Source organism: Pseudomonas sp. CLCA07 (assembly GCF_053615335.1).
Genome location: NZ_CM132131.1, coordinates 807,501 through 862,762, shown reverse-complemented (window position 1 = coordinate 862,762; position 55,262 = coordinate 807,501). Strand labels below are relative to the sequence as shown.

53 protein-coding genes, 8 tRNA genes and 2 pseudogenes (1 of these 63 only partly in view) are annotated in these 55,262 nt (G+C 58.2%); 44 read left to right on the top strand and 19 right to left on the bottom strand.

Annotated elements, in window-relative coordinates; genetic code table 11:
- A protein-coding gene (locus ACWGZX_RS04025; protein WP_452627377.1) for an amino acid aminotransferase crosses the window boundary here: on the bottom strand, nt 1-767 show its 5' portion. 430 nt of this gene lie to the left of the window's left edge; only the first 767 of its 1,197 coding nucleotides appear in the window; its start codon is at nt 765-767; its stop codon lies beyond the left edge, outside the window.
- A 338-nt stretch (nt 768-1,105) separates the two neighbouring features.
- On the opposite strand from ACWGZX_RS04025, the gene uvrB reads away from it, so the two are divergent.
- Entirely contained in the window at nt 1,106-3,121 is a 2,016-nt protein-coding gene (gene uvrB / locus ACWGZX_RS04020) for an excinuclease ABC subunit UvrB (RefSeq protein ID WP_452627376.1), read from the top strand.
- A gap of 119 nt (nt 3,122-3,240) precedes the next feature.
- On the opposite strand, the gene ACWGZX_RS04015 is transcribed toward uvrB, so the two are convergent.
- A complete protein-coding gene (locus ACWGZX_RS04015; protein WP_452627375.1) occupies nt 3,241-4,791 on the bottom strand; it encodes an MDR family MFS transporter in 1,551 nt (516 codons plus the stop codon).
- The gene (locus ACWGZX_RS04010) at nt 4,781-5,830 is read right to left on the bottom strand and encodes an HlyD family secretion protein (protein ID WP_452627374.1); all 1,050 of its coding nucleotides are present in this window, start codon (nt 5,828-5,830) and stop codon (nt 4,781-4,783) included. The genes ACWGZX_RS04015 and ACWGZX_RS04010 overlap by 11 nt, the downstream gene beginning before the upstream one ends.
- Nucleotides 5,831-6,050: 220 nt before the next feature.
- Between ACWGZX_RS04010 and gltX the strand changes: the two genes are divergently transcribed.
- The 10 genes from gltX (at nt 6,051) to ACWGZX_RS03960 (ending at nt 12,047) form a co-directional block, all read left to right on the top strand.
- Nucleotides 6,051-7,532 carry a glutamate--tRNA ligase gene (gltX, locus tag ACWGZX_RS04005; protein ID WP_109633228.1) on the top strand — a complete coding sequence of 494 codons (1,482 nt, stop codon included), beginning with the start codon at nt 6,051-6,053 and terminating at the stop codon, nt 7,530-7,532.
- Nucleotides 7,533-7,779: 247 nt separating this feature from the next.
- Nucleotides 7,780-7,855: transfer RNA gene (locus ACWGZX_RS04000), tRNA-Ala, on the top strand.
- A gap of 79 nt (nt 7,856-7,934) precedes the next feature.
- Nucleotides 7,935-8,010: transfer RNA gene (locus ACWGZX_RS03995), tRNA-Glu, on the top strand.
- A 53-nt stretch (nt 8,011-8,063) separates the two neighbouring features.
- A tRNA-Ala gene (locus ACWGZX_RS03990) sits at nt 8,064-8,139 on the top strand.
- An 80-nt stretch (nt 8,140-8,219) separates the two neighbouring features.
- Nucleotides 8,220-8,295 (top strand) — tRNA-Glu (locus tag ACWGZX_RS03985).
- A gap of 183 nt (nt 8,296-8,478) precedes the next feature.
- Nucleotides 8,479-9,018, top strand: coding sequence for a TetR/AcrR family transcriptional regulator (locus ACWGZX_RS03980; protein WP_007943510.1), 540 nt, complete (start codon nt 8,479-8,481; stop codon nt 9,016-9,018).
- Nucleotides 9,019-9,049: 31 nt separating this feature from the next.
- A complete protein-coding gene (locus tag ACWGZX_RS03975; protein WP_452627373.1) occupies nt 9,050-9,883 on the top strand; it encodes an alpha/beta fold hydrolase in 834 nt (277 codons plus the stop codon).
- A gap of 48 nt (nt 9,884-9,931) precedes the next feature.
- Nucleotides 9,932-10,387, top strand: coding sequence for an acyl-CoA thioesterase (locus tag ACWGZX_RS03970; RefSeq protein WP_452627372.1), 456 nt, complete (start codon nt 9,932-9,934; stop codon nt 10,385-10,387).
- A 134-nt stretch (nt 10,388-10,521) separates the two neighbouring features.
- On the top strand, nt 10,522-11,481 hold the full coding sequence (locus ACWGZX_RS03965; protein WP_223517493.1) for a tRNA dihydrouridine synthase: 960 nt from the start codon (nt 10,522-10,524) through the stop codon (nt 11,479-11,481).
- A gap of 119 nt (nt 11,482-11,600) precedes the next feature.
- Nucleotides 11,601-12,047, top strand: coding sequence for an Hsp20 family protein (locus tag ACWGZX_RS03960; protein ID WP_452627371.1), 447 nt, complete (start codon nt 11,601-11,603; stop codon nt 12,045-12,047).
- A gap of 98 nt (nt 12,048-12,145) precedes the next feature.
- Here the strand turns inward: ACWGZX_RS03960 and ampC are convergent, their stop codons facing one another.
- On the bottom strand, nt 12,146-13,312 hold the full coding sequence (gene ampC, locus ACWGZX_RS03955) for a class C beta-lactamase (RefSeq protein ID WP_452627370.1): 1,167 nt from the start codon (nt 13,310-13,312) through the stop codon (nt 12,146-12,148).
- Between the two features lie 162 nt (nt 13,313-13,474).
- On the opposite strand from ampC, the gene ACWGZX_RS03950 reads away from it, so the two are divergent.
- The gene (locus tag ACWGZX_RS03950) at nt 13,475-14,353 is read left to right on the top strand and encodes a LysR family transcriptional regulator (protein WP_452627369.1); all 879 of its coding nucleotides are present in this window, start codon (nt 13,475-13,477) and stop codon (nt 14,351-14,353) included.
- Between the two features lie 129 nt (nt 14,354-14,482).
- Here the strand turns inward: ACWGZX_RS03950 and gudD are convergent, their stop codons facing one another.
- Together gudD and ACWGZX_RS03940 are read right to left on the bottom strand one after the other, a co-directional pair.
- Complete coding sequence (gene gudD, locus ACWGZX_RS03945; RefSeq protein WP_452627368.1) at nt 14,483-15,826, bottom strand: glucarate dehydratase; 1,344 nt, start codon at nt 15,824-15,826, stop codon at nt 14,483-14,485.
- A 24-nt stretch (nt 15,827-15,850) separates the two neighbouring features.
- Nucleotides 15,851-17,197 (bottom strand): MFS transporter, encoded by a 1,347-nt coding sequence (locus ACWGZX_RS03940; protein ID WP_452627367.1) that lies wholly within the window; start codon nt 17,195-17,197, stop codon nt 15,851-15,853.
- A gap of 279 nt (nt 17,198-17,476) precedes the next feature.
- Here ACWGZX_RS03940 and ACWGZX_RS03935 point away from each other — a divergent pair, with 279 nt between their 5' ends.
- On the top strand, nt 17,477-18,190 hold the full coding sequence (locus ACWGZX_RS03935) for a FadR/GntR family transcriptional regulator (protein ID WP_452627366.1): 714 nt from the start codon (nt 17,477-17,479) through the stop codon (nt 18,188-18,190).
- A 39-nt stretch (nt 18,191-18,229) separates the two neighbouring features.
- Here the strand turns inward: ACWGZX_RS03935 and trhP are convergent, their stop codons facing one another.
- Nucleotides 18,230-19,555 carry a prephenate-dependent tRNA uridine(34) hydroxylase TrhP gene (gene trhP / locus ACWGZX_RS03930; RefSeq protein WP_452627365.1) on the bottom strand — a complete coding sequence of 442 codons (1,326 nt, stop codon included), beginning with the start codon at nt 19,553-19,555 and terminating at the stop codon, nt 18,230-18,232.
- Between the two features lie 174 nt (nt 19,556-19,729).
- Between trhP and ACWGZX_RS03925 the strand changes: the two genes are divergently transcribed.
- A complete protein-coding gene (locus tag ACWGZX_RS03925) occupies nt 19,730-20,791 on the top strand; it encodes an AI-2E family transporter (RefSeq protein WP_452627364.1) in 1,062 nt (353 codons plus the stop codon).
- Here ACWGZX_RS03925 and ACWGZX_RS03920 read toward each other — a convergent pair.
- The 3 genes from ACWGZX_RS03920 to ACWGZX_RS03910 all read right to left on the bottom strand — a co-directional run bounded on the left by ACWGZX_RS03920 (nt 20,788) and on the right by ACWGZX_RS03910 (nt 21,848).
- Nucleotides 20,788-20,970: a hypothetical protein gene (locus ACWGZX_RS03920; protein ID WP_452627363.1), complete on the bottom strand. Its 183-nt coding sequence runs from the start codon at nt 20,968-20,970 to the stop codon at nt 20,788-20,790. The two genes, ACWGZX_RS03925 and ACWGZX_RS03920, sit on opposite strands and share 4 nt — an antisense overlap.
- A gap of 100 nt (nt 20,971-21,070) precedes the next feature.
- Complete coding sequence (locus ACWGZX_RS03915) at nt 21,071-21,265, bottom strand: hypothetical protein (RefSeq protein ID WP_007944773.1); 195 nt, start codon at nt 21,263-21,265, stop codon at nt 21,071-21,073.
- Nucleotides 21,266-21,491: 226 nt separating this feature from the next.
- Entirely contained in the window at nt 21,492-21,848 is a 357-nt protein-coding gene (locus ACWGZX_RS03910; RefSeq protein WP_452627362.1) for a hypothetical protein, read from the bottom strand.
- A gap of 248 nt (nt 21,849-22,096) precedes the next feature.
- Here ACWGZX_RS03910 and ACWGZX_RS03905 point away from each other — a divergent pair, with 248 nt between their 5' ends.
- The gene (locus tag ACWGZX_RS03905) at nt 22,097-22,921 is read left to right on the top strand and encodes a shikimate 5-dehydrogenase (protein ID WP_452627361.1); all 825 of its coding nucleotides are present in this window, start codon (nt 22,097-22,099) and stop codon (nt 22,919-22,921) included.
- A gap of 4 nt (nt 22,922-22,925) precedes the next feature.
- Complete coding sequence (locus ACWGZX_RS03900) at nt 22,926-23,444, top strand: cupin domain-containing protein (protein WP_452627360.1); 519 nt, start codon at nt 22,926-22,928, stop codon at nt 23,442-23,444.
- A 182-nt stretch (nt 23,445-23,626) separates the two neighbouring features.
- Here ACWGZX_RS03900 and ACWGZX_RS03895 read toward each other — a convergent pair whose 3' ends face one another.
- On the bottom strand, nt 23,627-24,274 hold the full coding sequence (locus ACWGZX_RS03895; RefSeq protein WP_452627359.1) for a YceH family protein: 648 nt from the start codon (nt 24,272-24,274) through the stop codon (nt 23,627-23,629).
- 301 nt (nt 24,275-24,575) lie between these two features.
- Between ACWGZX_RS03895 and ACWGZX_RS03890 the strand changes: the two genes are divergently transcribed.
- From ACWGZX_RS03890 to ACWGZX_RS03875, 4 genes are all read left to right on the top strand, one after another.
- A complete protein-coding gene (locus ACWGZX_RS03890; RefSeq protein ID WP_452627358.1) occupies nt 24,576-25,316 on the top strand; it encodes a glycosyltransferase family 2 protein in 741 nt (246 codons plus the stop codon).
- Nucleotides 25,313-25,591 carry a lipid-A-disaccharide synthase N-terminal domain-containing protein gene (locus ACWGZX_RS03885; RefSeq protein ID WP_223517455.1) on the top strand — a complete coding sequence of 93 codons (279 nt, stop codon included), beginning with the start codon at nt 25,313-25,315 and terminating at the stop codon, nt 25,589-25,591. Before ACWGZX_RS03890 ends, ACWGZX_RS03885 begins: the two co-directional genes overlap by 4 nt.
- A gap of 3 nt (nt 25,592-25,594) precedes the next feature.
- Entirely contained in the window at nt 25,595-27,004 is a 1,410-nt protein-coding gene (locus tag ACWGZX_RS03880) for an ArnT family glycosyltransferase (RefSeq protein WP_452627357.1), read from the top strand.
- Nucleotides 27,005-27,082: 78 nt separating this feature from the next.
- Complete coding sequence (locus tag ACWGZX_RS03875; protein ID WP_452627356.1) at nt 27,083-27,592, top strand: DUF1993 domain-containing protein; 510 nt, start codon at nt 27,083-27,085, stop codon at nt 27,590-27,592.
- Nucleotides 27,593-27,794: 202 nt separating this feature from the next.
- Here the strand turns inward: ACWGZX_RS03875 and sstT are convergent, their stop codons facing one another.
- A complete protein-coding gene (sstT, locus tag ACWGZX_RS03870; protein WP_452627355.1) occupies nt 27,795-29,027 on the bottom strand; it encodes a serine/threonine transporter SstT in 1,233 nt (410 codons plus the stop codon).
- Nucleotides 29,028-29,332: 305 nt separating this feature from the next.
- On the opposite strand from sstT, the gene ACWGZX_RS03865 reads away from it, so the two are divergent.
- On the top strand, nt 29,333-30,487 hold the full coding sequence (locus ACWGZX_RS03865; protein WP_223517446.1) for an MFS transporter: 1,155 nt from the start codon (nt 29,333-29,335) through the stop codon (nt 30,485-30,487).
- A gap of 3 nt (nt 30,488-30,490) precedes the next feature.
- On the opposite strand, the gene nhaR is transcribed toward ACWGZX_RS03865, so the two are convergent.
- A complete protein-coding gene (nhaR, locus tag ACWGZX_RS03860) occupies nt 30,491-31,390 on the bottom strand; it encodes a transcriptional activator NhaR (protein WP_452627354.1) in 900 nt (299 codons plus the stop codon).
- A gap of 135 nt (nt 31,391-31,525) precedes the next feature.
- On the opposite strand from nhaR, the gene ACWGZX_RS03855 reads away from it, so the two are divergent.
- The gene (locus ACWGZX_RS03855; RefSeq protein WP_452627353.1) at nt 31,526-31,768 is read left to right on the top strand and encodes a hypothetical protein; all 243 of its coding nucleotides are present in this window, start codon (nt 31,526-31,528) and stop codon (nt 31,766-31,768) included.
- Between the two features lie 26 nt (nt 31,769-31,794).
- On the top strand, nt 31,795-32,544 hold the full coding sequence (locus tag ACWGZX_RS03850) for a TerC family protein (RefSeq protein ID WP_452627352.1): 750 nt from the start codon (nt 31,795-31,797) through the stop codon (nt 32,542-32,544).
- A gap of 74 nt (nt 32,545-32,618) precedes the next feature.
- On the opposite strand, the gene ACWGZX_RS03845 is transcribed toward ACWGZX_RS03850, so the two are convergent.
- Complete coding sequence (locus ACWGZX_RS03845; RefSeq protein ID WP_223517432.1) at nt 32,619-32,789, bottom strand: hypothetical protein; 171 nt, start codon at nt 32,787-32,789, stop codon at nt 32,619-32,621.
- Between the two features lie 166 nt (nt 32,790-32,955).
- Between ACWGZX_RS03845 and ACWGZX_RS03840 the strand changes: the two are divergent.
- The 3 genes and pseudogenes from ACWGZX_RS03840 (at nt 32,956) to ACWGZX_RS03830 (ending at nt 34,217) form a co-directional block, all read left to right on the top strand.
- Nucleotides 32,956-33,683, top strand: a pseudogene (locus ACWGZX_RS03840) (peptidase C39 family protein).
- A gap of 95 nt (nt 33,684-33,778) precedes the next feature.
- Nucleotides 33,779-33,985 (top strand): DUF6021 family protein, encoded by a 207-nt coding sequence (locus ACWGZX_RS03835; protein ID WP_452627351.1) that lies wholly within the window; start codon nt 33,779-33,781, stop codon nt 33,983-33,985.
- Between the two features lie 16 nt (nt 33,986-34,001).
- Complete coding sequence (locus tag ACWGZX_RS03830) at nt 34,002-34,217, top strand: hypothetical protein (protein ID WP_223517426.1); 216 nt, start codon at nt 34,002-34,004, stop codon at nt 34,215-34,217.
- Nucleotides 34,218-34,285: 68 nt separating this feature from the next.
- Here ACWGZX_RS03830 and pbpG read toward each other — a convergent pair whose 3' ends face one another.
- Nucleotides 34,286-35,224 (bottom strand): D-alanyl-D-alanine endopeptidase, encoded by a 939-nt coding sequence (gene pbpG, locus ACWGZX_RS03825; RefSeq protein WP_452628961.1) that lies wholly within the window; start codon nt 35,222-35,224, stop codon nt 34,286-34,288.
- A gap of 237 nt (nt 35,225-35,461) precedes the next feature.
- On the bottom strand, nt 35,462-36,316 hold the full coding sequence (folD, locus tag ACWGZX_RS03820) for a bifunctional methylenetetrahydrofolate dehydrogenase/methenyltetrahydrofolate cyclohydrolase FolD (RefSeq protein WP_223517424.1): 855 nt from the start codon (nt 36,314-36,316) through the stop codon (nt 35,462-35,464).
- A gap of 275 nt (nt 36,317-36,591) precedes the next feature.
- Between folD and ACWGZX_RS03815 the strand changes: the two genes are divergently transcribed.
- From ACWGZX_RS03815 to ACWGZX_RS03760, 12 genes are all read left to right on the top strand, one after another.
- A tRNA-Arg gene (locus ACWGZX_RS03815) sits at nt 36,592-36,668 on the top strand.
- Between the two features lie 32 nt (nt 36,669-36,700).
- Nucleotides 36,701-36,776: transfer RNA gene (locus tag ACWGZX_RS03810), tRNA-His, on the top strand.
- A 56-nt stretch (nt 36,777-36,832) separates the two neighbouring features.
- A tRNA-Leu gene (locus ACWGZX_RS03805) sits at nt 36,833-36,917 on the top strand.
- A gap of 78 nt (nt 36,918-36,995) precedes the next feature.
- Nucleotides 36,996-37,071: transfer RNA gene (locus ACWGZX_RS03800), tRNA-His, on the top strand.
- Nucleotides 37,072-37,471: 400 nt separating this feature from the next.
- Entirely contained in the window at nt 37,472-38,782 is a 1,311-nt protein-coding gene (tig, locus tag ACWGZX_RS03795) for a trigger factor (protein ID WP_452627350.1), read from the top strand.
- Nucleotides 38,783-38,875: 93 nt separating this feature from the next.
- Complete coding sequence (gene clpP, locus ACWGZX_RS03790; protein ID WP_201118005.1) at nt 38,876-39,511, top strand: ATP-dependent Clp endopeptidase proteolytic subunit ClpP; 636 nt, start codon at nt 38,876-38,878, stop codon at nt 39,509-39,511.
- A gap of 113 nt (nt 39,512-39,624) precedes the next feature.
- The gene (gene clpX, locus ACWGZX_RS03785) at nt 39,625-40,908 is read left to right on the top strand and encodes an ATP-dependent Clp protease ATP-binding subunit ClpX (protein ID WP_007946893.1); all 1,284 of its coding nucleotides are present in this window, start codon (nt 39,625-39,627) and stop codon (nt 40,906-40,908) included.
- A 161-nt stretch (nt 40,909-41,069) separates the two neighbouring features.
- On the top strand, nt 41,070-43,466 hold the full coding sequence (lon, locus tag ACWGZX_RS03780) for an endopeptidase La (protein WP_007946894.1): 2,397 nt from the start codon (nt 41,070-41,072) through the stop codon (nt 43,464-43,466).
- 151 nt (nt 43,467-43,617) lie between these two features.
- The gene (locus ACWGZX_RS03775; RefSeq protein ID WP_002552737.1) at nt 43,618-43,890 is read left to right on the top strand and encodes an HU family DNA-binding protein; all 273 of its coding nucleotides are present in this window, start codon (nt 43,618-43,620) and stop codon (nt 43,888-43,890) included.
- 233 nt (nt 43,891-44,123) lie between these two features.
- Nucleotides 44,124-45,995, top strand: a complete 1,872-nt coding sequence (locus tag ACWGZX_RS03770; RefSeq protein WP_452627349.1) for a SurA N-terminal domain-containing protein — start codon at nt 44,124-44,126, stop codon at nt 45,993-45,995.
- 229 nt (nt 45,996-46,224) lie between these two features.
- On the top strand, nt 46,225-47,061 hold the full coding sequence (locus tag ACWGZX_RS03765) for a DUF2242 domain-containing protein (protein WP_452627348.1): 837 nt from the start codon (nt 46,225-46,227) through the stop codon (nt 47,059-47,061).
- Nucleotides 47,062-47,253: 192 nt separating this feature from the next.
- Nucleotides 47,254-47,400, top strand: a complete 147-nt coding sequence (locus tag ACWGZX_RS03760; RefSeq protein ID WP_223517417.1) for a hypothetical protein — start codon at nt 47,254-47,256, stop codon at nt 47,398-47,400.
- A gap of 3 nt (nt 47,401-47,403) precedes the next feature.
- Here the strand turns inward: ACWGZX_RS03760 and ACWGZX_RS03755 are convergent, their stop codons facing one another.
- The 3 genes from ACWGZX_RS03755 to ACWGZX_RS03745 all read right to left on the bottom strand — a co-directional run bounded on the left by ACWGZX_RS03755 (nt 47,404) and on the right by ACWGZX_RS03745 (nt 50,740).
- A complete protein-coding gene (locus ACWGZX_RS03755; RefSeq protein WP_452627347.1) occupies nt 47,404-48,444 on the bottom strand; it encodes an AraC family transcriptional regulator in 1,041 nt (346 codons plus the stop codon).
- Nucleotides 48,445-48,447: 3 nt separating this feature from the next.
- Nucleotides 48,448-49,578, bottom strand: coding sequence for a carbon-nitrogen hydrolase family protein (locus ACWGZX_RS03750; RefSeq protein WP_452627346.1), 1,131 nt, complete (start codon nt 49,576-49,578; stop codon nt 48,448-48,450).
- A 208-nt stretch (nt 49,579-49,786) separates the two neighbouring features.
- Nucleotides 49,787-50,740, bottom strand: a complete 954-nt coding sequence (locus ACWGZX_RS03745; protein WP_452627345.1) for a LysR family transcriptional regulator — start codon at nt 50,738-50,740, stop codon at nt 49,787-49,789.
- A 121-nt stretch (nt 50,741-50,861) separates the two neighbouring features.
- Between ACWGZX_RS03745 and ACWGZX_RS03740 the strand changes: the two genes are divergently transcribed.
- From ACWGZX_RS03740 to ACWGZX_RS03715, 6 genes and pseudogenes are all read left to right on the top strand, one after another.
- Complete coding sequence (locus tag ACWGZX_RS03740; RefSeq protein WP_452627344.1) at nt 50,862-52,031, top strand: M20 aminoacylase family protein; 1,170 nt, start codon at nt 50,862-50,864, stop codon at nt 52,029-52,031.
- A 65-nt stretch (nt 52,032-52,096) separates the two neighbouring features.
- Nucleotides 52,097-52,885 carry an ABC transporter substrate-binding protein gene (locus tag ACWGZX_RS03735; protein ID WP_452627343.1) on the top strand — a complete coding sequence of 263 codons (789 nt, stop codon included), beginning with the start codon at nt 52,097-52,099 and terminating at the stop codon, nt 52,883-52,885.
- Nucleotides 52,886-52,978: 93 nt separating this feature from the next.
- On the top strand, nt 52,979-53,668 hold the full coding sequence (locus ACWGZX_RS03730; RefSeq protein ID WP_452627342.1) for an ABC transporter permease: 690 nt from the start codon (nt 52,979-52,981) through the stop codon (nt 53,666-53,668).
- Entirely contained in the window at nt 53,665-54,378 is a 714-nt protein-coding gene (locus ACWGZX_RS03725) for an ABC transporter permease (protein ID WP_452627341.1), read from the top strand. The genes ACWGZX_RS03730 and ACWGZX_RS03725 overlap by 4 nt, the downstream gene beginning before the upstream one ends.
- Before the next feature lie 19 nt (nt 54,379-54,397).
- Nucleotides 54,398-55,165 carry an ABC transporter ATP-binding protein gene (locus tag ACWGZX_RS03720; RefSeq protein WP_452627340.1) on the top strand — a complete coding sequence of 256 codons (768 nt, stop codon included), beginning with the start codon at nt 54,398-54,400 and terminating at the stop codon, nt 55,163-55,165.
- 36 nt (nt 55,166-55,201) lie between these two features.
- Nucleotides 55,202-55,249, top strand: a pseudogene (locus ACWGZX_RS03715) (hypothetical protein); the annotation flags it as partial.
- Between the last annotated feature and the right edge of the window lie 13 nt (nt 55,250-55,262).

The following is a 55,262-nucleotide window of genomic DNA, read 5'->3' as shown; positions in this document are numbered from 1 at the left end:
CGCTCGCCGTACAGCGAGAACGATTTGGAGAACGAGCTGGAAACGAAGAAGGTCAGGCCCGATTCGGCGAACAGGCGCACAGCAGCGGCGTCTTCGTCGATGCCATCGCCGAAACCTTGATAGGCCATGTCGAGGAACGGCACGTGCCCCTTGGCTTTCACCACTTGCAGGACGTTGTTCCAGTCCGCCGGGCTCAGGTCCACGCCGGTCGGGTTGTGGCAGCAGGCGTGCAGCACAACGATCGAGCCTGCGGGCAGCGCGTTCAGGTCTTCCAGCAGGCCGGTACGGTTTACGTCGTGGGTCGCGGCGTCATAGTAGCGGTAGTTCTGCACCGGGAAACCGGCCGTTTCGAACAGCGCGCGGTGGTTTTCCCAGCTTGGGTTGCTGATCGCCACGACGGCGTTCGGCAGCAGTTGCTTGAGGAAGTCGGCACCGATTTTCAGTGCGCCGGTACCGCCAACGGCTTGGGTGGTGATAACACGGCCGGCGGCGATCAGTGGCGAATCATTGCCAAACAGCAGTTTCTGCACAGCCTGATCGTAGGCAGCGATGCCGTCGATTGGCAGGTAGCCACGGGAAACGTGTTGAGCGGCACGAATCGTCTCGGCTTCGACAACGGCGCGCAGGAGTGGAATTCGCCCCTCCTCGTTGCAGTAAACACCGACCCCCAGGTTGACCTTGTTGGTACGGGTATCGGCATTGAATGCTTCGTTGAGGCCCAGGATTGGATCGCGTGGTGCCATTTCGACAGCGGAGAACAGGCTCATTTTTGCGGCGGCTCTGAATGGAGTGTGGAGGGACGTGTGGCGCTCCAGCCGAATGCACTAGAGCGGTGCACAAACGGGGAGCTAGTATAGAGGCCATCGGCGACCGATGGCGACAGACGTTTCGGCTTTTCCGCTAAGTTTTTCCGATTATTTTCCGACCGTTAGTCGATTGGCGCCGTCAAAGGATTCACCGGATGTAGGACGTTTGCCTTGAAAGAGCAGGCAATCGACTCCACATTGAGCACAATCCAGTTTTTTCCTCGGGCGACGTCGGTCGTTTGTGGTCTTTCTCGTTGCTGTCCGGTTTGACCGGTCAGGCGCGACCCCAGGGGTATTGAATGTCTGAATTCCAGCTAGTCACCCGCTTCGAGCCCGCCGGCGATCAGCCGGAAGCCATCCGCCTGATGGTGGAAGGCATCGAAGCCGGGCTGGCGCACCAGACGTTGCTCGGTGTGACCGGCTCGGGCAAGACCTTCAGCATCGCCAACGTGATCGCGCAAGTGCAGCGTCCGACCTTGGTGCTGGCGCCGAACAAGACCCTGGCCGCGCAGTTGTACGGAGAGTTCAAGGCGTTTTTCCCGAACAACGCGGTGGAGTATTTCGTTTCCTACTACGACTATTACCAGCCCGAAGCCTACGTGCCGTCGTCCGACACTTTCATCGAGAAAGACGCCTCGATCAACGACCACATCGAGCAGATGCGCCTGTCCGCGACCAAGGCGTTGCTGGAGCGCAAAGACGCGATCATTGTCACCACCGTGTCGTGCATCTACGGTCTGGGCAGCCCGGAAACCTATTTGAAAATGGTGTTGCACGTGGATCGCGGCGACAAACTCGATCAACGTGCCTTGCTGCGCCGCCTGGCGGACTTGCAATACACCCGCAACGACATGGATTTCGCCCGTGCAACCTTCCGGGTTCGCGGCGATGTGATTGATATCCACCCGGCCGAATCCGATTTTGAAGCGATCCGCATCGAGCTGTTCGATGACGAGGTCGAGAGCCTGTCCGCCTTCGATCCGCTGACCGGCGAAGTGATCCGCAAGCTGCCACGCTTCACCTTCTATCCGAAAAGCCACTACGTGACGCCACGAGAAACCCTGCTCGGTGCCGTGGAGGGGATCAAGGTTGAATTGCAGGAGCGTCTAGATTACCTGCGCACCAACAACAAGCTCGTTGAAGCTCAACGTCTGGAGCAGCGCACCCGCTTCGACCTGGAGATGATCCTCGAGCTGGGTTATTGCAACGGCATCGAAAACTACTCGCGCTACCTGTCCGGCCGTGAGTCGGGCCAGGCGCCACCGACGTTATTCGACTACCTGCCGGCTGACGCCTTGCTGGTGATCGACGAATCCCACGTTAGCGTGCCGCAGGTCGGCGCCATGTATAAGGGCGACCGTTCGCGTAAAGAGACGCTGGTGGAATACGGTTTCCGCCTGCCGTCCGCGCTGGATAACCGGCCGATGCGTTTCGACGAATTTGAAAACATCAGTCCGCAGACGATTTTTGTCTCGGCGACGCCCGGCAATTACGAGGCAGAGCATGCAGGCCGCGTTGTTGAGCAGTTGGTGCGTCCGACGGGGCTGGTCGATCCGCAAATTGAAATCCGCCCGGCGCTGACCCAAGTCGACGACTTGCTCTCGGAAATCGGCAAGCGAGTCGCGCTGGAAGAGCGGGTTCTGGTCACGACCCTGACCAAGCGCATGTCTGAGGATTTGACCGATTACCTGGCGGACCACGGCGTTCGCGTACGTTATCTGCACTCGGACATCGACACCGTGGAGCGGGTCGAAATCATTCGCGATCTGCGCCTCGGTACGTTCGATGTGTTGGTGGGGATCAACCTGCTGCGTGAAGGCCTGGACATGCCTGAAGTGTCGCTGGTGGCGATTCTCGATGCGGACAAGGAAGGCTTCCTGCGCTCCGAGCGTTCGCTGATCCAGACCATCGGCCGGGCGGCGCGTAACCTCAACGGTCGGGCGATTTTGTATGCCGACCGCATCACCGGCTCCATGGAGCGGGCGATCGGCGAAACCGAGCGCCGTCGCGATAAACAGATCGCCTTCAACCTGGCCAACGGCATCACCCCGAAGGGTGTGTTCAAGGACGTTGCCGACATCATGGAAGGCGCCACCGTGCCGGGCTCTCGCAGCAAGAAGCGCAAAGGCATGGCCAAGGCCGCCGAAGAGAGCGCCAAGTACGAAGCGGAATTGCGCTCGCCGGGCGAGATCGCCAAGCGTATTAAAGCCTTGGAAGAGAAGATGTACGCATTGGCGCGTGATCTGGAGTTTGAAGCCGCGGCGCAGATGCGCGATGAGATTGGCAAGTTGCGGGAGCGGTTGATCACTGTCTGAATTTTGCAGTGCCTGGGATGGCCTCTTCGCGAGCGGGCTCGCTCCCACAGGGATTACACTGAACCTTGTGGGAGCGAGCCTGCTCGCGAAAACGGTCGCCTGAGCTCCGCAGGTCTTGACTAGTGTGCTTCCCCGGCCTTAATCCCCTCCGGCAATTTCTTGGTCAGCAGTATCGCCAGCATGCTCACCCCCAGCGCAATCCCGACAAAGTGAAACGCATCGTTGTAAGCCATGATCGACGCCTGCTGGTGCACAATTTCGCTGATCTTCGCCAGTGCCGCCGTCTCATTGCCTAGCCGGTCCGTCATCGACGTCATCCGCTCGGCCACCTGCGGATTACTCGGCACAATGGCTTCGCGCAAATAATCAAAGTACGTCTTGGTTCGCGCATCCAGCAGGGTGGCGAGGAGGGCGATGCCAATTGCGCCGCCGAGGTTGCGCAGGATGTTGAACAGGCTCGACGCCGACCCCGCGTCCTGCGGCAGGATGTACGCCGTGGCGATCAGCGAAATGGTGACCATGATCAGGGGCTGGCCCAGCGCGCGAATGAGCTGGATCTGATTGAACTGCGGCCCGGCGAAGTCCGGGTTCAGCACCCCCGAAGAAAAACTCGCCAGCCCGAACAGCCCGAATCCCAGCGTACACAGCCACTTCGGCGAAATGTACTTCATCAGCTTGGGCACCAACGGAATCAGAAACAGCTGCGGCACGCCCATCCACATGATCACTTCGCCGATCTGCAGGGCGTTGTAGTTCTGGATCTGCGCCAGGTACAGCGGCAACAGGAAAATCGAGCCGTACAGCCCGACCCCCATTCCCAGGCTGGAAATACTCGATAGACCGAAGTTGCGGTTGCGCAGGATGCCCAGGTTGATCAGCGGGTTGGGCTTGGAAACTTGCACGATCACAAAGGTGATCAGGCTGATCAGCGCGATGCTGCCCAGGGTCACGATCAGGTTCGACTCCAGCCAGTCCTTGCGGTGGCCTTCTTCCAGAAACACCTGCAAGCAACCGAGGCCGACGCCGAGGGTGAGAATGCCCATGTAGTCGGTGCTTTTCAGCAGCTCCCAGTGCGCTTCTTTCTTCTCAAGGCCGTACATCAGGCCTGCGATCATGATCAGGCCCGGTGGAACGTTGATGTAGAAGATGTATTCCCAGCCCCAATTTTCAGTCAGCCAACCGCCCAATGTCGGGCCGATAGAGGGCGCGAAGGTGGCGGTCATGGCGAACATGGCCATGCCTTTGGCGCGGTGGTGTTCAGGGAGTTTGATCAGCGTCAGGGTGAACGCCAGCGGGATCAGCGCGCCGCCGGTGAAGCCCTGCAAGGCGCGGAAGACGATCATGCTTTCCAGGCTCCACGCCATGGAGCACAGCAACGAGGCGACCAGAAAGCCCAGTGAAACCCACACCGCCAGTCGTCGCGCGGACAGCAGCTGCACGAGCCAGGCGGTCAGCGGGATCATGATGATTTCCGCCACCAGGTACGAGGTGGAAATCCACGAGCCTTCTTCCAGGGTGGCCGACAGGGCGCCCTGAATGTCCTTGAGTGAAGAGTTGGTGATCTGGATGTCGAGCACGGCCATGAAGGCGCCGAGCATCACGCTCATGACCGCGATCCAGTCCCGCCGGGTCGGTTCGCCGACCGGGTGGCTCAGTTGGTCACTGGCCATCGTCAGGGGCGTCTTTGATGTTCACTTTGGCGGTGACTGACATGCCCGGACGGATCTTGCCTTGCAGCGGATTGTCCGCGGCGAAAGTCAGTTTTACCGGAATCCGTTGTACGACTTTGGTGAAGTTGCCCGTGGCATTGTCCGGTGGCAGCAGGCTGAACTGCGCGCCCGAAGCGGCGAACAGGCTGTCGACTCGCGCTTTGATCGGCGTGTCGTTGTAGGCGTCGAAGGTCAGCTCGGCGCTCTGGCCGGGCTGCATGTGGCCGATCTGGGTTTCTTTGAAGTTGGCCTGAATCCAGATGTCCTGATCCGGGACGATCGACAGCAAGTACGCGCCGGCCTGCACCACCTGGCCTTCGCGGGCGGCACGCTGGCCGATCAGGCCGCTGATGGGCGCGTGGATTTCGCTGCGGGTCAGGTTCAGTTCCGCTTGCGCCAGATCGGCCTTGGCGTTGGCGATCTGCGCGTCGAGGCGTTTGATCTCGGCGGTCAGGGCGTTGACCTGCTGGCGTTGGCCCTGAACGTCAGCCTGAGCCTTGGCGACTTGCGAGCGGGCGATGTGGTTGTCGGCCGACAGGGTGGTCACCCGTTCTTCCGAAATGTAGCCGGGTTTGCGCAGGGTCTGGGCGCGAGTCAAATCGATGAGCGAGCGGCCGAGGCTGGCCTGGCTGGAAGCCACTTGCGCTTCGCTGGCCGCGATCAGGCTCGATTGCTGGGTGAGTTTGCTTTGCGCTTGCAGGCGTTCGGCCTGGCGGGTGGCGAGGGTGGCGCTGGCGCGGTCGACGGCGAGGTCGAAATCGGCGCCTTCGAGCTTGATCAGCAACTGGCCTTTTTCGACGTGCTGGTTGTCATGCACCAATACTTGGTCGATGCGCGCGCTCAGTTGGCTCGAGACGCGAGTAATCTCACCCTGGACATAGGCGTTATCGGTGCTTTCATAAAATCGCCCCTTGAAGAACCACTGGGCAAAGAAGGCCCCGGCAATCAGCAGGACGAGCAGCAGGAAACTAAACAGGCGACGCTTGAGTTGGGCAGGCATGGGGCAGGCTGTAGTCGAGAAAGTGTAAGGAAAGATATCAGCGGGTGAATCTGTCATACAGCCGACAAGCGGTAAATGCCATCGAATGATATTCGGCCATTCACCCGGGTATACGCGCGTTGTAGGCGCAAACTTGGCTTAAATGCCCTGCTCACTGGAGCCGGGCGGGTGTCGCCTGTTACCATTCGCCCTTTGTTTTATCTTCATTTCGAGACTTGCCATGACCACCGTCCGCACGCGCATCGCGCCATCGCCTACCGGGGACCCCCACGTAGGTACCGCTTACATTGCTTTGTTCAACTACTGCTTTGCCAAGCAGCATGGCGGTGAGTTCATCCTGCGGATCGAAGACACCGACCAATTGCGGTCGACCCGTGAGTCCGAACAGCAGATTTTCGACGCCCTGCGCTGGTTGGGTATCGACTGGAGCGAAGGCCCGGACGTGGGTGGCCCGCACGGTCCTTACCGTCAGAGCGAGCGCGGCGATATCTATCAGAAGTATTGCCAGCAACTGGTTGAAATGGGTCATGCGTTCCCGTGCTTCTGCACCGCCGAAGAACTGGACCAGATGCGCGCCGAGCAAATGGCTCGCGGCGAAACCCCGCGTTACGACGGCCGTGCGCTGTTGCTGTCCAAGGAAGAAGTCGCCCGTCGCCTGGCTGCTGGCGAACCGCATGTGATCCGCATGAAAGTGCCGAGCGAAGGCGTGTGCGTGGTGCCGGACATGCTGCGTGGCGACGTCGAGATCCCGTGGGATCGCATGGACATGCAAGTGCTGATGAAGACCGACGGCCTGCCGACGTACTTCCTGGCCAACGTGGTCGACGACCACCTGATGGGCATCACCCACGTCCTGCGCGGTGAAGAGTGGCTGCCGTCGGCACCGAAACTGATCCTGCTTTACGAGTACTTCGGCTGGGAACAACCGGAGCTGTGCTACATGCCGCTGCTGCGTAACCCGGACAAGAGCAAGCTGTCCAAGCGCAAGAACCCGACCTCGGTGACGTTCTACGAGCGCATGGGCTTCATGCCGGAGGCGATGCTCAATTACCTGGGCCGCATGGGCTGGTCGATGCCGGACGAGCGCGAGAAGTTCTCGTTGCAGGAAATGGTCGACCACTTCGACTTGAGCCGTGTCTCGCTGGGCGGGCCGATTTTCGACATCGAGAAGCTGTCGTGGCTCAACGGCCAGTGGCTGCGTGATCTGCCGGTGGAAGAGTTCGCTTCGCGCCTGCAAACCTGGGCATTGAACCCTGAATACATGATGAAGATCGCGCCGCATGTACAGGGTCGCGTTGAAACCTTCAGCCAGGTTGCACCGTTGGCGGGCTTCTTCTTTGCCGGTGGCGTGAACCCGGATGCCAAATTGTTTGAATCGAAGAAGCTCTCGGGCGATCAGGTTCGTCAGTTGATGCAGCTGATCTTGTGGAAACTGGAAAGCCTGCGTCAGTGGGAGAAGGACAGCATCACCGCGACGATTCAGGCGGTGGTCGAATCCTTGGAGCTGAAGCTGCGTGACGCCATGCCGCTGATGTTTGCTGCGATCACGGGGCAGGCCAGTTCGGTGTCGGTGCTGGATGCGATGGAAATCCTCGGTCCGGACCTGACCCGATTCCGTCTGCGCCAGGCGATTGACCTGCTGGGCGGCGTGTCGAAGAAAGAAAACAAGGAGTGGGAAAAACTCTTGGGCAACATCGCCTGACACCCCCATACCTGTAGCAGCTGCCGAAGGCTGCGTCGGATTGCGAAGCAGTCCCTGCCCGGGATTGCGAGCGCTACGCACTCGGACGCAGCCTGCGGCAGCTGCTACAAGAACGGATACACCCCCCGGATTTACGGGGGAGGGCGGTAAGTGATTGTTATGGCGACAAAAAATTTTGAAAATTGTTAAAAATAAGTTTGACAGCTTTCTGATCCGCCATTAAGATTCGCCCCGTCCTCAGCGATGAGGGGCTATAGCTCAGCTGGGAGAGCGCTTGCATGGCATGCAAGAGGTCGACGGTTCGATCCCGTCTAGCTCCACCAATTTACACTTCAAGGTCTGGCCACACCGGCCTTGAAGCGATCAACACTCAGCGTTGATCTGTTGTATAGAAGGGTTTGCGTCCCCTTCGTCTAGTGGCCTAGGACACCGCCCTTTCACGGCGGTAACAGGGGTTCGAGTCCCCTAGGGGACGCCAGTTTTACAGAAGCGATGTTGCAAAATGTCGCTCCGCCGCGAGGCGAAAAATCCGGGGCTATAGCTCAGCTGGGAGAGCGCTTGCATGGCATGCAAGAGGTCGACGGTTCGATCCCGTCTAGCTCCACCAATTTTACAGTTCAAGGTCTGGCCACGCAGGCCTTGAATCGATCAGCTCTCAGCACTGATCAGTTGTATAGAAGGTTTTGCGTCCCCTTCGTCTAGTGGCCTAGGACACCGCCCTTTCACGGCGGTAACAGGGGTTCGAGTCCCCTAGGGGACGCCACGATTACCCGCTCTGCGGGATTTTATAAGGGTCATTCAATTATTGAATGGCCCTTTTGTTTGTCTGGCGTTTGGCCAAATCCCCTATTTCTTTCAAACTGTTCTTCAGACCAGCGGTCACATCCACGACTTGCGAAAAATTATTATGAGAATAATATTCTAGTCGTAATATTCGGAGGCAACGATGAACGATAAAAAAGCTCAAACCCGCGAACGCATCCTTAAGGCTGCCAGCGCAGCGCTGATTCAGCGCGGCCCGGCAGAGCCGAGCGTGGGCGAAGTGATGGGCGCAGCCGGCCTGACCGTCGGCGGCTTCTATGCGCACTTCGAAAGCAAGGACGCCATGATGCTGGAGGCGTTCCAGCAATTGCTGGGACACCGTCGTGACCTGATTGCTGACATGGATGCGCAACTCACCGGTGAAGAGCGTCGCGCGTTGGTGGCTGCGTTTTACCTGTCACGTAAACACCGTGACTCCTCCGAATCGGCGTGCCCGATCCCGGCGTCTGTTGGCGAACTGGGACGGCTGCCGGATGCGTTTCGTGTTGCTCTGAATGAGCATGTGGAATTGATGGTCGCGCAGTTGGCGGCCAGCCCGGAAGACACCGATAAAGCCTTGGCAGACATGGCCTTGATGGTGGGCGGTTTGGCCCTGGCTCGCGCGCTGGGGCCAGGAGAGTTGTCCGATCGATTGCTGCGTGCCGCCAAGTCGGCGGTGCAATGACCTGAAGGCAATGGCCTGAGGAGTAAGAGCGATGAGCACGTTGAAGTGGATTCGTGGCGTTAATGGCACCTTGGGCTGGTTCGCACCGAAACTGGTCGCGAGCAAAATGCGACTGGCATTCATGACCCCGCGAGAACTGCCTCCGCGTGATTGGGAGCTGCCGCTTCTGGCGAAGTCTGAACGAATCACGCTGCGCTTCGGCCTTTCGGCGCTACGTTGGGGGCAAGGCCCTGCCGTGTTGCTGATGCACGGCTGGGAAGGCCGGCCGACGCAGTTCGCCAGTCTCATCACCGCGCTGGTGGAGGCCGGTTATACCGTGGTCGCCCTCGACGGCCCGGCGCATGGTCGCTCACCTGGCGAAGAGGCAAACGTCGTGCTGTTCGCTCGGGCCATGCTGGAAGCCGCTGCCGAGTTGCCGCCGCTGCAAGCGGTCATCGGTCATTCGATGGGTGGCGCCAGTGCCATGCTCGCCGTTCAATTGGGCCTGCGCACCGAAACCCTGGTGACGATTGCCGCCCCGGCGCGAATTCTCGGGGTGCTGCGTGGTTTTGCACGTTACGTGCGACTGCCGCCTAAAGCACGTTCGGCCTTCATTCGGCAGGTCGAAAAAGACGTCGGCATGCGCGCAGCGGCGCTGGATGTCGCCCACTATCAACTCGACATGCCCGGCCTGATCGTCCATGCCGAAGATGACAGCTACGTGTTGGTCAAGGAATCCGAACTGATCCATGAATCCTGGTTCGACAGCCGCTTGCTGCGCCTGGAAGAAGGCGGGCATCAGCGGGTGCTGGCCGATCCCCGGGTCATTGATGGTGTGTTATCACTGTTGGCCGGTCGCAGCCTGCAATCGCGCCAATCGGCGTAAGCATCCGTTACACTGCCCCGGTCGACTTTATCTGACCGGGAGTGGGGCATGAGTTGGGATCGGGCAACGCCATTTATCATTGATCTACAAGTGGGCGCCGAAGACATCGACGGGCTGGGTCACGCCAATAATGCCGTGTACGTGACGTGGCTCGAGCGCTGTGCCTGGCGCCACTCCCAGCGTCTGGGCCTGGATCTGGTCGAGTATCGGCGGCTGGACCGGGCGATGGCGGTGGTGCGGCACGAAATCGATTACCTGGCCGCCGCCTATGAAGAAGACGAATTGCAGCTGGCGACCTGGATCGTCGATTGGGATCAGCGCCTGAAAATGACCCGACACTTCCAGTTGAAGCGCCCGCGTGACAACACCACATTACTGCGCGCCCAGACCACGTTCGTCTGCATCGAACTGTCGACCGGCAAGCCAAAACGCATGCCACCGGAGTTCATCGAAGGCTACGGCCCGGCGTTGTTGTCGCAAGAATTGAGTACCACCCAAATCTAGTGTAGGAGTGAGCCTGCTCCGGGCGGCGTTCCGACGATGAACGCCGCCCGGAGCCGGCTCACTCCTACAAGGAATCTGCGATTCCCCGCGCAATCCAGTAAACTGCCGCACGTTTTTCGTCGAGTGTGTTTTTCATGCAAATTGCTTTGGCGCCCATGGAGGGGTTGGTCGACAACATCCTGCGGGACGTGTTGACCCGTGTGGGTGGTATCGATTGGTGCGTGACCGAGTTCATCCGGATCAACGACCAACTGCTCACGCCTGCCTACTACCACAAGTTTGGCCCCGAACTGCTGACTGGTGCCCGCACCGCGTCAGGCGTGCCGCTGCGCGTGCAATTGCTCGGTTCTGATCCCGTTTGCCTGGCGGAAAACGCCGCGCTGGCCTGTGAGTTGGGGTCTGAAGTCATCGACCTGAACTTCGGCTGCCCGGCCAAGACCGTCAACAAGTCTCGCGGCGGGGCGGTGTTGCTCAAAGAACCTGAGCTGCTCAACCAAATCGTCGAACACGTGCGCCGCGCGGTGCCGGCGCACATCCCGGTGACCGCCAAGATGCGCCTCGGCTTCGACAGCCCGGACGGCTCGCTGGTCTGCGCCACAGCCTTGGCCGAAGGTGGCGCAGCGCACATCGTGGTGCATGCGCGGACCAAGACCGATGGCTACAAACCACCAGCGCACTGGGAGTGGATCCCGCGGGTGCAGGACGTGGTCAAGGTGCCGGTGTTTGCCAATGGCGACATCTGGAGCGTCGAAGACTGGCGTCGTTGCCGCGAAATCAGCGGCGTGGAAGACATCATGCTCGGTCGCGGTCTGGTCTCGCGCCCGGACTTGGCCCGGCAAATTGCCGCGGCGCGAGCCGGTGAAGAAGTGGTCGAGATGACTTGGGCCGAGCTGTTGCCACTGATTCAGGACTTCTGGCTGCAAGCCAAGGCGCAGATGACACCCCGTCAATCGCCGGGTCGCTTGAAGCAATGGCTGGCGATGCTGACCCGCAATTATCCGGAAGCGGTTGAGCTGTTCACCGTCCTGCGTCGTGAGACCGAACTCGATCACGTCTCGCGTTTGCTCGGTCTACAAGTCAGCGAAGCGGCCTGAAAAAATCTCGAATTAATCTCTTGAAATGCAATCAGCGGTCCTTATTTAAGGGTTACGCGATGCCGAATTCGGGTCGCGGAGACAAAAACCTTGCTGATTGTTTTCAGGAGATTTGAACCATGACTACTGCATTTTCCCTGGCCCCACTGTTCCGTTCCTCGGTAGGTTTCGACCGTTTCAACGACCTGTTCGAAACCGCGCTGCGCAACGAGCCAGGCAGCACCTACCCACCGTACAACGTGGAAAAACACGGTGATGATCAATACCGCATCGTCGTCGCCGCGGCCGGTTTCCAGGAAGAAGACCTGGACCTGCAAGTCGAGAAGGGTGTGCTGACCATCAGTGGCGGCAAACGTGAAGCGAACGAAAGCGTGACCTTCCTGCACCAAGGCATCGCCCAGCGTGCGTTCAAGCTGTCGTTCCGCCTGGCGGATCACATCGAGATCAAGGCCGCAGACCTGCGTAACGGCCTGTTGAGCATCGACCTGATGCGCATCGTGCCAGAAGAGGCGAAAGCCAAACGCATCCCGATCAACGGGACGCAAAAACCGGCTCTGCAGCACTAAGGCCGAGCAATGAAAAGGGCGCCATCGCGGCGCCCTTTTTTGTGCTCCTGTAGCTGCCTCTCAGGCTCGGCAGCTGCAGGGAATTGTGTTGCTCTTGGTTATTCGGTTAAGGCGCTCAATATTGTGTGGGCGATTTTGACCCGCTCCGGGTTCGGGTAGTTTTTGTTGGCAAGGATCACGATGCCGATGTCCTTCGAGGGCACAAACGCGACGTAAGCCCCAAAGCCGCCGGTGGAGCCGGTTTTGTTGAGCAACACGTTTTCCTGTTGCGGCTGCGGCGGGTTCAGCCATTGAACTTTATGAGCTTCCATTGCCATCTCAGTCGAGTTACCAGCGAGCAGCTGATCCAGCGTGACCGGGTAATGGTAGAACTCCCAACCTAGCCCCTGTGTCGTTTCGCCCACCGTGTAATAACCGGTGTGAGTGGTGGCGATGGCTTGCTGCAAGGGTTTTTCCAGTTCGCCAGGTTGCATGTTCGCTTCAACGTAACGAAGCAGGTCCGAGGCGCTGGTTTTCACGCCGTAGGCTTCGGAGTCCAGCGCGCCCGGTCCGACGCGCACAGGCTTGTCGTCCTTGTTGTAGCCCTGAGCGTATAGCCCCATTTGCTCTTGCGGGACCTTGAGGTAGGTGTGCTTGAGGCCCAGTTTCGGCAGCAAGGTCTTTTCCATCAGGATATCGAACGGCTGGCCCATGCTGTTGGCGGCGAGGTAGCCGAACAGCCCTATGCTTGGGTTCGAATACAGGCGATGGGTGCCAGCAGGATAAACCGGTGTCCATTGCTTGAAGTAACCCAGCATTGTCTCTGGATGGTCAGCTTCGCCAGGGAACTGCAGCGGTAACCCGCCGGCGGTATAGGTGCCCAGTTGCAGTACGCTGATGTGGTCGAATGCGCTGCCGCGCAATGCTGGCCAAACAGTGCTGGCAGGATCGGACAGGGACAGCTTGCCGACGGCCTGGGCGTATCCGGCCAGTGTGGCGGTGAAGGTTTTGCTGACCGAGCCTATTTCGAACAGGGTGTCCTGACTGACCGGTTGGCGTTCTTCTTTAGAGGCCACACCGTAATTAAAGTAATGCTGCTGGCCATTTTGGGTGATCGCAACGACGAGCCCCGCAATTTTCTGTTCTTGCATCACCGGACCGACGGCGGCGTTGACCAGGGTTTCGAGTTGCTGGTCGGATGGTGTTGAGGCCATGCAGGGTGCTGCGCCGAGGAAAAGTGCGAAAGCACTGTAGAACGCTAGCCTTGGCAGTTTGTCTTTGTACATGTTTGATCCACTCTTCATGAGTTGTGATGATGGTAACCCGCTACACTCCATGCGCTCTTGCAAATCGGGCTAGCGAACAGGCGTGCCAAATTTAGGCGGTCAGCCGAGCGTCGACAAACGACGATATTTCGGGTTAGCCATTAGAAAAATTATGGAGTTGGCATGATTCGTCCTCACTTGCCGCTGAATGCATTGCGCGCTTTCGAGGCGTCCGCGCGTCATTTGAGCTTCACTCGGGCGGCGGTGGAGTTGTTCGTCACTCCAGCGGCAGTGAGTCATCAGGTCAAAAGTCTTGAGGCTCAGCTTAATGTGACGCTGTTCAAGCGCTTGCCCCGCGGGCTGATGCTGACGAGTGAAGGTGAAACCTTGCTGCCGGTATTGCGCGAATCTTTCGACCGTATCGCCGAAACGCTTGAGCGTTTCGAGGGTGGGCATTATCGGGAGGTATTGACGGTGGGGGCGGTGGGGACGTTTGCAGTAGGTTGGCTGTTGCCGCGACTGGGGGACTTCCAGGCGAAACATCCGTTCATAGATTTGCGTCTGTCGACCAACAACAACCGCGTGGACGTGGCCGCTGAGGGACTGGATTACGCGATTCGATTTGGCGCCGGCGCGTGGCACGGCATTGAAGCGCTACGTTTGATCGATGCGCCGTTGTCGGTGCTGTGCGTTCCCGAGCTCGCCCGGCAATTGCGCTCGCCTGAGGATCTGCTGAAACAAACGTTGTTGCGTTCCTACCGCACAGACGAGTGGCCTGAGTGGTTTCTGGCTTGCGGGTTGCCGGCCAATGCACCGACCGCCAAGAGCATTATTTTCGATTCGTCGCTGGCGATGATGGAGGCCGCGCTTCAGGGCGAAGGCATTGCGTTGGCGCCGCCGCTGATGTTTTCCCGGCAACTGGCGGCGGGTGCAATCGAGCAACCGTTCGCCATCGGCATCACCACCGGCAGCTACTGGCTGACCCGACTGCAATCGCGTCCCGAAACGGCAGCGATGATGTCGTTCAAGGGCTGGCTGCTGCAAGCAGCCGAAATGAATTAGCGGATGCCAACCTGTGGGAGCTGGCTTGCCTGCGATTGCGGAGTTTCAGGCGACATCATTGTTGAATGTGCCGGCGCCTTCGCGGGCAAGTCGAATCGTCGCACCGCCGCTCCTGCAAGGAGTACAGCGTCAGCGCACCAGGCACGGCTGTTTGTTATTGAATTTCCATCCCGGGATCAGAAACTGCATCGCCACGCTATCATCTCGCGCCCCCAACCCCATACCTTTGTACAGTTCGTGGGCCTTGGCCAACTGATCCACGTCCAATTCCACACCTAACCCAGGCTTCTTAGGCACTTGCACGCAACCGTCGACGATTTGCAGTGGTGCTTTGGTCAACCGCTGGCCGTCCTGCCAGATCCAGTGGGTGTCGATGGCGGTAATCTCGCCCGGCGCGGCCGCTGCAACGTGGGTGAACATTGCCAGGGAAATATCGAAGTGGTTGTTGGAGTGCGAACCCCAGGTCAGACCCCATTCGTGGCACATCTGCGCCACACGCACCGAGCCTTGCATAGTCCAGAAGTGCGGGTCGGCCAGCGGAATATCCACTGATTGCAACTGGATCGCGTGACCCATCTCACGCCAGTCGGTGGCGATCATGTTGGTTGCGGTTTTCAGGCCGGTGGCGCGGCGGAATTCGGCCATGACCTCACGGCCCGAGTAACCGTTTTCCGCCCCGCACGGGTCTTCGGCGTAAGCCAGAACGTGATGCTGATCGCGGCACAAGCGAATGGCTTCCTTGAGTGACCATGCGCCGTTCGGGTCAAGGGTGATGCGTGCATCCGGGAAGCGTTCGGCCAGCGCGGTGACCGCTTCGATCTCCTCATCGCCACTGAGCACGCCGCCCTTGAGTTTGAAGTCCTTGAAGCCGTAGCGGGCATGGGCGGCTTCGGCCAGGCGCACCACGGCGTCAGCGGTCATGGCTTTTTCATGGCGCACACGAAACCAGTCATTGTCGGCGTCCGGTTCGCTGCGATAGGCCAGGTCGGTTTCGTCGCGATCACCGACGTAAAACAGGTAACCGAGCATCTTCACTTCGTCACGCTGCTGACCTTCACCGAGCAGGGCGGCAACCGGCACGTCCAGATGCTGGCCTAGCAAGTCGAGGAGGGCGGCTTCCAGGCCGGTGACTGCGTGTATGGTGATACGCAGGTCGAACGTCTGCAAACCGCGACCACCGGCATCGCGATCGGCAAAGGTCTGGCGCACTTGATTGAGGATCTTCTGATACGTACCGATCGGGCTGCCAACCACCAGTGCGCGGGCGTCTTCCAGTGTCTGGCGAATACGCTCGCCCCCTGGTACTTCACCGACACCGGTGTGTCCGGCGTTGTCCTTGAGGATCACGATATTGCGGGTGAAAAACGGACCATGGGCGCCGCTCAGGTTGAGCAGCATGCCGTCGTGTCCGGCTACCGGAACCACCTGCATGCTGGTGATGATTGGGGCTTTTGCGCAGTCTTGTGGGTGCATTTTCTTGTCCTTTTAAACAACGGATCAGGCGTGGTTGGGCGTTGGTTTGCCCAGCGCAACGGCCGGTGCGGTTTTTGGTGTATTACGTGCAGCAAAGACAATGATCGCGGCGATGATTGAGGTCGCGGCCAACCCGTACAGGCCGCCCTGAATCGAACCGGTGTGTTCTTCCAGCAGACCGAAGGTGGTCGGCGCAACGAAACCGCCGAGGTTGCCCACCGAGTTGATCAGCGCGATCACGCCAGCGGCGATCCGCGCATCCAGATAGGCCTGGGGGATCGGCCAGAACAGCGACGAAGCGGATTTGAAACCCAGCGCCGCAAAGCAGATCGCAACAAAGGCAAAGATTGGTCCGCCCGTGGTAGACATGAGCATCCCGGCGGCGGCAATCAACAGCGCAGCAGCCACCCAGGCTTGCTGGTTTTTCCATTTGGCTGACAGGGAAGCAAAGGCATACATGCCAATAATCGACAGCAGCCAAGGGATCGAGTTGAACAGCCCGACCTGAATATCACTGAGGTCCCCCATCTTCTTGATGATGCTCGGCAGCCAAAAGGTTGCGGCATAGATGGTCAGCTGGATGAAGAAGTAGATCAGGCAGAACAGGATGATCTGACGATCCTTGAGCAGTTTGCCCAACGACGGTTTGATCGGCGTCGCGGCTTCGCGGGCTAGCTGTTCGTCCTCGATGGCGTTGACCAGCGCATCCTGTTCTTCGCGGCTCAGCCATTTGGCGTCGTGGGGTTTGGAGTCCAGCCAGAACCAGACGAACACGCACAGCCCGACCGAAAACATTCCTTCAATGAAGTACATCCATTGCCAGCCGTGCAACCCGAAGCCGTTGAGTTGCAGGAGCAGACCAGACAGCGGGCCGGAGATCAGCGAGGCCATCGCCGAGCCGCTGAGAAAAATCGCAATCGCCTTGCCGCGTTCCATGCCGGGCAACCAGCGAGTGAAGTAGTAAATCACTCCCGGAAAGAACCCGGCTTCGGCCACACCCAGCAAAAATCTCAGGATATAGAAGTGGGTTTCGTTCTGGATGAAGGCCATTCCGGCGGCCACCAGGCCCCAGGTCAGCATGATGCGGGTCAGCCAGATTCTCGCGCCGACTTTTTGCAGGAGGATGTTGGAGGGGACTTCGAACAGCGCGTAACCGATGAAGAACAGGCCGGCGCCGAGGCCATAAGCGGCGGCACCAATGCCTAAGTCATGCTCCATATGCGCGCGGACGAAGCCGATGTTCACGCGGTCGATGTAGTTGACGATGAACATGATGACGAACAGCGGCAAAACATGTCGTTTCACCTTCGAGATGGCGGACTTCAGGACCGAATCGGCGCCGTGGTGCATCCCTGATACGGATGTATTCACTTGGTTTTCTCCCACTGATTATTTTTATGCGGGGTGTGGCTTGTGCTGCGTTGTTGATAGACATCATACAACTACATTTTTTTGTTCTGCAAGCGTCTGTGTCCAACAAATTGGTGGTGTTCAGGCATTTTTGATTCTTTTTTTATTTTGCATAAGCCGTGGTGGTACGCAGATAAGGTGCAGTTGTTGAGTGTTGTCATACAAGTTTGGCGCTGTTTTATAGAGAACCCAACCCTGTGCGGTGCTACGATTCCGTTAGCCCTGTTTTCGGAAATCGCCATGCAACATGACCTCGACACGCCTGTCCCCAAGCGCAGCCACAACCTCGCTCACGACCTGGTGGCCAAACTGACCCAGAGCATTCTTCTCGGCCAGTTGCTGCCGGGGGACAAGCTGCCATCGGAGAACTCAATCGTTCAGGAACACGGCGTCAGCCGCACCGTGGTGCGCGAGGCGATCTCGAAATTGCAGGCGTCGGGGCTGGTGGAAACCCGGCATGGCATTGGCACGTTTGTCATCGAGCGCGCGCCGGAGCAGGGCTTGCGGCTGAATGTCGATACCGCACTGGGGGTGCGCAGCATTCTGGAGTTGCGCATGGGGCTGGAAACCCAGGCCGCCGCGCTGGCGGCGACCCGTCGTACGGAGCAGCAACTGGCGCAGATGCGTGAAGCGCTGGACGACTATCAGCGCTTGCTGAGCAACAACGACAGCTGCGTCGAGGCCGACAAGCGCTACCATCTGTTGATCGCCGAAGCTACCGGCAATGTGTGCTTCACCGAGATCATGCAGCACCTGGGCAGTGCGATGATCCCGCGAACCCGCGTCAATGCCGCCGAGCGTGGGGCGGCGGATTTAAGCAAGCTTGGGCAACTCGCCAACCTTGAGCACGAGGCGATTCTCAACGCGATCAAGCGCCAGGATCCGGACGCGGCGCGAGCAGCGATGTGGCTGCACCTGACCAACAGCCGTGACCGCTTTTCAGCGGGTGGCTGAATATTGTGGCGAGGGGCACGGCGCACCATTGATGGGTTTTCAACTCGCGCTGACATCGCGCATCAACAAGCCAAACTTCAGATCCACCCCGTCCGGAATCGGCAAATACACCGTGTGCCCATCCCCCGGCGCCACTTCAATCGGCTCGCCTCTAGCGTTTTGCAATTGATGCAAATCGAAATGGAAGTTGCCCTGGGGTGTCATCAGCTCCATGTGATCGCCCAGGCCAAAGCGGTTCTTCACCTTGACCTCCGCCAGCCGCTCACGCCGCTCACCGGTCAATTCACCGACAAACTGCTGTCGCTCCGACACCGAGCTGCCGTGCTGATAGTTCTGGTATTCGTCATGCACATGCCGCCGCAAAAAACCTTCGGTGTAGCCGCGCTGCGCCAATGACTCCAGATCGATCATCAGGTTGCGGTCGAATTCACGGCCGGCGACGGCGTCGTCGATGGCGCGGCGATATACCTGCGTGGTGCGGGCGCAATAGAAGTGGGATTTGGTCCGCCCTTCGATCTTCAGCGAGTGCACGCCCATGTGCGTCAGGCGCTCGACATGCTGCACGGCGCGCAAGTCCTTGGCATTCATGATGTAAGTACCGTGCTCGTCCTCGAAGGCTGGCATCAATTCGTCCGGCCGATTGGCTTCCTGCAACAGGAACACTTGGTCGGTGGGGGCGCCGATGCCCAGGGTCGGTTCTGGCTGGTACTGCTGGACGATTTCGCCGAGCTGATTTTCCGTGGCCTCTTGCGCCGAATACTTCCAGCGACAGGCGTTAGTGCAACTGCCCTGATTGGCATCGCGCTTGTTCATGTAACCCGACAGCAGGCAGCGCCCGGAATACGCCATGCACAACGCGCCGTGGACAAACACTTCCAGCTCCATGGCCGGCACTTGCTGGCGGATTTCGCCGATTTCTTCCAGGGACAGTTCCCGCGACAGGATGATCCGACTCACACCCTGTTGCTGCCAGAACTCGACACTCGCCCAGTTGACGGTGTTGGCCTGCACGGATAGATGAATTGGCATCTGTGGGAAGTGCCGACGCACCAGCATGATCAAGCCCGGGTCGGACATGGTCAGCGCATCCGGCGCCATGGCGATCACCGGCGCCAAGTCCTTGAGGAAGGTCTTGAGCTTGGCGTTGTGTGGTGCAATGTTCACCACCACATAAAAGCGCTTGCCCTGGGACTGGGCCTCCTGGATACCAAGGGCCAGGTTGGCGTGATCGAATTCGTTATTGCGCACCCGCAAGCTGTAGCGCGGCTGGCCGGCGTACACCGCATCGGCACCGTAAGCAAAGGCATAACGCATGTTTTTCAAGGTGCCGGCGGGGGCGAGCAGTTCGGGGGCAAGGGGAGTCATGGCAATGTCAGTCGCAAAAGCCTGGAGCGTAATCGCCTTGCGCCTGGAGTTTATTGATCTGGATCCAGGCTTTGTGAACAAACGCATGGCACTCGCGCGAACCGTGGAGGACTAAGCATAAGGACAGCTCAACTTATAAGAGCCTGTGTCCCTGCGCACTGACACGGATCGGACATGAACGAAAAAACCGTACGGAACAAATCGCTGGTGATCTTGCTGGGGCTGGTCACTGCCGCGTTCATCTGGATCTTGTTGCCGTTTTACGGCGCGGTGTTCTGGGCGGTGATCCTCGGCATCCTCTTTGCGCCGATGCAGCGTCGACTGCAATTGAAGCTGGGCTGGGAGCGCAACCTGACGTCGCTGCTCACGCTGAGTATCTGTCTGGTGATTGCGATCCTGCCGGTGATCATCCTCGGTTTCTTCCTGGTTCAAGAGGGGGCGGTACTGTACAAAAACATCGAAAGCGGTGAGTTGGACATCGCAGGGTATGTGTCGCACTTCAAACACAGCCTTCCGCCGTACTTCCAGCATTTACTCGATCGGTTCGGGGTGGGGGAGCTGAGCGGGCTGCGGGAAAAAATCATCAAGAGTGCGGTGACGGGTAACGAGTTTTTCGCCACTCAGGTGTTCAGTTTCGGCCAGGGTACGTTTGATTTTGTGGTGAGCTTTTTCATCATGCTCTACCTGTTGTATTTCTTTCTGCGCGACGGCGCCGAGTTGGCGCGCGAAGTTCGCGCGGCCGTGCCGTTGCAGGAGCACCAGAAACGTCGGTTGCAACTCAAGTTCAATCGGGTGGTGCGGGCGACGGTGAAGGGCAACCTGCTGGTGGCAATTACGCAGGGCGCCTTGGGTGGCTTGATTTTCTGGTTTCTGGATATCCCGAGCGCGTTGCTCTGGGCGGTACTCATGGCGTTTTTGTCGCTGTTGCCAGCGGTGGGGGCGGGGATCATCTGGGCACCCGCGGCGGCGTTTTTCCTGCTCAGCGGGGCAATGTGGCAGGGCGTAGTGTTGGGGCTGTACGGGATTTTTGTAATCGGTTTGGTGGACAACGTGCTGCGACCGATCCTGGTGGGTAAGGACACCAAGATGCCGGACTATCTGATCCTCATCTCGACCCTGGGTGGTCTGGCGATCTTTGGCCTCAACGGCTTTGTCATCGGACCACTGATCGCCGCCTTGTTCATGTCCAGTTGGGCCATTTTCCTTGAAACCAAACCGAAGGTGCAGCTGCCTTAAGCGCTTAGCTGGCCTTGGCCGAGACGTTGCGACAAGGCCTGGGCGTCCGGCAGCGAGGTGAGCGGTCCACTGATCGCTTCACCGTCCTGCACCAGGTACCAACATGCGAGCATTCCCAGCGCTCTAAGCGGGGCGGGAACGGCGCTGCCAATAACGGACATGATTTGAACCTGGGACATAAGTACCTCCATCAATCGATGGGGCTACCTTACGGACCTGGCACTAAAACGGAAAATCAACGCTTTCGATAGTCGTCATTGACGCCGGTGACTGTTCGCCTCAGTCGACGACCAGATCGAGCATATGAACCACTTCGTGCTCATTTAGCAGGCCTTTGCGCACCAGGTTTTCGGCCAGCAGTGAAAGGAACTTGGCGCTGCGATGGCCTTCCAGGTGCTTGAGTTCGGTCAATGCGTTGTACACCTTGCTGGAAGTGCACAAACCGACAATGCGGTGCGGGTTTTGTGTGGGCATGAGGTCGTCCTTGTTGTTATTGACCTGTTGTTTGCGGACAGATCCAAGCTTGCGGACCTGGCATGACATAAATATGACTGTTTGGCGCAAGGCGGGGATGATTCAAGTCAATATTGCCAATTTGAATCACCTACGCTGTCCCCACAGCGACATTGACGCGATTTATTCAGACGTTCGCCGACGAACGGTTATAAAAAAGCCCCGCTACTGAGGCGGGGCCGGGTGACTACCAGTGACCATAACCGTGGCCATGGCCACGGCCATAGTAACCGCGTGGCGGGCCGTAATAACGCGGCGGGCCGTAGTAAATCGGTGCAGGGGCGTAGTAGACCGGTTGTTGCACGTAGACCGGCGCTGGTTGGTAGTAAACCGGTGGCGCTTGGTAATAAACCGGTTGTTGTTGTACATAGACCGGTCGATTGGCGTTAATCAGGGCCGACCCGAAGATGGCCGAACCGACGAGCGCGCCATAGATCGCTGGACCTTGCCAGCAGTTACCACAACCACCGCCATGGGCTTGCGCCTGCCCTGTGATAGCGAGTGCACCGATCAGCAAGGCAACTGCAGGAATTTTACGGATCATGATAATTCCTCGGCTCTTCGCCCCGGCGCTTGCGTCTGCAATAGACCCAAGGATTGTCGCGAGGGATACCTCTAAGACAGCATTTTTTCGAAAATCAGCACGGCCGTCGGGTAAATTTTGTGTAAGGTCTGTACCGGTTTCCTGACGGGCCCGCGCTATCTCGCGCTGCCTATACAGTAATGATCGAACAGACCCGATGGAATGGCTAATCCCGTCCATCTGAAAGTGCTGTCGAAGGAGAAAGTTTCATGCAGATGAACCCCAATCGAGACACCCAACTGTGCATGTCGCTGTCCGCGCGTCCCGGTAACTTCGGCCTGCGGTTTCACAATCATCTGTATGAACAACTGGGCCTTAACTTCTACTACAAGGCCTTCAGCAGCCAGGATTTACCCGGTGCCGTGGGGGGCATTCGCGCTCTGGGTATCCGTGGCTGCGGCGTGTCGATGCCGTTCAAGGAAGCGTGCATCGCACTGGTGGATGAACTCGACGCCTCGGCGGCGGCCATTCAATCGATCAACACCATCGTCAACACCGACGGTCATTTAAAGGCCTACAACACCGATTACATTGCCATCGAGCAACTGCTCAACACCCACGAAGTCCCCAAAGATTCAACCTTTGCCCTGCGCGGCAGCGGCGGCATGGCCAAGGCAGTGGCCAGCGCATTGCGTGACGGTGGCTACAAAAACGGCTTGATTGTCGCCCGCAATGAACGCGCCGGGCGTGCACTGGCTGAGTCGCTGGGCTATCAGTGGCAAGCGGAACTGGGCGCACAGCGGCCGCAAATGCTGATCAACGTCACACCGATCGGCATGTCGGGCGGTCCGGAGGCCGATCAACTGGCGTTCGATCCTGAAACCATCGCCGCAGCCGAGACAGTCTTCGATGTGGTGGCGATCCCCTCGGAAACACCGCTGATCGTGCGGGGACGCGCTGAAGGCAAGCGGGTGATTACCGGGTTGGAGGTCGTCGCGATCCAGGCGCTGGAGCAATTTGTGCTGTACACCGGCGTCCGACCGACAGAAGAGCAGTTTCACAAAGCTGTGGAATTTGCCCGCAGCCAGGAGTAGTCCCATGCATCCGCGCATTCTCAACCTGAACCAGATCGATCTTGAATCATTGCCCGAAGCCTTGGCGCCCACGGGCGACACGGCCGGCCGCTATCAGCAGCGAATGGCCCGCGTCGGTCAGCAACTGGGCGCGCAGAAGCTTGGGTATCGGTTGTATGTGCTGGAACCGGGTATGCGAGGCAGTCCGTTTCACAGTCATCGGGTCAACGAGGAGATGTTTTACGTCGTGGCCGGGGAAGGTGAGATTCGTCTCGGGACCGAGCGTTTCCCGATTCGGGCCGGTGACGTGATCGCTTGCCCAGCGGGGGGCCCGGAAACGGCGCATCAAATCATCAACACCAACAACGCTGAACTGCGCTATCTGGCGGTCAGCACCCAGCAATCGCCGGAGATCTGCGAGTACCCGGATTCCGGCAAATACGCGGTGATGGATGACTTCAAGGTGGATGCCGAGGGCAATGCATCAGGCTTTGTCGCCATCGCCCGGCCGGGCGACGGCGTAGATTACTGGGACGGTGAGTAACAGCCAGGCGTACGCAGACCTGTAGCAGCTGCCGAGCAGCGCGAGGCTGCGTTCGGCAGCGAAGCTGTCGTGAAATCAAGTGGCGCGGTGTTTCAGAAAGACCGCGTGTGCCGGGTAAACGACAGCTTCGCTGCCGAACGCAGCCTCGCGCTGCTCGGCAGCTGCTACTGGGGTCGAGTGGGTTATTCGAGGCGGGCCAAGCGCTCTTCCAGCGCAGCAATGCGCGCTTCCAGCTCTTCGATTCGCTCAATCGACACGCCGCTACCGGCGCCGCGCTCAACCGGATTCTGCCGCGCTGCCAGGATAACCTCGATATCCGCCGGATCCCCCAGCGCATGCATATACCGGTCCTCGCGCTGCCCGGCCTGGCGCGGGATCAACAACGCCAACCCCCGAGCAATTAAACGCTCCAGTTGATGAACCACCTGTTCGGCGTCTTCAAATTCATGCATGCGCCCGCTGCGGGTCAGCAGTTCATTGACCGTTTGCGGGCCGCGCAAGAACAACAACCCGGTCAGAATCACCTGAGCCGGCACCAACTCCAGGGCCTTGTCGACCTTGTGTTCCCAGCGATCGGCGCGACTGCCCATCACCAGTTTAGTGAAACCGCGTCCTTCCAGTGCCCGCAGGCTCTGGCCGACCTGGCCTTGGGTCAGGTTCATCACCGGTTCGCGGCTGGTTTTCTGGTTGCAAGCGATCACCAGGGCGTTGAGGGTCAGCGGATAGGTCTCCGGGCTGGTGGCCTGCTTTTCGATCAGCGAGCCCAAAATGCGGATTTCCGTGCTGTTAAGCCGCGGCTCGTCGAAGGTTGTCTCTTGCTCAGTGCTCATGGTGGCGCATCCTTACCCTGTTCATGTTTTTCACTTGCGTGGATGCACTTTAGATTGGCGAGCGCCAATGGCAACAGAATTCGTCATGCTCCCGGGGAAACGATGACGAAACCGTGATGAAATCTTAACGCCATTTTTACAATCTGACGGGCACCGTATGCGTGCTCGCGCCAGTGCTAATCGCTGTGGCCCGCAGGGATGCACCGCTCCAATCAACTGACCCATGCATCGAGTCTCTCGGTGTAGGCCACCTTTATTCGCCTCCGATAACTGAAAAATCAATAAGGGCGAGAGAGACTCCATGAGCCAAGACATTTTTGTATCCGTACTGATTCCCGCCAAAAACGAAGCCAACAACCTCAAGCCCCTGCTTGAGGAAATCCGCGTGGCCCTGGCTGACGAGCCCTACGAAATCATCGTCGTCGACGATGGCAGCACCGATGCCACCCTGCATGAACTGCGGCAGATCCGGAACAACGGCCTGAGTGAATTGCGCATCCTGCACCATGAACGCTCGCTGGGGCAGAGCACGTCGCTCTACCACGCGGCGCTCGAGGCGCGCGGACACTGGTTGGCCACCCTCGATGGCGACGGGCAAAACGATCCGGCGGACATTCCCGGCATGCTGGCGCTGGTGCGCGGCAAACCGGGGGCGAGCGACGTGCAATTGGTGGCCGGGCACCGGGTCAATCGCCGCGATACCGCGAGCAAACGCTGGGCCTCGCGTTTCGCCAATGGTCTGCGCCGCCGCTTGCTCCAGGACTCCACCCCGGATACCGGTTGCGGCTTGAAACTGATCGAGCGCGCCGCGTTTTTGCGTCTACCGTATTTCGACCATATGCATCGATTTATTCCTGCGCTGATCCAGCGTCATAACGGCCGAATGATCGTCCATCCGGTCAACCACCGCCCGCGCACCGCCGGGGTGTCCAAGTACGGCAATCTGGACCGCGCCCTGGTGGGAATCCTCGACCTGGTCGGGGTCTGGTGGCTGATCAAGCGCACGCGCCTGAACACCCATGCGAAAGAGATCGAAGGATGAACCTTTCCCGCGAAGCCTTGTGGCTGGTGGTCGGTTTTGTCGGCCAGATCGCCTTTACCGGCCGCTTTGTCCTGCAGTGGCTGTACAGCGAATACAAAAAACGTAGCGTGATCCCGGTGAGTTTCTGGTACCTGAGCATCGTTGGCAGCACGCTTTTGCTCGCGTACGCCATTTACCGGGAAGACCCGGTGTTCATCGTCGGCCAGGCCTTTGGCACTATCGTTTACTTTCGCAACTTGCAGTTGATCGCCAAAAGCAAAAACCTGAAGGAGTAGGTCATGCGCGGATCGTTATCGACCCGAAATATCACGTTGCTGGCGGCGGTCGCCATCGCGCTGTTGTTTTTCTGGGGACTGGGCAGCGTACCGTTTCTCAGTGTCAACGAGGCTCGCCGCGCCGTCACCGTGCGTGAAATGCACGAAGCCGGGAGCTGGCTGCTGCCGTACATGAACGGTGATTTGTACCTGTCCAAGCCGCCGTTTTTCTATTGGGTCGGCCTGGTATCGACGGCCGTGCTGGGCAGCGTGTCCGAGTGGAGCGTGCGCCTGCCTTCGGCGCTGGCGGCGACTTTGTGCTGCCTCGGTACGTATTGGTACGGCGTCCGGCAGGCGGGGCGTCAGGTCGGCTTGTTCGCCGTGGTGTTTCTGGCCGCAAACGGCGCCTTCAGCCTGTTCGCCCGCCGCTCGGAAATCGAGATGCTGCTGACCCTGCTGTGTTTCGGCGCTTTGCTGGCGGCGTGGCAGTTCATCTTCCAGCAGGGCCGGGTGCTGTGGAGTCGTCTCAGCTACCTCCTTTTAGGTTGTGCGCTGCTGACCAAAGGGCCGGTTTGCCTGTTGTGGGTGACGGTGCCGATCCTGGCTTACGCATTGATCTACCGTGATGCGCGGGCCAAAGCTTACCTGTGTGACGGTTGGGGCTGGCTGATGGCCCTGGTACTGGGCAGTTCATGGTACGTGGCGGTGTCGTTGAGTCAGGGCTGGGGCATTTGGGCATCGATCATCAGCGAAGACATCGTGAAGAAGATCGACGGGCAGGGCGCCGAGGCGTGGTACGCCTATCTGTTGTATCTGGCCGGTGATTTCTTCCCGTTCTGGCTGATTGTTTTTGTACAGCCGCGCAAGTTCTGGGCAATGATCCGATCGCGCCGTGAGGCGGCCATGCTGCTGTGTTGCACGCTGCTGCCGCTGCTGGTCTTTTCCATGTTCACCGAAAAACACGGCAAGTACCTGTTGCCGGTTTACCCGTCCATGGCCTTGCTGCTGGCCATGCACTGGACGGCAGTGCTCGAAGACATGAAGGGGCGCTGGCGAACCTGTCTGGCCACGGTTCCCTATGTGATGCTGGCCGGGTTTGTGGTGTTTTATGTGTTTGTCGAAGCGCGGGTGCTGTCTCACCGCTTCGGCGGTCTGGAGCAGGTCGCCACACTGGCCGCCGGGCAACCGGGCCAGAAGGCCTACAGCGTCGGTGAACCGGATATCCGCCTGGTTTATTACATGGGCCGACCGGTTGCGCCGCTGACGCTTGCGCAGTTGCAAGAAGATGCGCGCCCGGCAGGGCTGCTGTTCGCGCAAGAGCCCCTCGATCCGCAATTGCAGAACCTGGCGTCGTGCAAAGTCGGTGAAGTCGACTCCTATCTGAAACCGCACCGCGCCGCACTGCTCGTGCGCATGGGTGGGGACTGCCACTGAAAAAGACCCGTCGCAGGAGGGTCGGGCATGGCTATAATCGGCCGACGTTTTCCCCTCCTGTCACCACAAGAGACTGCTATGACCATTTCCCTGTATGACGCTTCCGTTCCAGTTTTCAAGCAAATGCTCACCGCCCTGAGTGACGTGCTGAAAAAAGCCGAAGCGCACGCTACCGAAAAGAACATCGACCCGAACGCATTCCTGCAGGCCCGTCTGTACCCGGACATGTTCCCGCTGGTGCGTCAGGTACAGATCGCCGTTGATTTCGCCAAAGGCGTTTCTTCGCGTCTGGCCGAAGTTGAATTGCCGAAGTACGAAGACACCGAAACCACCTTCGCCGAGCTGCAAGCACTGCTGACCAAGGTTCTGGCATACATCGCCGAGATCAAGCCGGAGCAGATCAATGGCAAGGAAGGCATCGAGATCGTTACCCGTCCGGGCACTCCGAAAGAGAAGCGCTTCAGTGGCCAGGCTTACCTGCTGAGCTACGGCCTGCCGCAGTTCTTCTTCCACGTCACCACTGCGTACGCACTGCTGCGTCACAACGGTGTGGAAGTGGGCAAGCGCGATTACATGGGCGCGTTCTAAACCGTCCAGATACAAAAAAGCCCCCGCAGCCTTGGGTTGCGGGGGCTTTTTCATGTGCCAACATTCTTCACCAACACCGCCGCCCCTGTAGGAGTGAGACCGGCTTGCCGGCGATAGCGGTCTATCAGTCGCGTCAATGTTGACCGACACACCGCTATCGCCGGCAAGCCGGTCTCACTCCTACAGGGGGCGGCGGTGTTAGTTAGGCCAGACGTTCGGCTTTCTGTTCTTCACCCAGGCAAGCCGCGGCGGTGAACAGCACGTCAGTAGAGGAGTTCAGCGCCGTCTCCGCCGAATCCTGCAACACGCCAATGATGAACCCGACCGCCACCACCTGCATGGCGATTTCGCTCGGGATGCCGAACAGGCTGCACGCCAGTGGGATCAGCAGCAACGAACCACCCGCCACGCCCGAGGCGCCACAGGCGCAGATTGCCGCGACGACACTCAGCAGAATCGCGGTCGGAATGTCCACGGTGATGCCCAGGGTGTGCACTGCTGCAAGGGTCAACACGGTGATGGTGATCGCCGCACCAGCCATGTTGATGGTCGCGCCCAGCGGGATCGACACCGAGTAGGTGTCTTCATGCAGGCCCAGACGCTTGCTCAACTCCAGGTTGACCGGAATGTTCGCCGCTGAGCTGCGAGTGAAAAACGCAGTAATGCCACTCTCGCGCAAGCAAGTCAGCACCAGCGGATACGGGTTGCGACGCAGCTTCCAGAACACGATGACCGGGTTCATCACCAGTGCCACGAACAACATGCAGCCGAGCAGCACCGCCAGCAAATGTGCATAGCCGATCAAGGCGCCGAAACCGGAGGTGGCGAGGGTCGAAGCCACCAGGCCGAAGATCCCCAGCGGTGCGAAGCGAATCACCAGCCGTACGATCAGCGTCACGCCGTTGGACAAGTCGCCCAGCACTTCACGGGTGGTATCGCCGGCATGGCGAATCGCGACGCCCATGCCGATGGCCCAAGCCAGGATGCCGATGAAGTTAGCATTCATCAGCGCACTCACCGGGTTATCTACCACGCTCAGCAGCAGGCTTTGCAGCACTTCGCCGATACCACCTGGCGCGGTGACCGCGACATCGTGGGTGGCGAGCACCAGGCTCGACGGGAACATCATGCTGGCCACCACCGCGACTACCGCCGCGGCAAACGTCCCCAGCAAATACAAAAACAGGATCGGCCGAATGTGGGTTTCCTGGCCGTGCTTATGGTTGGCAATGGACGCCATGACCAGCACGAACACCAGAATCGGCGCGACGGCTTTCAGTGCAGAGACGAACACTTTGCCGATGAAGGCGCAGGACTTGGCCACGTCCGGCGCGAACAGCGCCAGGGCAATCCCGGCGATCAGGCCGATGATGATTTGCGTGACCAGACTCAAGCGTTTCAGGCGTTGCAATAGCGAAGGGGATGAAGCGGTCATAAAACGGCATCTCTGATTTTTTATAGGTGCAGGATTTCGCAGGTATGCAGCAACAAACAGGGCAGGCCGCAGGCTGGAAACCGAAAGGAACCACAGGGTGTACGTTTTTCAGGGCGCGGACTTTATCACAGCGCAGGACTGATCCTTCAGGGCTGTGACGATCTGCCACCCGCGCAATCAACGAGATAAGCAGGTTCGTGCAACCCTGTTTGGAAACACTCTGTTAAGATTCGCCATCCTCATTTTCAAGTCTGCCAGTGGGCCTTCGGGCTATTCGCTGGCGTCGTCGTTTTCTGGAGTTGTACATGCTGTTGCCCATTCTTCTGTTGTCTGCCGCCGGTTTCACGGTGCTGACCACGGAGTTCGTTATTGTCGGCCTGTTGCCGGCCATCGCCCGAGATCTTGAAGTCAGCATCCCGCAAGCGGGTTTGCTGGTGACCTTGTTCGCCTTTACCGTCGCGGCCTTCGGGCCGTTCCTGACCGCGTACTTCGCACGCTTTGAACGCCGCAAGCTGTTCATTTCGGTGCTGATCATGTTCGGTCTGGCCAACACTCTCGCGGCGTTTGCGCCCAATATCTGGGTGATGGCTTTCGCCCGGTTGATTCCCGCACTCGGGTTGCCGGTGTTCTGGGCCCTGGCCAGTGAAACGGCGGTGGATATTGTCGGCCCCGACTACGCGGGGCGCGCCATCGCCAAGATCGGCTTCGGCATTGTTTGTGCCACGGTGTTCGGTATTCCGGTGGGCACGCTGATTTCCGATGCGTTCGGCTGGCGCAGCGCCTTTGGCATTCTGGCGGTGATCGCCTTTGCCAAAGCCTTGCTGTTGTTTATCTACCTGCCGAAAACCAACCTGCACCAGCATCAGGTGAGTTTCCGTTCGCAATTCAAAATCCTGCGCAGCCCGCTGATGGTCGGCCATGTGGTGTTGTCGATTGTGGTCTTCAGCGGCATGTTCACCGCTTACACCTACCTGGCGGACATTCTTGAGCGCCTGGCCGGTTTTGACGGCACGGTGGTCGGCTGGTGCCTGATGGGCTTTGGCGCGGTCGGGCTGATCGGTAACTCGCTGGGCGGCCGTGCGGTGGATCGTCATCCGCTGATCGCTTCGGTGATGTTCTGCGCGTTCATGATTGCCGGCCTGGTAGCGCTGGTGCCGAACATTCACTCGCCCTTCGGTCTGGCGGCAGCGATGGGCATCTGGGGCGTGACGCAGGCGGCGTTGTTCCTGGTCAGCCATGTGCGCCTGATGAAGGCGGCGCCCGAGGCGCCGGCGTTCGCTGCGTCGCTGAACATTGCCGGGGCCAACCTCGGCATCGGTCTGGGTGCCATGGTCGGCGGCCGGGTGATCGACAACGTCGGGTTGCAAGGCCTTGGTTTTGCGGCGGCCGGTTTTATTCTCGCCTCGATTCTTCTGGCGATTGCGCTAATGACCTTCAAGCCGCGTGAAATCTGCGCCTGAAGCTTACAGTTCAGTAAACAACTGGCGTCGGGCACCTTCGGTAATGGCGACAATGCCGGGGTGCTTGACCTTGCGTTCCACTGAAATGGCGTAGAACGACTCGGTCACAGTGTCGGTCTGGCCAATCACTTCCACGCCACATTGGCGTTTCACTTCGTCGGCAATCACGCTCGGGCCGATGAAAATCCCGCTGCCGGACTGACCGAAAGCCTGCATCAACGCGCTGTCGTCGAACTCGCCGACGATGCGCGGCTGGATTTGCTGTTCGGCGAACCAGCGCTGCAAGCGGTTGCGCACCACGGTTTCCGGCCCCGGAATCAACAGCGGCGCGCCGTTCAGGCTGCGAGGGAAATCCTGACCATACCGCGCAGCCAATTCAGCCGTGGCGAAGAAGCTGATTCCGCATTCCCCGAGTTTCTGGCTGTAGCCCTTGATATCGAGGTGCGAGGGCATCGGACTGTCGGAAATCACCATGTCCAGACGCTGGATTGCCAGGTCAGCGAGCAAGCGTTCGAGTTTGTCTTCGCGGCAGGTGATGCGTAGCGGCTCGCTCAATTCCATGGTCGGCGCAATCAGTCGATAGACGATGGACTTGGGCACGACGTCCGCGACACCGACCCGAAACTGAATCTGCTGCTCGTTGGGCTGCGCTCGCAGCATCAGTTCCAATTCACCACCCAGCTGAAACATTTGTTCGGCGTAGGGCAGGGCCTGACGGCCCGCCTCGGTGAGTTCAAGTTGCCGGCCCACGCGTTGAAACAACTCGATGCCGTAGGTTTGCTCAAGCAACGAGATTTGCCCGCTGATGGTCTGGGGTGTCAGGTTGAGCTGCTCGCAGGCGCGCACGATGCTGCCGGTCTTGGCCACCACCCAGAAGTAATGCAGTTGCCGATAGTTGAGCATGACGGTCTACAGTTCGTAAAAACCGAAGTATAACCGCTAAAAATACGAATTTTACTGAAGTGTTTGCGTCTCTAGAATGCGTCGCTATCAACGGGCCATGGTTTTGGTGCCGTTTGTTCTAACGAGGGAAGCATCATGAAGTTCAAAACCACAGCAGTGCTGTTCGCGTCTTTACTGGTATTGGCCGGTTGCGACCAGGCCGAAAAAAGCGCTCAGCAACTGATGGGCAAGGCTGCCGAAAGCGCTAAACAGGCGATTGACGACACCCACAAGGCCGCGGAACAAGCACTCAGCGACGCCACCGGCGGCATAATCAGCAAGAAAGAACCATCGGGCGATAACAAAGAAAAAACTGAATCTTCGTCCCAGGAAATCTAACGTCTAATACGAGTCAGGACTGACCCATGGAATACCTTTTAGAACTTGTTGCAAGCCCTGCCGCCTGGGTCGCTCTGGCCACCCTGGTGGTGATGGAAATCGTGCTCGGTATCGATAATCTGATCTTTATCTCGATCCTGACCAATAAACTGCCTGAACAGCATCGACAGAAAGCCCGCCGCATTGGTATCGGCATGGCGCTTATCCTGCGTTTGGCGCTGCTGAGCACCATCGCGTTCATCGTCCAGTTGACGGCGCCTGTGATCGAAATCCTCGGCCACGCGTTCTCCTGGAAGGACATGATCCTGATTGCCGGCGGCCTGTTCCTGTTGTGGAAGGCGACCACCGAAATCCATCACAGCATGGACCCGGCGCCTGAAGATCCGAAGTCGGCGACGTCGACTGTGACCCTGGGCTTTGCCGCTGCGATTGGTCAGATCCTGTTGCTGGACATGGTGTTCTCCATCGACAGCATCATCACCGCTGTCGGCATGACCGAGCACTTGCCGATCATGATCATCGCGGTGGTGGTGTCGGTACTGGTGATGTTGCTGGCGGCTGATCCATTGGCCAAGTTCATCAATGACAACCCGACGATTGTGATGCTGGCGCTGGGCTTCTTGATCATGATCGGCATGACGCTGATCGCCGAAGGCTTCGGCGCCCACGTACCGAAAGGCTACGTCTATGCGGCCATGGTTTTCTCGGCAGCGATCGAGTGCTTGAACATGATGTCGCGCCGGGCCAGGCAGAAGCGCATTGCCTCTGAAGCTTGATCGGCGATAAATGAAAAGGCCGCCTGAATACGAATGTGTTCAGGCGGCCTTTTTTTGAAGACTGAAATGGCTATTCAGTGCGCGGTGGCGTGGTGTTCTGCTGGTTTTTCGTTGTCGGCTACAGTCGTCGATTGAGCCGGGTGGTGATGGTGCCGCCGGGTAATGCGCAGGACTCCCCATAACATGGCAGCGGCGACGGCCAGCCAACCAGTAATCAACATCACGATCGTCATTGCCAGGCTCATCGTGCCTCCTCTTTGCCCTGCATCGGGCACACACGTTTTGCAAATATCAGTCTAGTCGCAGCTGTGTGTCAGACAATTGACCAAAGGTCGACTGTCACTAATCAGTTTGCTCTATCGAAAGCACGCAACTGCCGGTTAAAGCTATACCGTTGTCGCGCGGCGTCCTATGATCGACGGCCAAGCCGGGAGCCAGTTGCCCGGCGTCTAAATAAGAGCGTGAAGATGGAGCAGGTATTTTCTCGAATTCGAGCGGCGGCGCTGATTGTTGGCTGCGTTGCCGGGTTGGCAGGTTGCGCCGGGAGTGTTGCGCCTGAAATCCAGCGTCTGCCGGAGCGGGTGGAACTCAGCGGCACGTTCTACCGCGGGCAAGCCTATCAAAGCGGACCGCAAGTGTTGGCCAGCATGTTGGCGCAGCAGGGCATCGTGATTACCCCGGGTTTGCTCGAAAAACCGCTGCATTTGCCGGGCGCCGAGGACAAGTTGCAGCAGAACATGCAGAACCTCGCCCGTGAATACGGGATGGTGGTTTACCCCCTAGACAGCACTTTGCCTGCGCTGCTGACTCAGGTCGCTGCCGGCTATCCGGTGATGGTGCGCTTCACGGAAGGCACGGCGCTCTGGTCTGAGCCGCGCTACGCCATTCTCGCCGGTTACAACCGTAAGAAGCAGACGGTGTTGCTGCGCGCGGGGATGGATCGTCGGGATTTGATGAGCTTCAGTTCGTTTGAATCCTCGTTCAAGGATGCTGGCGGCTGGGCCGTGCTGATCCAGAAGCCGAATCAGATTCCGGCCAACGTTGATCAGCAGCGTTGGCTCAAGGCGGCGAATGATCTGGGGCAGGCCGGTCAGGAGCAAGCGGCTGCGCGGGCCAAGAAGGCCTTGACCACGCAGTAAACGTCCGTTCGTCATTCTGCATGGCACTGTCGTGCGCACTCGCTCTCTAAAGGAAAGCGCCCGGATTTGTCCGGGCCACACCCAAGGAGGCGCCCATGGCACATTCCACTACCCCTGAGGGGCCGCACTCGTCCGAGCATTCTTCGGACGATGAGTTGGGGTTCGATCCCGATTCGCCGGACCTCGCCGACCCTCAGGTCGATCCCATCGGTCCCGCTAAGGCGCCCAGGGACGTGAAACCGGGCGACAACCCAAAGGCGCCAGCGAAGCCTTACGACCCTCTCGCTGATCTGAAACCCTGAGCCTGATGAGGTGCCTATGTCTACCGATTCGAGTTTTGATGACAAACGTCCGGACAGCGTTCCGACAACCCCTGAACAGGACCTGGACCCGGTGATGGATCCGGACAGTCCGTTGCGCGATCCTTTGGCCAGGCCAGTGGTGGTGCCGACGGAGCCTCCCAAGGGCTATCGTGACCCGAGCGCCGGGGACGGTATTCCGGATGATGATCAGATGCCGCTGCCCAACGACTGACATCCGCCCAAATAAAAAGCCCCGAATGTTCGGGGCTTTTTATTTGGGCTTTGTTCGGGGGCGCTTGTCTATTTCGAGGCTTCAATCACCCCGGTCTGACGGCTTTTGAGGTTCTTGTCGGACTTGTATTGCAAGGCTACGGAAGGCACATCTGCGGCCTTGCCGGATTCTACCCAGTTGCGAATACGGGTAGCGTCGGCAAAGTGGGTGTACTTGCCATAGGCATCCAGAATGACCAGCGCAACCTGGCGATTTCCCATGCTGGTGACCAGCACAAGGCAGTGACCCGCCTCGTTGGTAAAGCCGGTTTTCGTCAGCTGGATGTCCCACTCCTGTTTGCGGACCAAATGGTCGGTATTGCGGAATGCCAGGTTGTAGTTGGGCTTGCGGAACGACACGATCTTTTCTTTGGTCGTACTGAGCTCGGTCAGTAGCGGTTGCTTGTGCGCAGCGACCAGCAGTTTGCTCAGGTCACGTGCAGTGGACACGTTTCGTGGGGAGAGGCCGGTTGGCTCAACAAAGTGGGTGTTGGTCATGCCCAGCGCCCTGGCCTTGGCGTTCATCGCGGCGATGAACGCCGCATAGCCGCCCGGATAGTGGTGAGCCAGGCTCGCTGCCGCGCGGTTTTCCGAAGACATCAGCGCAATCAGGAGCATTTCCCGGCGCGGCATTTCGCTCTTGAGTTTGACCCTGGAGTACACACCCTTCATTTCCGGCGTGTCGCTGATGTTGATGTTGATGTATTCGTCCATATTCTGGCGGGCTTCAACCACGACCAGGCCCGTCATCAGTTTGCTGACGGACGCAATCGGTACCACCACGTCAGGGTTGCTGGCGTAGATGATTTTGTTGGTCTGCATATCCATGACTAATGAGCTGCCGGAAGCGAGTTTGAGATGTGTCGTATCTCGAGGCGCAGCGGTGGTATCGCCAGCGCTGGCGATTGGCGTGATGAAAGACCCTGTAACTGCAAAAAATAGGCTCAGGATGGATAGACGGATTTTCACGCTGGCAGACTCATTATGTGTTGATACGCCGTTTTGTAACGGGCTATTTCGTAAAAAGCGCGACATTCTGGAGTATGGCTGAATAACTGTCGATGGTTGTTCCGGGAAGTAATGAAAGTCTTCTGGAATATGAAAAAAACGTCATTTTCCGGCGGCTGGTCGAACTTTTTCTTCGGGCAAAAAGAACCCCGCCGAGGGCGGGGTTGTTTAACTCGCTGTTTGCGTCTGCTATGGCGCTTAGCTGTGCAGGGTTTCCGCCGCGTACAGCGTGTTTTCCAGCAGGCAGGCGCGGGTCATCGGGCCAACGCCACCCGGTACTGGTGTGATCCAGCCGGCGCGGGGCAGGGCGGTTTCGTAAATCACGTCGCCGACCAGTTTGCCGTCTTCCTGGCGGTTGATACCGACGTCAATCACGATTGCGCCTTCCTTGATCCACTCACCCTTGACCAGGCCGGGCTTGCCAGCGGCAACCACCACCAGATCGGCACGACCAACGTGGCCGGCCAGGTCCTTGGTGAAGCGGTGGGTGACGGTCACGGTGCAGCCGGCCAGCAGCAATTCCATCGCCATCGGGCGGCCAACGATGTTGGACGCGCCAACAACCACGGCATTCATCCCGTAAAGATCGACACCGGTGCTTTCCAGCAAGGTCATGATGCCTTTAGGGGTGCATGGACGCAGCAGTGGAATACGCTGGGCCAGACGACCGACGTTATAAGGGTGGAAACCGTCGACGTCTTTATCCGGACGAATGCGCTCCAGCAATTTGGAAGCGTCCAGGTGTTCAGGTAATGGAAGCTGAAGCAGAACGCCGTCTATTGTCGGGTCGTCGTTCAGGCGATCGATCAGATCGGTCAGCGCTTCTTGAGTGGTTTCGGAAGGCAGGTCGTAGGCTTGGGATTTAAAGCCGACCTCTTCGCAGTCTTTACGCTTGTGCGAGACATAAACCTGAGAGGCGGGATCGCTGCCGACCAGGATTACCGCGAGGCCGGGTGTGCGCAAGCCTTGCTCGCGACGCTCGGCGACTCGTTTGGCGATCTGCTGGCGCAGGCTGGCGGCGATCGATTTGCCGTCGATTAGTTGTGCAGTCATTGCGCGTGATTAACCATCGAGAGGGGAAAAAAAGAGAACGCATTCTCGCATGTCATGAGGTGAGGGCAAAGGCGCTTGGTCTGCAAATTCCCCTAACTCCTTTAATTAAATGAATTTTTTTTAAAAAGCATTTGACGACCCTCGGGGGGCTCTATACTATTCGTCGCACTTGTCGGGCACAGCCTAGCACTGGTTAGGAAGGTCAAGCGGGATTACGGTTCTGCAAGACTGGAAAGCACTTAGTTTGTAGTCCTCCAAGAGTACAAATTAACAAGGCGCCCGTAGCTCAGCTGGATAGAGCATCCGCCTTCTAAGCGGATGGTCGCAGGTTCGAGTCCTGCCGGGTGCGCCATTAGGCAGCTTTGGCACAAGTAGCGCAATATGGTGGGCGTAGCTCAGTTGGTAGAGCACGGGATTGTGACTCCCGTTGTCGAGGGTTCGATCCCCTTCGTCCACCCCATATTTCGAAAGGCGCCAGATTAACAGTCTGGCGCCTTTGCTTTAACGGCTTCAACCGCGGATGTGGTGGAATTGGTAGACACACTGGATTTAGGTTCCAGCGCCGCGAGGCGTAAGAGTTCGAGTCTCTTCATCCGCACCAAATAAAGCTTCACTCATGCCGATTGGCGTGGCTGGGGCTGAACAGAGAAGTTGTTTGGCTTCTTTGGCATGCAATATGGTGGGCGTAGCTCAGTTGGTAGAGCACGGGATTGTGACTCCCGTTGTCGAGGGTTCGATCCCCTTCGTCCACCCCATATTTCGAGAGGCGCCAGATTTAACAGTCTGGCGCCTTTTTTGTTTCGGCGGTTCGAGTGATTGGCGGCTGCAGGTTTTGGGTCGCAGGGGCAGGGCGTTTCGTCGTATTTTTGTTTCTCGATGATGCCGCGCTGCCCGCCGGCCTTGCTCGCAAGATCGGCTGTCAGGGAGATGATTGGCAACCGCTTCTATATAGAAGGGTTGGCGCAGGGCCCTGGCGTGATTGGCTGTATTTGCCATCGGGGCGAGGTGCATTCGTGCATTCGCACCTATAAATTGCCTGCTGCGTTTTTACCCGTTTTCAGTAGGGTGACTTCTTGAGTTTGACCCACTAGAATGCATGCCCTTGATTCTGGGGTCGGAAACGGCCGGCTAACGTCTGTGCAACGAGGAATATCCATGCAAGTTTCTGTTGAAAATACTACTGCTCTTGAGCGCCGCATGAGCGTCACCGTGCCGGCTGAGCGCATCGAGAGCCAGGTCAACAAGCGTCTGCAGCAGACCGCCCAAAAGGCCAAGATTGCTGGCTTCCGTCCAGGCAAAGTGCCAATGAGCGAAATCAAGCGCCGTTTCGGTGCTGATGCGCGTCAAGAAGCCGTGGGCGATGTGATCCAGTCTTCTTTCTACGAAGCTGTGGTTGAGCAAAAGCTGAACCCGGCTGGTTCGCCTTCGATCGAGCCTAAATCCCTGGAAGCGGGCAAGGACCTGGAATACGTCGCCGTATTCGAAGTGTTCCCTGAGTTCACCGTTGCCGGTTTCGAAGGTATCACCGTAGAGCGCCTGAGCGCTGACGTGGCTGATGCCGATCTGGACAAAATGCTGGAAGTTCTGCGCAAGCAGAACACCCGTTTCGAAGTGGCCGATCGCGCTGCCCAGAACGAAGATCAGCTGAACATCGATTTCGTCGGCAAGGTTGACGGTGAAGTGTTCGCTGGCGGTTCCGCCAAAGGCACTCAGCTGGTATTGGGTTCCGGCCGCATGATCCCTGGCTTCGAAGACGGTCTGGTTGGCGCTAAAGCCGGCGAAGAACGTGTTCTGAGCCTGACCTTCCCGGCTGACTATCAGAACCTCGACCTGGCCGGCAAAACTGCCGAGTTCACCGTTACCGTGAACACTGTTTCCGAGCCAAAACTGCCAGAACTGACCGAAGAATTCTTCGCTCAATTCGGCATCAAGGAAACGGGTCTGGAAGGCTTCCGCACCGAAGTTCGCAAGAACATGGAGCGCGAACTGCGTCAGGCGATCAAATCCAAGGTCAAGAATCAGGTAATGGACGGTCTGCTGGCCACCAACCCGATCGAAGTGCCTAAGGCTCTGCTGTCCAACGAAGTTGACCGTCTGCGCGTGCAAGCTGTTCAGCAGTTCGGCGGCAACATCAAGCCTGACCAACTGCCGGCCGAGCTGTTTGAAGAACAAGCCAAGCGCCGCGTTGTGCTGGGGCTGATCGTGGCTGAAGTGGTCAAGCAATTCGACCTCAAGCCTGACGAAACCCGCGTTCGCGAAATGATTCAGGAAATGGCTTCGGCCTACCAAGAGCCTGAGCAGGTCGTGTCCTGGTACTACAAGAATGACCAGCAGCTGAACGAAGTGCGTTCGGTTGTGCTGGAAGAGCAAGTTGTGGATACTGTTCTGCAGAAAGCTAGTGTGACCGACAAATCGGTCTCTTACGAAGAAGCAGTCAAGCCGGTAGAAGCTCCACAAGCCGACTGATCGTTTTTGCGCTAAGAAGTAATCACCATAAGCCAGCCTTCGTGCTGGCTTATGCGTATTCAAGACATAACTATTTGGGAGTGACTGCAGAGCATGTTCCGTAATTCGTATATTCAGCAGAACTCTGATATCCAGGCCGCAGGCGGCCTGGTCCCGATGGTTGTCGAGCAATCTGCTCGTGGCGAGCGCGCCTATGACATCTACTCGCGCCTTCTCAAGGAACGAGTGATCTTTCTGGTTGGTCCGGTAGAGGACTACATGGCCAACCTGATCTGTGCGCAACTGCTGTTCCTTGAAGCGGAAAACCCGGACAAGGACATCCATCTCTATATCAACTCCCCGGGCGGTTCGGTGACGGCGGGTATGTCGATCTACGACACCATGCAGTTCATCAAGCCAAACGTGTCGACCACCTGTATCGGTCAAGCGTGCAGCATGGGCGCGTTTCTTCTGACGGCCGGTGCCGCCGGCAAGCGTTACTGCCTGCCGAATTCGCGTGTGATGATTCACCAGCCTCTGGGTGGTTTCCAGGGCCAGGCCTCGGATATCGAAATCCATGCCAAGGAAATCCTCTTCATTCGTGAGCGTCTCAACACGCTGATGGCCCAGCACAGCGGGCACACTCTTGAAGAAATCGAGCGCGATACCAATCGCGACAACTTCATGAGTGCAGAAGCTGCGCGTGAGTACGGGTTGATCGATGAAGTGATCAGCCAGCGCCCGGCTTAAAAATAAGCAGCTCAAAATAGGGTTGGTCGGCTGGTCTGATCACCGGCGGGCTTGAAAAAGCCCGCAATAGCCTTCATCTTGTGTTGCAAGCCTATCGGATTTGGATCGAACGAATGACTGACACCCGCAACGGCGAGGACAACGGCAAGCTGCTCTATTGCTCCTTCTGTGGCAAAAGCCAGCATGAAGTGCGCAAATTGATTGCCGGCCCCTCGGTCTTTATCTGCGACGAGTGCGTCGACCTGTGCAATGACATCATCCGTGAGGAGGTGCAGGAAGCCCAGGCCGAAAGCAGCGCGCATAAATTGCCTTCGCCTAAAGAAATCAGCGGCATCCTTGATCAGTACGTGATTGGTCAGGAGCGTGCGAAAAAGGTTCTGGCAGTAGCGGTGTACAACCACTACAAGCGCCTGAACCAGCGTGACAAAAAGAATGACGACGTCGAACTCGGCAAGAGCAACATCTTGCTGATCGGCCCGACAGGCTCGGGTAAAACCCTGCTTGCCGAAACACTGGCTCGTTTGCTGAACGTTCCGTTCACCATTGCCGACGCAACCACCCTCACCGAGGCGGGTTATGTGGGTGAAGATGTCGAGAACATCATTCAGAAGCTGTTGCAGAAGTGCGATTACGACGTAGAAAAAGCCCAGATGGGCATTGTCTATATCGATGAGATCGACAAGATCTCGCGCAAGTCTGACAACCCGTCGATCACCCGGGACGTTTCCGGTGAAGGCGTGCAGCAGGCCCTGCTCAAGTTGATCGAAGGCACGGTCGCTTCCGTACCACCTCAAGGTGGTCGCAAGCATCCGCAGCAGGAATTCCTTCAGGTCGACACCCGTAACATTCTGTTCATCTGCGGTGGTGCGTTCTCCGGTCTGGAAAAGGTTATTCAAAACCGTTCCACCAAGGGCGGCATTGGTTTCAACGCGGAAGTGCGCAGCAAGGAAGAAGGCAAGAAAGTCGGTGAGTCCCTGCGTGAAGTCGAGCCTGACGATCTGGTCAAGTTCGGTCTGATCCCGGAATTCGTTGGTCGTCTGCCGGTACTTGCCACGCTGGACGAGCTTGATGAGGCTGCATTGATGCAGATTCTCACCGAGCCGAAAAATGCCCTGACCAAGCAGTACGCCAAGTTGTTCGAGATGGAAGGCGTGGACCTGGAATTCCGGGCCGACGCACTGAAATCGGTCGCCAAACGTGCCCTGGAACGCAAGACCGGTGCCCGTGGACTGCGTTCGATTCTCGAAGGCGTGTTGCTCGACACTATGTATGAAATCCCCTCGCAGTCCGAGGTGAGTAAAGTAGTGATCGACGAAAGCGTTATAGAAGGCAAGTCCAAGCCACTGTATATCTACGAAAACAGTGAGCCTGCTGCCAAGGCCGCGCCAGACGCCTAAGCGTCACGCAGCTGGAACAAAGAAGGGGCCTTCGGGCCCCTTTGCTTTTACTGCCTTTTATCCCTGTCTTTGCGCTTGTTTTTTTTGAAGGCAGCCCCCATCTTGGTTTCAAGCTTACTTCCATCTGTTTACGGCCTTATGGCCGCCGTAGAGGCGAAATCATGAAGACAACCATCGAATTGCCTCTCCTGCCATTGCGTGATGTTGTGGTTTATCCGCACATGGTTATCCCGCTGTTCGTGGGGCGCGAGAAATCCATCGAAGCCCTCGAGGCTGCGATGACGGGCGACAAGCAGATCCTTCTGCTGGCTCAGAGAAACCCTGCTGACGACGATCCCGGTGAAGATGCACTTTATCGCGTAGGTACTATTGCGACCGTTCTGCAGCTGCTCAAGCTGCCTGACGGCACGGTCAAGGTTTTGGTCGAAGGCGAGCAGCGGGGCGCCGTGGAGCGCTTCAGCGAAGTGGACGGCCACTGCCGTGCCGAAGTCTCGTTGATTGACGAAGTCGACGCGCCTGAGCGCGAGTCGGAAGTGTTTGTGCGTAGCCTGCTGGCTCAGTTCGAACAATATGTGCAGCTGGGCAAGAAAGTCCCGGCTGAAGTCCTGTCGTCGCTCAACAGCATCGACGAGCCAGGCCGCCTGGTCGACACCATGGCCGCGCACATGGCCCTGAAAATCGAGCAGAAGCAGGAAATTCTCGAAATCATCGATTTGTCGGCCCGGGTCGAGCACGTTCTGGCGCTGCTGGATGCCGAGATCGACCTGCTGCAAGTCGAAAAACGCATTCGCGGTCGTGTCAAAAAACAAATGGAGCGCAGTCAGCGCGAGTACTACCTGAATGAGCAGATGAAGGCCATTCAGAAGGAGCTCGGCGACAGCGACGAAGGTCACAACGAAATCGAAGAGCTGAAAAAGCGCATCGATGCCGCTGGCCTGCCGAAAGATGCCTTGGCCAAAGCCCAAGGCGAATTGAACAAGCTTAAACAGATGTCACCAATGTCCGCGGAAGCGACCGTGGTGCGTTCGTACATCGACTGGCTGGTTCAGGTGCCGTGGAAGGCCCAGAGCAAAGTCCGTCTGGACCTTGCGCGCGCTGAAGACATTCTCGACGCCGACCACTACGGTCTGGAAGAAGTCAAAGAACGGATCCTCGAATACCTCGCCGTGCAAAAACGCGTGAAGAAAATTCGTGGCCCGGTGTTGTGTCTGGTCGGTCCTCCGGGTGTGGGTAAAACCTCGCTGGCAGAGTCGATTGCTCACGCCACCAACCGCAAATTCGTGCGTATGGCCCTCGGTGGCGTGCGTGACGAAGCTGAAATCCGTGGTCATCGCCGTACTTACATCGGTTCGATGCCGGGTAGATTGATTCAAAAGATGACAAAAGTCGGCGTCCGCAACCCGCTGTTCCTGCTCGATGAAATCGACAAAATGGGCAGCGACATGCGTGGCGATCCGGCGTCGGCGTTGCTGGAAGTGCTCGACCCCGAGCAGAACCACAACTTCAACGATCACTACCTGGAAGTCGATTACGACCTGTCCGATGTGATGTTCCTGTGCACCTCGAACTCCATGAACATCCCGCCGGCATTGCTGGACCGGATGGAAGTGATTCGCCTGCCGGGTTACACCGAAGACGAGAAAATCAACATCGCCGTCAAGTACCTCTCGCCCAAGCAGATTACTGCCAACGGCTTGAAGAAAGGCGAGCTGGAATTCGACGCCGAAGCGATCCGCGACATCATCCGCTACTACACCCGCGAAGCCGGTGTGCGTGGGCTGGAACGCCAGATTGCCAAGGTGTGCCGCAAGGCGGTCAAAGAACATGCAATGGAAAAACGCTTCTCGGTGAAAGTCACTGCCGAGATGCTCGAGCACTTCCTGGGCGTACGTAAATTCCGCTACGGGCTGGCCGAATCGCAGGATCAGATCGGTCAGGTGACCGGGCTGGCGTGGACGCAAGTGGGCGGCGAATTGCTGACCATCGAAGCCGCTGTAGTACCGGGTAAAGGCCAGTTGATCAAGACCGGTTCCCTGGGTGATGTGATGGTCGAATCGATCACCGCAGCGCTGACCGTTGTCCGCAGCCGTGCGAAGAGTCTGGGGATCCCTCTGGACTTCCACGAGAAGCGCGACACGCATATCCATATGCCGGAAGGGGCGACCCCGAAAGACGGCCCTAGCGCCGGTGTAGGCATGTGCACGGCCCTGGTATCGGCATTGACCGGGATTCCGGTGCGTGCAGACGTTGCCATGACGGGTGAAATCACCCTGCGTGGTCAGGTGCTGGCGATTGGCGGCTTGAAAGAAAAACTGCTCGCGGCTCACCGTGGCGGGATCAAGACCGTGATCATTCCTGAAGAGAACGTACGCGATCTGAAGGAAATTCCGGACAATATCAAGCAAGATCTGCAGATTAAACCGGTTAAATGGATTGACGAAGTCCTGCAAATTGCGCTGCAATACGCGCCGGAGCCCTTGCCTGACGTGGTTCCAGAGATCGTTGCTAAGGATGAAAAACGCGAGTCTGACTCTAAGGAAAGAATTAGCACGCATTAGTACGTATTTGCCTGGGGGGCTTCCTTGACAGCTTTTTAGAGCCCTTGTTATAAAGCGGCTCTTATAGTGTCTGTAGGCCATTCAGCACTCGTTTTTTGCTTTCACCAAAAAAACTTAGAATCATACTCAAATAGATATAAGGGGACTTAGAGTGAACAAGTCGGAACTGATTGATGCTATCGCTGCATCCGCTGATATCCCGAAAGCTGCTGCTGGCCGTGCGCTGGACGCTGTAATCGAATCCGTCACTGGCGCTCTCAAGGCTGGCGACTCTGTTGTTCTGGTTGGTTTCGGTACCTTCTCCGTGACTGATCGTCCAGCTCGTATTGGTCGTAACCCTCAGACCGGTAAGACACTGGAAATCGCAGCAGCCAAAAAACCAGGTTTCAAAGCCGGTAAAGCACTGAAAGAAGCTGTCAACTAAGTTCGATTCAGGTTTTTGCCTATCCGGGTCAGGGTCATGCCTGACCTGGCAGCGGAGCGGTAGTCCAGTCGGCAAGTTGCCGGTCCGAGACACCGAGGGTCGCATGTTCGACCTTTCGATCCGCTCCGCCAGTTACGAGAAGGCGCATCCCCGGATGCGCCTTTCTTCTATCCGGATTCTACCCACGCTCCACGGTTGCCTAATTTTGAAGTTCAACCGTTTCTGGGGGACGCATGCTGCAGAATATCAGGGACAATTCACAAGGCTGGATTGCCAAGACCATTATCGGAGTCATCGTTGCACTGATGGCTTTGACCGGTTTCGACGCCATTTTTCAGGCCACTACGCACAGCAATGATGCGGCCAAGGTCAATGGTGAAGAAATCACCCAGAACGAGCTGAGCCAGGCGGTTGATATGCAACGCCGTCAACTCATGCAACAGCTGGGCAAAGATTTCGATGCTTCCTTGCTCGATGAAAAAATGCTGCGCGAATCGGCCCTCAAAGGCTTGATCGATCGCAAATTGCTGCTGCAAGGCGCACAAAACTCGAAATTCGCTTTCTCTGAAGCCGCTCTCGACCAGGTGATCCTGCAGACGCCTGAATTCCAGGTCGACGGCAAGTTCAGCCCTGAGCGTTTCGATCAGGTGATCCGCCAACTCGGTTACAGCCGTATGCAGTTCCGCCAGATGCTGGCTCAGGAAATGCTGATTGGTCAGCTGCGCGCTGGCCTGGCCGGTAGCGGTTTCGTCACCGACGCTCAGGTGCTGGCCTTCGCCCGTCTGGAAAAGCAGACCCGCGATTTCGCTTCCCTGAATGTCAAGGTTGACCCGGCGTCTGTAAAGCTGACTGACGAAGAAGTCAAAGCCTACTACGACGAACACGCCAAGGAATTCATGACGCCGGATCAGGTGATCATCGATTACCTGGAATTGAAGAAGGCTTCCTTCTTCGATCAGGTCGCCGTCAAGGACGAAGACCTGCAAGCGGCGTATCAGAAAGAAATCGCGAACCTGTCCGAACAACGTCGGGCTGCGCACATTCTGATCGAAGTGAACGACAAAATGACCGAGGCGCAAGCCAAGGCCAAGATCGAAGAAGTGCAGGCACGTCTGGCCAAAGGCGAGAAATTCGATGCGCTGGCCAAAGAGTTCTCCCAGGACCCGGGTTCGGCCAACAACGGCGGTGACCTCGGCTACGCAGGTCCTGGTGTCTACGACCCGGCCTTCGAAACAGCCCTGTATTCGCTGGCCAAGGATCAAGTCTCCGAGCCGGTTCGTACCGACTTCGGTTTCCACCTGATCAAGCTGTTGGGTGTGGAAGCACCTGAAGTGCCGACGTTTGCCAGCCTCAAAGACAAGCTGACCCGAGAGCTGAAAACCCAGCAGGTCGAGCAGCGTTTCGTCGAAGCGACCAAGCAACTGGAAGATGCCTCGTTCGAAGCATCCGATCTGGCCCAGCCGGCGCAAGACCTGAAACTGACCGTTCACACCTCCAAGCCATTCGGTCGTGAAGGTGGTGAGGGGATTGCGGCAAACCGTGCGGTGATTACTGCTGCGTTCAGTCCTGAAGTGCTGGATGAAGGTGCCAACAGCACCGCCATCGAACTCGATCCGGAAACCGTGATTGTGTTGCGCGCCAAGGAACACCTGAAACCAGCACAACTGCCGCTGGAAAGCGTAAACGTCGCCATCCGCACGCAATTGGCCAAGGAGCACGCCAGCTCTGCCGCCAAGACCAAGGCTGAACAGTTAATTGCCAGCTTGCGTGACGGCAAGACCCCGCTGAACACGGCGATTGATGGCCAGAGCTGGAAAGTGACCGAAGCGGCTACCCGCGCTCAGGAAGGGGTTGACCCAACCGTGCTGCAAGCGCTGTTCCGGATGCCCAAGCCAGCCGCCAAAGACAAACCGACCTTCAGCAACGTGACCTTGGCCGATGGTAGTCTGGTGATCGTACGTTTGAACAACGTGAACGAAGCGGCCGCGCCGACCGAAGAAGAGAAGGCTCAATACCGTCGCTTCCTCGCCTCACGCATTGGCCAGCAAGACTTCGCGGCTTACCGCAAACAGCTGGAAAGCGAAGCTGATATCCAGCGTTATTGATGCCTGATTGAGCGCGTCGCGACACAAAGACCCTGGCCGAAAGGCCGGGGTTTTTTGTGTCTGAAAGGAGCGCGAAACGGTTATCCGTCGCCGAAAGCGGGCGTGGAGCGACCTTTTCGCGTCAATGGCAGTCTTTACACTTGTAACTGTTTTAAGACACTAATCGATGCGCCGCTGAGCATCGATCTGTTGCACAATACGCCCCGAACCGTTTTCCTCAGGATGTTCAATGTTTAAATCAATTCCCATGCGTCTCGTCGGGCTGGCACTGGTGCTCGCCGCTGCCGGCTGCTCGTCCAAAAAAGCCGCGATCTATGAGCATGAGAACTTCGCCGACTCCGGCACCTTTTCGCGCAACTACCCCGTGACCGATGCGAAGACCTGCGAAGCGGCACGCCGTGCCTTGCTCAGCCAGGGTTACATCATTACCAGCAGCGACCCCAAGCTGATCAGCGGGCACAAGAGTTTCCAGCAGACAGGCGAGACGCACATGGAGATCAGTTTCAGTGTGGTCTGTGCCGATGACGGCAGCGACGGGCATCACGCGACCATGTTCGCCAACGCCTTGCAGGACCGTTATGCGCTGAAGAAAACCAATAACTCCGCCAGTCTGGGCGTCGGTGTGTTGGGCTCGGTATCGATGCCGATCGGCTCGTCCGACGATTCGATGGTCAAGGTCGCCAGCGAAACCGTTTCCTCGGCCAAGTTCTACGAGCGTTTTTTCACTCTGGTCGAATTGTTCCTGCCACCGGAAGCGAAGAAAGCGGCGCACATCGTCGAGAAGCCGAAAACCGATCTGGGCGTGCCTGAAGCCAAAGCGGCATCTGCACCTGCACCAACCCCGGCAGCTGCGGTAGAACCAACGCCAGCCCCAGCCCCGGCTGCCGAACCTGCCCCCGCCCCAGTAGCCGCGGAACCGCTTGCACCACCGGCTGAAACCGCGCCGATTACCCCTGCGCAAATTAGCGAACCGGTACCAGCCTTAGAAGCGATCACACCGCCACCGCAGTCGGACTTGCCGCCGCCAAGCGAGCCAATTCCAGCCATGCCGGTTTCTGGTCAGTAATCGATTCCCGTCGGGGTCGGGTCAAACGACACTGATCCCGTAGGCGCTTTACGTTGATCTGCATCAGCCAGGCCGTAGTCCTACAGCCTCTATCGAAAAAAACCGGTGATAAATTCCTGACCGCCTGCTACGTTTTATTAAGTAGCCGTTGAGCGGTGCGCCTGTGTCATTTTTCTTTCACAGGAGCACTTTATGCTCGGGGCGTTGGTCATTTATTCAGGCATTTTTAAACGAGCGCTGGGGGATTCAAAAATGGACGATTATCAAGAAGAGCTGCTCGAGTATCAGGCGTTTGAACTGGACCCGCTGGAACCCGCCGAAGACGCTACCGAGCTGTAAGCGTCAAGCGGATTGGCGATGACTGCGGCGAAACTCGCCGGGTGTCTGGCCATTCCAGCGTTTGAAGGCCCGTTGGAAGGCTTCAGCTGAAGCGAAACCCAACAGGTAGGCGATTTCTCCGAACGCCAGTTCGGTATCGCGGATGTACGTCATGGCCAAGTCGCGACGGGTGTCGTTGAGAATCGCGCGAAATTGCGTGCCTTCTTCGGCGAGTTTGCGGCGCAAGGTCCAGGTGGGCAGCTTCAGGCGTGCCGCCACTTCCTCAAGGTCGGGTTCCCGACCACCATTGAGTAATGGCCCCAGTAACTGAGTGATGCGTTCACGCAGACTACGGGTGCGTGTCAGTTGCTCCAGTTCCCGTTCGCAGAGTTGCAGCAAATGCCTCCAGGTACTCGGGCAGTGCACCGGGTTGCGTTGGGCGAGGCTGGTCAGGCTCAGACGCAGTTGGTTGTGCTCGGCGCCAAACTGGATCGGGCAATCGCCCAGCAGGGCATACGCTTCGCGGTAATCCGGCACCTCAAATTCAATCTCGATGCGCTCAGCGCGTAGCGGGGCAGCGCTTAGGCTGGACAATTGCTGCAACCATCCGGCGATGATCGAGTCCACCACAAAGCGGTTATAGGCGTTGTACGGGCTGATGGAGTAGAAGCGCAGCCACGCGCCCTGAGCGTCCTCATGAAAACTCGACTGCCCGCGATAGTTGGAGCCGTACAAGGCTTCGAAGCGAATCAGGCAACGCGCAGCTTCTCGAACCGTCGGCGCCTGGGCGGCCGTGACACCAGCCAGGCCGGCTTGGCTCAGACGACTGAGTTGGCCCATGCGCAAACCCAGTGCCGGGTCATCCGTCAGTTGAATCGCCCCATGGCCTAAGCGCATGTAGCGCGGGATCGACAGCCGGGCACCGGGCTCCGCTAACCGGGCAGCATCCAGGCCGTATTGAGCGAGCAATGGTTGCGGGTCTACGCCGTGGCTGTGCACCGCATCGGCCAGGCTGTGTACGAAACCCACCGACAAATCCCCGAGGCGCATCGGCGACGGTTTCATGGCTTACAACCAGAGGTTCAGCAACCGCGCGCCACGGGCATTGCCGTCGGCGAACTGTTGACCGTTGTTGCTGAGAAAACTTTGTCCGGCGCTGCCCTGATCCCAGAACTGGCCGCGCAGGAACACACTCATACCGGCGATGGCCTGGCTGCTCGGCGGTTGTGCGGTCAAGGTCAGGCGATGCCAGGCCTGACCTTCACTCAGTTCGCCGGGTTTGAGGCTGACGGATTTGGGTGTCGGCAATCCTCGGTAACCACGCCACGGTTTATCCCAGGTATCGCGGCCGACGACGAAAGCCGGAACCGCCACCAGTTGCACACCCTGATCGTCGAGCTTGCGGTAATTCTCCGGGTACCAACTGTCGCTGCCGATCAGCACGCCCAAGCGTCCGGCTGGCGTATCGATGACGTTGAGTGCCTGTTGGTCATTGGCTTTGAAGGCGTCTTGCTCCTCAAACACCGGGTGCATCTGACGTTGAGGCTGGCCAATCGGCAGGCCATCGCGACCAAAGATCACGCTGCTGTTGTACAGCGCGCCGCGCCCGATTTTCAGCCTGCCGTCGATGACACTGGGCTCCGGAAGCACGATGGTGCCTGCCACCAGTGTCACGTGAAATTCTTTCGCCAGCCCGCCGAACAGTGCCTGGTAATTCTTGGCCATGCCTTTGGCCTTCATCCGCAAATGGGCGTCGTCTAGACGGCTGCCGCCCTCGGCGCTGATCAACGCGCGAACGAACTGCAAAGGATTGCTCGCCGCCAGCCAGTTCATGGCTTCCTTGATTGTCGTGGCCTGGTACAGCTCGTCTTTTTCGCCGCTGACCATCAGCCAGGTACCGACATGTTCGGGCAGTACGACGATGGTCTTGTCATTCAGCAGACCCTGGTCTAGGGCCTTCTGCAAATAGGCCGCGAGTTTGCGATGCAAACGCTCGGGGCTTTGATAGTCGGTAGGGAACAGCTCGGGCTGGATGCCCAGCAGGTTACCGCGATCAGCGGGCGTGCCTTGATCGATGGCCAGGTTGATGCGCAGGTCCGACAGGTAATGGCCCACGGGACGATCCGCGGCCCACATGGCGTAGGTTGTCAGGGCGGCAATGATCGCCATGGAAAAGGTCAGGTAAAGAAGTTTGCGCATGGGGGAGCAGTCGACGGCCATATGCAGGCATGGCTTTGCATTGGGATTTGGGTCGAGGATAAAGCGAATCAAGGAGTTAGTGGTTGAATTTCTTTTTTTCCTGGTTTGTTTTTCCGCTTGAGGCTGATTTTTTTCCTCAGAAGCGCAACTGCTACGGATATTCGAGAGCCTATTGGGCACATGTGTGGGGACGCGACTCGATGATGTTTCACAACATCAGACGCAACGTTTCGAATAACTGACGATCTTCTTTTTTGGCCGAGCGCGCATGACGCCGAATGACCTGCAGCAGGCAGTCGGTGAAGCACAATGCCGGATTGCTGAGTGCACCACTGCGGCGTGTCACGATGCTCAACTGTCGCGGTTCGAACTGTTCAGCCAGCCCCAAGGAAACCACCCGACCGAGGAAGGGCGGGGCAATACTGACAATGGACGGCCCCCAAGTGCACATGTCGGCCCGTTCGACCATCATCTGCAAAATCGCCAGTGAGTGGGCACGAACGATGCGGTTTTCATCGATCTGCGCGTTATGTTGCCAGAACAACTCCTGCATCAGTCCATCGTGCCCATCCGGCGCATAGTTCAGCGTCCAGTTTTCCTCCAGCAACTCATGGATCGATCGAGCATCCTGTCGGGCATGGCCCTGACGGACCAGCACCGACGTCTGGTAATCGAGTAGTGTTTCGCAGGCGAACTCTTGGGTTGATTGCGCCGGGTGAAGCTGGCCGATTGCAAAGTCCATGCTGCCATCGCGCAACAGCGGCTGGGCCACGGCCATCAGGCTTTCGAACAGCTCCAGGCGGATTTGCGGCATGCGCTCGCGAAACGCCAGGACTACCTCGGGCAAGAAAGTCAGGGCGATCCACGGCGTGATCCCGACACAGAGTCGGCCCTGAGCCTTGCCGCGCATGTGATCGAGCTCGGTCTGTGCGTGCTCCAGTTGCTTGATCACCAGCCGGGCGTGGGTTAGCAGCACCTTTCCGTATTCGGTGAAGTTCAGGCCGCTGGCGGTTCGGGTGAACAGCGGTAGCTGTTGGCTGGTTTCCAGCTCACGCAGCGCTTTGGTCACGGCGGCCTGGGAAATCTCCAGCGAACGAGCGGCCGCGCGAATGCTGCCGGTTTCGGCGCTGGCAATCAGTGCTTGTAATTGATGCAGTTTCATCTGCTCACCTTGGTGACAACTAATGGTTGTCATCATAACCAAACTGCATCTCCCCAGCCCAGAGCTTGTTCCCTAAGATCCACCCCATCAACCGCTCAGCTCTTGTCGAAGGGGAACAACAATGAATGCCGGCCATGTCCTGCCTGGTATTGCAGCGATGCAAGATGAAATGATCGCGTTGCGTCACAGCTTTCACGCGCATCCCGAACTGGGTTTTGAAGAGTTCGCCACCAGTGAGCGGGTTGCAGAGTGTTTGACCCGCTGGGGTTACCAGGTCAGCACTGGCATCGGCAAGACTGGCGTTGTCGGTACCCTGAAAAATGGCGAGGGCCGGTCCATCGGCCTTCGCGCCGACATGGATGCACTGCCGATTCAGGAGACCACCGGTTTACCCTACGCCAGCCGGATCGACGGAGTCATGCATGCCTGCGGCCATGACGGTCATACGGCCACCCTGTTGACGGCCGCCAGGCACCTGGCGCAGACCCGGGCGTTCAACGGTACGTTGCAACTGATTTTCCAACCGGCCGAAGAAGGACTGGGCGGCGCCAGGAAAATGCTGGAAGAAGGCCTGCTCGAACGGTTCCCCTGTGACGCGATCTTCGCCATGCATAACGTGCCGGGTTACCCCACCGGGCACCTGGGGTTTTACAGCGGACCGTTCATGGCGTCTGCCGACACGGTGACGATCAACATCATCGGTAACGGCGGCCATGGCGCGGTGCCGCACAAAGCGGTCGATCCGGTGCTGGTCTGCTCGTCGATCGTGATCGCACTGCAAAGCATCGTCTCGCGCAACGTCAACCCGCAGGACGTGGCGATAATCACGGTGGGCTCCATTCATGCTGGAAGTGCCTCGAATGTCATCCCGTCCAGCGCACAGATGAGCCTGAGCGTGCGCGCATTGACCCCCGAGATTCGCCAGTTGCTCGAAGTCAGAATCACCGAGTTGGTCAGCGGTCAGGCCGCCAGTTTTGGTGCCCGAGCGGAAATCGATTATCAGCATTGTCATCCAGTGTTGATCAACCATCCCGAGTCCACCGCGTTTGCCCGAGAGGTCGCACGGGATTGGCTGGGCGAAGGGCAATTGATCGACAACCTGCGGCCCTTTACTGCGAGTGAAGACTTCGCCTTCATCCTGGAAAAATGCCCTGGTAGTTACTTGGTGATCGGCAATGGTGACGGCGAGAGCGGCTGTCTGCTGCACAACCCCGGGTACGACTTCAATGACGCTTGCCTGCCGATCGGGGCGAGCTACTGGGTCAAGTTGGTCGAGGGTTATCTGAGTTGAGACGCCGTATTGTCGAGCGTCAGTCTGTACAAAAAACGTCTGCGGTCTGGAGAGGAAGAATAAAAATGAACAAGATGATTGCGGCTGTTTCACTGCTTTGCTTGACGGCATCCAGCCTGGCCGGCGCGGCCGACTGGTCTGGCAAAGTCTTGAAGCTGGGAGTCGACCCCACGTACCCGCCGCTGGAATACAAAAACCAGGACGGCACCCTGACCGGTTTTGGCGTCGACATTGCCGAAGCGCTTTGTGCCGAGCTCAAAGCCCGTTGCATTTGGGTTGAAAGCAGCTGGGACGGGATGATCCCGGCGTTGCTGGCACGCAAGTTCGATGCGGTGGCGTCGTCGATGACCGTGACGCCCAAGCGTCTGGAGCAGATTGCGTTTACCGACAAAGTCTCCAATGCGCCGGCACGGCTGGTGGTCAAGCGTGGATCGGGCCTGCTGCCGACCCTCGAATCGCTCAGGGGCAAGCGCATTGGCGTAGAGCAGGGCTCGACTCAGGAAGCCTATGCCAAAGCCGTCTGGGGTTCGAAAGGTGTAGATGTTCTGTCCTATCAGAATCAGGACCAGGTGTACGCCGATCTAGTGGTGGGACGACTCGATGCCTCGCTGCAGGGCGCCATTCAGGCCAGTCACGGCTTCTTGGGCACGACAGCGGGCAAGGATTATGAGTTTGCCGGCGCGACCCTGGATGATCCCGGCTTTTTCGGCGTCGGTGACGGCATCGGCTTGCGCAAGAGCGATGTCGAGTTGCGCGAGGATTTGAACAAGGCGCTGGCGACCATTCTGGCCAACGGCACGTATGCACGGATCAACAAAAAATATTTCGATTTCGACGTCTACGGCGCTAAGTAACGCCCCTCTCGCAACCTTGTACAGGGCGGTCGACCAGGCTGCTCTGCTTCAGCATCCCCTTCACCTCAACCTAATAAGAACAAGGAGAGTGAAATGCTTCTGGAAGGCTTTGGCCCGCAAATCCTGCTGGGCACCCTGGCCACTATCAAACTGGCACTGTGGTCGTTGTTGATCGCCGTTCTGGCAGGACTGCTCGGCGCCAGTTCCAAGTTGTCCTCCAACCGTTTATTGCAGTCGCTGGCCACCGGTTACACGACGTTGATCCGCAGCATGCCTGACCTGGTGATCATGTTGCTGCTGTTCTTCAGTCTGCAGATGCTGCTCAACCGGATGACCGATTGGCTGGGTGTCAGTCAGATTGACATTGACCCGTTTCTGGCCGGTGTTGTGACCCTCGCCTTCATTTACGGGGCTTACTTCACCGAGACGTTTCGTGGTGCCTTCCAGGCCGTTCCGGCTGGTCAGCTTGAAGCGGCGCGGGCCTACGGCATGACTCGCGGGCAGACCTTTCGCAAGGTGCTGTTCCCGCAAATGCTGCGTCATGCGTTGCCGGGCATTGGCAACAACTGGCAGGTCTTGATCAAGTCCACGGCATTGGTCTCGATCATCGGCCTGACCGATGTGGTCAAGGCCACCCAGGACGCGGGCAAGGGTTCGATGCAGTTCTTTTATTTCACGCTGGTGGGCGGCCTGATCTACCTGGCCATTACCACGGTGTCCAACGGGGTGTTGATGTGGCTTGAGCACCGTTACTCGGTGGGTGTCAGGAAGGCTTCTCTATGACCGGTATTTTCGAAGACTACTGGCAGGCTTACCTGTGGAGTGACGGGCCACACTTTTCCGGGTTGGCAGTGACCTTGTGGCTGCTGATTCTTGCGGTGGTGAGTGGTTTCTTGCTCGCGGTGCCGTTGTCGATTGCCCGCGTCAGCCGTAATCCGCTGCTGCGCTTGCCGGTCTGGTGTTACACCTATGTGTTTCGCGGCACCCCGTTGTACATCCAGCTGCTGTTCTTCTACACCGGGGTGTACAGCCTGCACGTGGTTCGGTCCCAGGACTTTCTCAACGCTTTTTTCCGCGACGGCTTCAACTGCACGGTGTTGGCGTTCGGGCTCAATACCTGTGCCTACATGACCGAGATTTTTGCCGGCTCGATCAGGGCGACGCCCTACGGCGAAATCGAGGCCGCCCGCGCTTATGGGATGAGTCGGTTCACCCTCTATCGCCGGATCGTCCTGCCGTCAGCGTTGCGCCGGGCCCTGCCATTCTTCAGCAATGAAGTGATTCTGATGCTGCATTCCACCTCGGTGGCGTTTACCGCCACGGTGCCTGATTTGCTGAAGATTGCCCGGGACGTCAACTCGGCGACCTACGCCTCGTTCACCGCGTTCGGCATTGCCGGAATGCTGTATGCCGCCAGCGCGTTTTTCCTGATCTGGCTGTTTCGGCGCGGCGAACTGCGTTGGCTGGCCTACCTCAATCCCCGTACGCACTGACCCCATCGGACTTGCTCGCATGTATAAATTGATCGTTGAAGATGTCCATAAAAACTACGGCAACCATGAAGTTCTGAAGGGTGTTTCGCTCAAGGCCAGGGCAGGTGATGTGATCAGCATCATCGGCTCCTCCGGGTCCGGGAAAAGTACTTTTTTGCGTTGTATCAATCATCTGGAGCAGCCTTCGGCGGGGCGGATCATCGTCAATTCGCAGGAGCTGCTGACCCGCAAGAACTCAAGGGGCGATTTGTGTGCGCTCGATCCCCGGCAGTTGCAACTCGTGCGCAGCCAGTTGTCGATGGTGTTTCAGCATTTCAATCTGTGGAGCCACATGACGGTGCTGGAAAACCTCATCGAGTGCCCGATGAGTGTGCTGGGTATCGCTCGGCCGCAAGCATTGGAGCGGGCGCGTCATTACCTCGCCAAGGTCGGTTTGCCAGCAAAGGTCGAGGAGCAGTATCCGGTCCACCTGTCCGGCGGCCAGCAGCAGCGCGTAGCAATTGCCCGCGCGCTGGCGATGGAGCCCCAGGTGATGTTGTTCGATGAGCCGACCTCCGCCCTGGATCCCGAACTGGTGGGCGAGGTGCTCAAAGTCATGCAGCAGCTTGCCGAAGAGGGCAGGACTATGGTGGTCGTTACCCATGAAATGGCTTTTGCCAGGCAGGTTTCGAACCATGTTATTTTTCTGCACCAAGGCCGGGTGGAGGAGCAGGGGGCACCGGGCACGGTGCTGGAACAGCCCCGTAGCGAGCGTTTGCAGCAGTTTTTGGCGGGGAGTCTGAAGTGATGGGGTCAGAAGCCGGAATGGCCCTGCCTTAAAGATGTGAACATCATAGATGTCAGTCAGTTGTTGCCTGGCCCGCATTCAACTTGGTTAATGCTGC

Bases quoted from the DNA above. Each gene is read 5' to 3' on its own strand.
- nhaR (WP_452627354.1), bottom strand. From the start codon at position 31,390: ATGCTCAACTATCGGCAACTGCATTACTTCTGGGTGGTGGCCAAGACC.
- ACWGZX_RS03750 (WP_452627346.1), bottom strand. From the start codon at position 49,578: ATGCGCAAACTTCTTTACCTGACCTTTTCCATGGCGATCATTGCCGCC.
- ACWGZX_RS03915 (WP_007944773.1), bottom strand. From the start codon at position 21,265: ATGCCCACACAAAACCCGCACCGCATTGTCGGTTTGTGCACTTCCAGC.
- ACWGZX_RS03765 (WP_452627348.1), top strand. From the start codon at position 46,225: ATGTTTAAATCAATTCCCATGCGTCTCGTCGGGCTGGCACTGGTGCTC.
- trhP (WP_452627365.1), bottom strand. From the start codon at position 19,555: ATGACTCCCCTTGCCCCCGAACTGCTCGCCCCCGCCGGCACCTTGAAA.
- ACWGZX_RS03835 (WP_452627351.1), top strand. From the start codon at position 33,779: ATGGCACATTCCACTACCCCTGAGGGGCCGCACTCGTCCGAGCATTCT.
- ACWGZX_RS04010 (WP_452627374.1), bottom strand. From the start codon at position 5,830: ATGCCTGCCCAACTCAAGCGTCGCCTGTTTAGTTTCCTGCTGCTCGTC.
- gltX (WP_109633228.1), top strand. From the start codon at position 6,051: ATGACCACCGTCCGCACGCGCATCGCGCCATCGCCTACCGGGGACCCC.
- ACWGZX_RS03905 (WP_452627361.1), top strand. From the start codon at position 22,097: ATGCAGATGAACCCCAATCGAGACACCCAACTGTGCATGTCGCTGTCC.
- ACWGZX_RS03865 (WP_223517446.1), top strand. From the start codon at position 29,333: ATGCTGTTGCCCATTCTTCTGTTGTCTGCCGCCGGTTTCACGGTGCTG.
- ACWGZX_RS03745 (WP_452627345.1), bottom strand. From the start codon at position 50,740: ATGAAACTGCATCAATTACAAGCACTGATTGCCAGCGCCGAAACCGGC.
- ACWGZX_RS03850 (WP_452627352.1), top strand. From the start codon at position 31,795: ATGGAATACCTTTTAGAACTTGTTGCAAGCCCTGCCGCCTGGGTCGCT.
- ACWGZX_RS03880 (WP_452627357.1), top strand. From the start codon at position 25,595: ATGCGCGGATCGTTATCGACCCGAAATATCACGTTGCTGGCGGCGGTC.
- ACWGZX_RS03935 (WP_452627366.1), top strand. From the start codon at position 17,477: ATGCAACATGACCTCGACACGCCTGTCCCCAAGCGCAGCCACAACCTC.
- ACWGZX_RS03970 (WP_452627372.1), top strand. From the start codon at position 9,932: ATGAGTTGGGATCGGGCAACGCCATTTATCATTGATCTACAAGTGGGC.
- gudD (WP_452627368.1), bottom strand. From the start codon at position 15,826: ATGCACCCACAAGACTGCGCAAAAGCCCCAATCATCACCAGCATGCAG.
- ACWGZX_RS03740 (WP_452627344.1), top strand. From the start codon at position 50,862: ATGAATGCCGGCCATGTCCTGCCTGGTATTGCAGCGATGCAAGATGAA.
- ACWGZX_RS03770 (WP_452627349.1), top strand. From the start codon at position 44,124: ATGCTGCAGAATATCAGGGACAATTCACAAGGCTGGATTGCCAAGACC.
- ACWGZX_RS03845 (WP_223517432.1), bottom strand. From the start codon at position 32,789: ATGAGCCTGGCAATGACGATCGTGATGTTGATTACTGGTTGGCTGGCC.
- sstT (WP_452627355.1), bottom strand. From the start codon at position 29,027: ATGACCGCTTCATCCCCTTCGCTATTGCAACGCCTGAAACGCTTGAGT.
- folD (WP_223517424.1), bottom strand. From the start codon at position 36,316: ATGACTGCACAACTAATCGACGGCAAATCGATCGCCGCCAGCCTGCGC.
- ACWGZX_RS03980 (WP_007943510.1), top strand. From the start codon at position 8,479: ATGAACGATAAAAAAGCTCAAACCCGCGAACGCATCCTTAAGGCTGCC.
- ACWGZX_RS03965 (WP_223517493.1), top strand. From the start codon at position 10,522: ATGCAAATTGCTTTGGCGCCCATGGAGGGGTTGGTCGACAACATCCTG.
- uvrB (WP_452627376.1), top strand. From the start codon at position 1,106: ATGTCTGAATTCCAGCTAGTCACCCGCTTCGAGCCCGCCGGCGATCAG.
- ACWGZX_RS03910 (WP_452627362.1), bottom strand. From the start codon at position 21,848: ATGATCCGTAAAATTCCTGCAGTTGCCTTGCTGATCGGTGCACTCGCT.
- ACWGZX_RS03755 (WP_452627347.1), bottom strand. From the start codon at position 48,444: ATGAAACCGTCGCCGATGCGCCTCGGGGATTTGTCGGTGGGTTTCGTA.
- ACWGZX_RS03885 (WP_223517455.1), top strand. From the start codon at position 25,313: ATGAACCTTTCCCGCGAAGCCTTGTGGCTGGTGGTCGGTTTTGTCGGC.
- ACWGZX_RS03975 (WP_452627373.1), top strand. From the start codon at position 9,050: ATGAGCACGTTGAAGTGGATTCGTGGCGTTAATGGCACCTTGGGCTGG.
- ACWGZX_RS03920 (WP_452627363.1), bottom strand. From the start codon at position 20,970: ATGTCCCAGGTTCAAATCATGTCCGTTATTGGCAGCGCCGTTCCCGCC.
- clpX (WP_007946893.1), top strand. From the start codon at position 39,625: ATGACTGACACCCGCAACGGCGAGGACAACGGCAAGCTGCTCTATTGC.
- ACWGZX_RS03730 (WP_452627342.1), top strand. From the start codon at position 52,979: ATGCTTCTGGAAGGCTTTGGCCCGCAAATCCTGCTGGGCACCCTGGCC.
- ACWGZX_RS03735 (WP_452627343.1), top strand. From the start codon at position 52,097: ATGAACAAGATGATTGCGGCTGTTTCACTGCTTTGCTTGACGGCATCC.
- ampC (WP_452627370.1), bottom strand. From the start codon at position 13,312: ATGTACAAAGACAAACTGCCAAGGCTAGCGTTCTACAGTGCTTTCGCA.
- ACWGZX_RS03725 (WP_452627341.1), top strand. From the start codon at position 53,665: ATGACCGGTATTTTCGAAGACTACTGGCAGGCTTACCTGTGGAGTGAC.
- ACWGZX_RS03895 (WP_452627359.1), bottom strand. From the start codon at position 24,274: ATGAGCACTGAGCAAGAGACAACCTTCGACGAGCCGCGGCTTAACAGC.
- ACWGZX_RS03925 (WP_452627364.1), top strand. From the start codon at position 19,730: ATGAACGAAAAAACCGTACGGAACAAATCGCTGGTGATCTTGCTGGGG.
- ACWGZX_RS03900 (WP_452627360.1), top strand. From the start codon at position 22,926: ATGCATCCGCGCATTCTCAACCTGAACCAGATCGATCTTGAATCATTG.
- ACWGZX_RS03890 (WP_452627358.1), top strand. From the start codon at position 24,576: ATGAGCCAAGACATTTTTGTATCCGTACTGATTCCCGCCAAAAACGAA.
- ACWGZX_RS03960 (WP_452627371.1), top strand. From the start codon at position 11,601: ATGACTACTGCATTTTCCCTGGCCCCACTGTTCCGTTCCTCGGTAGGT.
- tig (WP_452627350.1), top strand. From the start codon at position 37,472: ATGCAAGTTTCTGTTGAAAATACTACTGCTCTTGAGCGCCGCATGAGC.
- ACWGZX_RS03855 (WP_452627353.1), top strand. From the start codon at position 31,526: ATGAAGTTCAAAACCACAGCAGTGCTGTTCGCGTCTTTACTGGTATTG.
- ACWGZX_RS03875 (WP_452627356.1), top strand. From the start codon at position 27,083: ATGACCATTTCCCTGTATGACGCTTCCGTTCCAGTTTTCAAGCAAATG.
- ACWGZX_RS03830 (WP_223517426.1), top strand. From the start codon at position 34,002: ATGTCTACCGATTCGAGTTTTGATGACAAACGTCCGGACAGCGTTCCG.
- ACWGZX_RS03760 (WP_223517417.1), top strand. From the start codon at position 47,254: ATGCTCGGGGCGTTGGTCATTTATTCAGGCATTTTTAAACGAGCGCTG.
- lon (WP_007946894.1), top strand. From the start codon at position 41,070: ATGAAGACAACCATCGAATTGCCTCTCCTGCCATTGCGTGATGTTGTG.
- ACWGZX_RS03720 (WP_452627340.1), top strand. From the start codon at position 54,398: ATGTATAAATTGATCGTTGAAGATGTCCATAAAAACTACGGCAACCAT.
- ACWGZX_RS04015 (WP_452627375.1), bottom strand. From the start codon at position 4,791: ATGGCCAGTGACCAACTGAGCCACCCGGTCGGCGAACCGACCCGGCGG.
- clpP (WP_201118005.1), top strand. From the start codon at position 38,876: ATGTTCCGTAATTCGTATATTCAGCAGAACTCTGATATCCAGGCCGCA.
- ACWGZX_RS03950 (WP_452627369.1), top strand. From the start codon at position 13,475: ATGATTCGTCCTCACTTGCCGCTGAATGCATTGCGCGCTTTCGAGGCG.